The organism is Nocardia sp. NPDC003963, assembly GCF_053605105.1.
This window is the reverse complement of the sequence record NZ_JBSGIP010000016.1, coordinates 57672-106114: the sequence shown is the minus strand read 5'-3', so window position 1 is coordinate 106114 and position 48443 is coordinate 57672. Positions and strand designations below refer to the sequence as shown.

The window sequence follows — 48443 nt, the reverse complement described above, 5'->3', positions numbered from 1 at the left end:
TTCTGGAGCGACAGAGCGAAGGAGCGCAGCGACTGAGCGGCGGAGTGAAGAACCGGGGTTAATAGGGCCCCGACCCGCGCCGCCGGAGGCGGCGCAATTCAACACAGAGGTGCGCCGATGAATCCCGTGCTGCTCGCCGCCCCGGGCGAAGACCTCACCGCCTTCGACATCCTGCTGTGGGTCGCGCTGCCCTACGCGTCCATCGCGACCTTCCTGGTGGGCCATTACTGGCGCTACCGCTACGACAAGTTCGGGTGGACCACCCGCTCCTCCCAGCTCTACGAGAACCGGCTGCTGCGACTGGGCAGCCCGCTGTTCCACTACGGAATCCTGCTGGTGATCCTCGGCCATATCGTCGGCCTCCTCGTTCCCGAGGGGTGGACCGAGGGGGTCGGGATCAGCGAATCGGTCTATCACGTGGCCTCGGCGAGCCTCGGGATCCTGGCCGGTGTCGCCACTCTCGCCGGCGCGGCCATCCTCATCTACCGCCGCCGCACCACCGGACCCGTCTTCTCCGCGACGACCCGTAACGACAAGATCATGTACGTGCTGTTGATCGGTACGCTGCTGCTGGGTTTCGGCACCACGGTGGTCAACAACGCGAACAATCATCCCCACGACTACCGGCAGACGGTCAGTCCGTGGTTCCGCTCCATTCTGTCGTTCCGCCCCGATACCGACCTCATCCTGGCCGCGCCCCTCGGCTTCCAGCTCCATGTGATCGCCGCCTGGCTGCTGTTCGCATTCTGGCCGTTCACCCGGCTGGTCCACGTGTTCTCGATGCCGCTGGGCTACCTCACCCGGCCCTACATCGTCTACCGCAGCCGGGACCGGGAACTAGGTTCGCGACCCGAGCGGCGTGGATGGGAGCGGATCCGGTAGCCGCGTCCGCTCGTCGCGCAGGCGACCGTGCGGGGAGGAGATCGGCACCGACCAACTCCGCTCCCCGGCGTCGTCCGGCGCCCCGAACCGGACCCGCTCGTTTCGTTCGCTCACACCCCGGACGCTCGGCGCCGGCCGAGCACCGATCGGGTGGTCGCCGCCAAGACCAGGGTCGCCAGCGGCGCCGAGACACCGGGAATCAGTGCCAGGGCGGCGAGAGCGGCAGCGGTGCCGGCGACGACCAGTACGCCGCATACGGCCAGCGTGAGCAGCAGCGACCGGGCGCGGCGCGCCTGGTCGTCGCTGTCGACGACCAGCGCGAACAGTCGGATACCGGCCACGGCCGGTAGTGTGCGCCGCTCCGGCATCACCGCATTCCGTTCGCCGGGCTCACCGATCGTCCGGATCGATGCGGGGACTCGGGTGGAGCGGCTGCCTGCCAGGCCAGGCAGCGCAGCGAAATACCCTCCGGCGGTGCGACTGCGGGATCGCCGGCCGATGCCAGGGTCAGTTCGGACCGGGCTGATCTGATCCTTCGCCGATCGGTGTCGATACGAAACTGCGCGGGATCCAGCCCCAGGCACCGATTCCCCCATGCCCGCAGGACATCCGGAACGGCCGGCCCGCCTTCGATATCCACTGTGACGCTGCGCCGCGCCGGTTGCCCGATATCGACCGACCAGGCTTCGCGCAATACCCCGAACCTACGCAGTACCGGGCTGCACAGCTCGGCGGTGAATTCCGGACACCAGTTCCAGCCCTCCCGTTCGAGTGCGCGCAGCCGTGGCGATCGGTTCAGGAGCGGATCGAGACAATCGCCGTAGCTCACGGTGTCCGTATAGTCCGCCGTGCCGATCCTGGCCCAGATCCTGGACCAGGCTCCCCGGCCCAGACCCCGGACGATCACACAGGCGTCCGTCAACCGATTCGATTCGTCCAGCAGGTACATGCGCAGATGCCGTTCCGAGACCGCGAAACGCAGCCCGGGCACACCGAGATGGTCACCGGTGGTGTCACTTACGGGTAGCAGTGCCCGGAGAAAGCGTTCGAGCGCCTCTTCGTACACATCGACAACCAAGCCCGCGTGGCGGGGACTCAGTACGCGGAAGACACGATGACACGCACCGGAGTTCTCCCATCCGATGGGCTGACTGTCCCGGATGCGCAGCAGTAGCGACGCTTCCAATCGTCGCTGCGCGCTGGATATCGCGTCCGGCAACACGGCGGAACGTACCGGGTACACAACGGATCCTTCGCCGCCGGCCATTTCCCGGAACAGCCGGGCGGATCCGATCCCGGCCGGAAGTCCGTGTACGGCGGTGCGCACCTGAAAGGCCGCCTCCGGCCGGCTTTCGCCGGTGAGCCGTCGGCGCAGTGCGACAATATCGTCGAGCGGATTGCTCATGACCTGCCTCTTCCCGGCGCCGCCCGGCTCGGCGAGAAGATATCGGTCGAATCACATGATGCGCGTATGAGCCGATGTTCGATGGGATGTGGTGCGCCACTCGCGCTTCGGTGACCGTGCCGCCCGACTGCCGGGGAGCGGCGTCAACAAAACCTCCACCAGGCCCTCGCCATTGTAGACGGCATCTGAACGGCCGACAACAGCCCGGAAACAGTACTATCCGGATACCCCTTCGGCGCATAAACTTTCGGCGTCCGCACGAGCGCGCCGGGGCTCGTCCCGGGCCGATGATCCGATGTGCCCGCCGGGTTGCCGGCCGCGCGGTAGCCGAGTCGGGAGTTGTGCGGGGCGGCCGACGGCACGTGGCGTGCGGAATGCCGATCCGTCGGCGACCATATCCGCGAGCGGGGATCGGCGACGATCCCTTCACCCACATAGGTGCTGACACCTCCGATGCCTGCGATACCCCCCAACGAAGCCCTGCAGAGGTTCGCCGACGCACTCGGCCGGGTACTGGCCCGCGGGTTCGCCCCCGGCCTCGCGAAACATTACCGGGTACCGATTCGTGCCGGAGCGCAGCGGATCGAGCGGGCCGGGAGCGGACGTGTCGAAGCGGCCGACTTTCCCTTCCCGAGTCGCCTGATAAATGAACCCATGCCCCTACCCAGAGAGGTATCGGAGAAAGTTGACGGACTACGCGGATTCGCCGAATGGCAGGCCGGTGCCGCGAATGCCATGGTCAACAACCTCCGTGCTCTGGAAAGGAAACCGGAAGCGCGCGATTGGGAGAATGAGTACTGGAACCTGCTGAAATCCCGTTCCGGGAAACCCGCCCTCTTCTCCACATCGGATCTGGGCACACCCATCACCGACGATTATCCGAATCTCACGTGGCTCGGGCCCGAATTCAAGAAAGACGTCCTGCTGTTCGACCGTTCCAGGAACGAATTCATCCGGGGCCGCGCCTCGCCGCACAACATGACCTTCGAACAGGCCGCCCGGCGGGCGCTGGCACGGTTCGAAGCGGAGGGTGTGACCGGGGACGAGTTGCACACCGTGGTGCGCCTCACCGACGGAACGGAGGTGAAGGGGAACCTCATCAAACGGGGCGAGGCCGCCCGGCAGCATTTCGAATACCTCCGGCAGTGGAGCGCCGCGAAAGGCCGCGATGTGAGTGAGTGGCCGGAGCCGACCGCGGAGGAAGCCATGACGCTCACCGCCTCCGAGGCCGACCGCGGCCGCATATTCGCGGACGCTTTCGAACAACTCGCCGAGCCCGGCGAGTTCACCACCCGGAAATGGGCGGATGTCAGCTACAAACTCTTCGAGTCACCACAGATGAAAAACGGCTCCGATGCGGTCACCAGAACCTATATCGCAGGTGCGGGCCAATATCATCTCGGCCGGGTGCCGGACTTCCCACACGATATCGACCTCCTGGCGAACACGATGTCCCAGAAAGATTTTGTAAGGCACCTCGTGAATTACGATATGCCGCAGGGGGGCGTCGGCGCGGTCTGAACGCGAGGCTCGCCACATTCCGGCCGAACGACTACTCGTCAGGTAGCCCGGCTATATATCTATCGGTCGCTCCGCGGTGGTACCAGCCGTAGGGGCGGCCGACGAGAAGTGAGCATCGGCTCAGCACATCGCGGGCGCGAAAGTCGATATGGTCCAGCGAAGGTACGATGATACCGCTCGGGCCCAGTTCGAGTATTTCGTCGAGTGTCCACGGGATCGGGTCGGTCGGATCGTGTACGGCGACTCGTTTGATGTGGAATCCATGTGCGGCTGCCAGCAGCCCGCAGTCGGTTTCGAGTAGTACGCGGCCGGTACCACAAAGCGACCGTTTCAAGAAGACGATGGCATGAGGCATCAGAACTGCACCCGCCCTGTTTTGACGGGAGGTTCGATGGAGACAGGGTATTGCTCGGTCGGGGTCACCAGGATCAGTCCTCTCGGAAGCAGTGAAAGTACTGCTCGAGGCTGCCGGTGACGGCGGTATCGTCTCGTCGCTCCCAGTGGATACTCTCGATAGTGGTGGTATCTTCTTTGTCTCTTCTGCTCGTGGGTACTCGTATCGGCAGACGCTTCTGAGGGGTTGGGCATGGGGACTGTTCTGAAAGCGCTTCTGCAGCAACGTCACATCCAGACTGTCGCGGCTTTCAACAGGGAGTACGACCGGCATGCACTGAAGATCGATCCCGTGATCGTCGGCTGCGGTCCGAAGAAGGCGCAGTTCTACCGCTGGCTGTCCGGAGATATCGCGGGGTTGCCCTACCCGCATCACCGACGAATTTTGCAGGCGATGTTTCCCGGGCGGTCGATAGAGGAGTTGTTCGACCAAGACGGCTCGGGCCCGAGGATCCGGCATGACGCGATGACTCAGGAGGCACCGCGACAGCGGGGGCATCGCACGGCCGATGTCGAATCCGTCTTCCCCAGTCGGGCGGCTTTCACGCGGGATATACCGCCGCAGCAGCTGTTCGAATCCGCGACAACGGTCGATATGATCGGTATCTCGCTGAACATGTTGTGCCAGCAATACCCCGAACGCGAGATCGCCCGCCTACTCGAATCCGGGTCGACGATCAGATGTCTTTTTCTCGACCCGGAAGGTGAAGAGACGAGACGGCGTGAATCGGAAGAGGGGCAGGTGCCGGGTGCGCTCGCCGGCTTGACCACTCTGAACATGGGGGTACTTCAGCGAATCAACGAGGCTTCCGATGGCGTTGTGCCGGGTACTGTTCGTATCCGGACCTACGATCAAACGGCTCGATTCAATATCGTCATCGTAGACTCGGCACTCTGTGTTGTTCAGCCCTACCTCCCTTTCGTCCGTGGACTCGAGTCGCCCACCTTCGTTGTACGCAGGACCGAGGACGCTGGAGTATTCGATACCTTTGCGGGGGTGTTCGACGGTATCTGGGTGCGAGGAAAGGAGATGGGCGGTTGACCGATTTCTCCGCTCTTTTGAACATTGCCCGGGCGGCTGTCGCCGAGGGAGCGGCCCTGTTGTCGAATGCGGCGCCAGGCGAAGTTCACGCGAAGGGTGACCGGGACTTCGTCACCGAGTTGGACTTGGAGATCCAGCGTACGGTGCAGCGCCATCTGAATTCGGCAACGCCGTCGATCGGGTTTCTCGGTGAGGAAACCGACGGTCCCGAGACTGCGCGGACCGATGTGGACTATGTGTGGATCCTCGACCCGATCGACGGTACCTCCAACTTCATTCACGGTCTCCCGCTCTGTGCCGTCTCACTGGCCCTGGTCCAGGGCGGACAGCCGCGAGTCGGAGTCATCAGCGCTCCTTTTCTCGGTTACGAGTACTACGCGGCCGAAGGCGGAGGTGCGTTCGCCGGTGAGGAACCCATCGCTGCCGGTACGGCAGAGCGCATCGGTGATGCCATAGTCTCGATCGGTGATTACGCGGTAGGACCGCGCGCCGCCGGCGTGAATCGGGACAGGCTCGCGCTCACCGAATCTCTCGCCGCCTCTGTCGAGCGGGTGCGGATGTTCGGGTCAGCGGCTCTCGACCTCGCCTGGGTAGCCGAGGGGCGCACCGACGGATGCGTCATCCTCTCCAACAAGCCGTGGGATATGGCGGCCGGTGTGGTGATCGCTCGCGAGAGCGGTGCTGTGGTGACCGACTCCGACGGCACATCGCACAGCACGCTGTCGCGTCACACCGTGGCGGCCAACCCGGTGATATCTCCGGAATTGGTTCGGCTGGTTTCCCGGTCGTCGGCGTGAAGATCGCTCGCCCAGCGCCGGTGGGAGATATCCGTGAGCTCGTTCGCGAGCGAACCTCGGAACCGGATGGGGCGGAGGAGGGGCCGGTCCCGCTTCGCCGGTTCGCGATTTCCGAAATGGCTTCGGCGACGGTTCGCACACCTGCGTCGTTTGCGCGACCTACATCGACCGCGTCGAATCTTCCGGGCGGTATCGCCGTGCCCTGTCGGGTGTGAGGTCGTGGTGGTGGGTCTGGTCCACCGATGCGAATCCGTGTTAACTTATTGATGAACGGTCGCTAACTGGACCGGCCGGAACGAGCATTTCAGGAGGGACTATGCAGTCCGCCGTCATCGTCGATGTGGTTCGCACGCCGTCCGGGAAGGGTAAGGCCGGTGGTGGGTTGTCCGGGGTGCATCCGGCGACCCTGCTGGCCGGGGTGCTGACCGAACTGCTGCAGCGCAACGAGCTGGATCCGGCGCTGGTCGACGATGTGATCGGCGGCTGTGTCACCCAGAGCGGGGAGCAGGCCTTCAATATTTCGCGGACCGCCGTGCTGGCCGCCGGATTCCCCGAATCGGTACCGGCCACCACCGTGGACCGGCAGTGCGGTTCCAGTCAGCAGGCCGCGCATTTCGCCGCTCAGGGTGTGATCGCCGGCGCCTACGATATCGCCGTCGCCTGCGGTGTGGAGTCCATGAGCCGGGTGCCCATGTTCTCCAATGCCCAGGGCCAGGATGCCAACCGCGGGCCCATCGCGCACCGGTACCCGGAGGGGCTGGTGCAGCAAGGTGTCGCCGCCGAGATCCTGGCCGCCCGCTGGAAGTTCGATCGGGCCACACTGGACGAGTTCGCGGCGCGTTCGCATCGGCTGGCCGCGGAGACGGCCGCGGCCGGTGGGTTCGACCGCGAGCTGGTCGCCGCGGGTGAGCTGACCGCGGACGAGACCATCCGGGCGGGGTCCACCCCCGAGAAGCTCGCGGGACTGAAACCGGCATTCGCCGATGAGCAGTACACCCGGCGTTTCCCGGAGATCGACTGGTCCATCACCCCGGGCAACTCCTCACCGCTCACCGACGGGGGCTCGGCGGCACTGATCATGAGCGAGCAGGCGGCCACGAAACTCGGCCTGCGGCCGCGGGCGCGGTTCCACTCCTTCGCGGTGGTGGGCGACGATCCGCTGCTCATGCTGACCGCGCCGGTGCCGGCGTCGAAGAAGGTCCTGGAGCGGGCCGGGCTGACGATCGACGATATCGACGCCTACGAGGTCAACGAGGCGTTCGCGCCGGTGCCGCTGGTCTGGCAGCACGAGCTGAATGCCGACCCGGAGAAGCTGAACCCGCGCGGCGGGGCCATCGCGCTGGGGCATCCGCTGGGTGCCTCGGGGGTACGGATCCTGGCGACCATGGTCAACCACCTCGAACAGACCGGCGGCCGGTACGCGCTGCAGACGATGTGTGAGGCCGGTGGCCTGGCCAACGCCACCATCATCGAACGTCTCTGAGGTATAGAGATACGGCCCCGGGACGTTTCCGTCCCGGGGCCGTATCTCGAAAGGTGCACCGTGGGCCCGGTGCTGTGGTTCGGGCTCGGGTGGGGGACCGCGGTGCGGCCCGGGTCAGAAGCGGCGCGCTCCGACCGCGGGCGAATAGGTCAGCGGGGATATCTCCACGGTGTCGGTCGCCGCGTGGATCACCTGGCCGTCGCCGGCGTACAGCGCGGAATGCCCGCCGCCGCTGTAGGAGATCACATCGCCGACCTGGAGCTGATCCAGCGGGACCGGGGTGCCGGCGGACAGCTGGGACCAGCTGGTGCGCGGTACCTGGACTCCGGCCTGCTGGTATGCCCACTGCACCAGACCTGAACAGTCGAAAACATTCGGGCCGGTACCACCGGATACATAGGGTGCACCGAGTTTGCTGCGCGCCGCCGCGACCGCGATATCGCCGGCCGGTGGGGCCGGTGATATCTGTGGGGCGGGTGTGCCGATACCGGGGATTCCGGCCGGCAAAGGGATCTGATCGGGGAGTTCGAAGGTGCCGATACCGGGAACCGTTATCGGCTGCGCTCCGGCGGGTGCCGTTGTTCCGAGAATGGCGCCGGCCGCGGCGGTCAGTAGAACCAGTGCGGCGCAGCGCTGACGTATCGGTACAGAATCCATAATTGCGGTCCTCCGTGCTCGGGTCGAGCGTCGGTGGATCGCAACTACTTTCACCGCCAAGTGCGCGGTGAGAACATCACCGACTGCTCGAACAGCGTTGGAAATACACCACAGCTATATGTCGGTCCTGCAAACCCGGGGAGTCATATTTCGCCCTATTGCGCGCAGATCCGGAAAACGACACGGACAACGTGCATCACGAAACGGTAACCAAATGTATTTCCGCAGCGTAGGAAGACGGCCGAATCATTCCGGCCGATATCTGGCCTTGATGTGGAACCGCTCGCCCTGGGGGCCGTAGATGCTCAGGTACTCGACCGGGTGCTCGTCGGCGTTGCCGAACCAGTGCGGGAGGTGGGTATCGAATTCGGCGACCTCGCCGGGGGTGAGGATCATGTCCTGATCGCCCAGGATCAGGCGCAGTCGGCCGTTGAGCACATAGAGCCAGTGGTAGCCCTCGTGGGTACGCGGATCGGGACGGGCGGTCTCGCGACCGGAGAGGATCTGCTTGTATGCCTGCAGGCCACCGGGTCGGCGGGTCAGTGGGATGAAGGTCTGGCCGTGCCGGGTGACCGGCCGGGTGTGCACCCGGGGGTCGCCGGTCTCCGGCGCGTCGACCAGTTCGTCCAGTGGTACCTGGTGGGCCTTGGCCAGCGGGAGCAGGAGTTCGAGGCTGGGTTTGCGCTGGCCGGACTCCAGCCGCGACAGAGTGCTCACCGGGATGCCGGTGACCTCGGACAGAGCTGCCAGCGTGGTGCCGTTGCGGCGGCGCAGCTCGCGCAGCCGCGGGCCGATCGCATCGATGACCTCGCCGAACTCCTGATCCATCCCTATATTGCAGTTATGGCAAATAAATTTGTCAAGCCGGCTGTTTGCCCGGATGCTGGGAAGCAGACCTCGACCACCTCAGGAGAAAACGCATGGACCAGCAGTTCTGGGACGATATGTACAGCGAGAGCGAACAGCGGTTCAGTGGGTTGCCCAACGACGCCCTCGTCACCGAAGTGACCGGTATGACACCGGGCCTGGCGCTCGACCTCGGCGCCGGCGAGGGGGCGGACGCGTACTGGCTGGCCGAACACGGCTGGCGGGTGACCGCCGTGGACATCTCGCAGGTCGCGCTGGATCGGGCGGCGGCGGCCGGTCATCCGGAGATCACGTGGCAGCGTGCCGATATCACGGCCGCTCCGCTGCCGCCGCGCTCGTTCGATCTGGTTTCGGCGCACTACTTCCCGATCGTCCACGAATCGGACCACGCCACCGTGCGGGGCCTGCTCGACGCGGTCGCGCCCGGCGGCACGCTGCTGTTCGTCGCGCACGATCCCACCGAATTCCCGCCGCGCGAGGAGAACTCGCACAACTTCGACCCCTACGACTTCTATCAGCCGTCCGAGATCGTGGCGCTGCTGGACGACGAATGGACCGTCGAGGTCGACGACCGGCGGGACCGCAACCGGCCCGCCGCCGGGCATCAGATCAAGGATCTCGTCCTGCGGGTGCGGCGCGCGGGCTGACGCGACCGCGCGCTTACCCGCGCGGACACCCTCCACCTCGGATTCCGGTAATCGGTTCCGACCGCGCGTCGGAACACGGTCCGGCCAGAGCCGATTGCTATCGTCGGCTCCGTCTGCGCACGGAAAACCAGGGCCGGCGCCACCTGCGCGCGGAATCCGCTGTCGGCGCCACCTGTGCGCGAAACCGGAACCACGAGGTGGAGGGTTTGTTCATGCGGCTGTACCGGGTTCACGGGCTCGCGGCCGCCGCGGCCGTCACCGTTGTCGCCATCGTGACCGTGATCCTGGTGGTGGCGGCACAATCCGCACGCCATCCGGTTCACCGTGACACCGCGCCGGCGGTATCACCGGCCGAACTCGCCCAGCAGTGGACCGACCTGCACGACGGACCCCAGCCCTATCCCGAAACGCAGATCGACAAAGACGTACTGATCACCATGAGCGACGGTGTCGTACTCAAAGCCGATGTGTACCGGCCCGCGGCGGCCGGCGGCGCCGCCGAGCCCCGGCCGCTGCCCACCATCGTCACCATGACGCCGTACTCGAAGATGATGTCGAGCCTGATCGATTCCGCGATGGGCGATCCGGGGGTGCGGCAGTGGACCATGGACCTGGTCCGCCGGATCAATCTGACCGGCACCCCGATCAGCGGATTCGGGGATCTGCTGCACGCCCTGGACGGCGGCACGGTCGCGACGGTGCTCGGCCTCGACAGCCAGCTCGTGCGTGCCGGATACACGGTGGTCTCGGTCGATGTGCGCGGTACCGGGCAGTCGCAGGGGTTGTGGGACACCCTCGGTGCGCGCGAACAACTCGATACCCGCGAAGTGATCGAATGGTCGGCGCGGCAGCCGTGGTCCAACGGGCGGGTCGCCATGAGCGGCGGATCCTATGCCGGGATCAACCAGTTGCGCGCCGCGGAGAACGCGCCGAAACCGTTGCAGGCCATCTTCCCGGTCGAACCGGGCAGTGATCTCATGCGCGATGTCGTGGCGCCGGGCGGCGGTGTGGGTGTGACCTTCCTGCCGCTGTGGCTGAACCAGGTCAACCAGGCGAAACTCATGCCGGATGTGCAGGCCATGCTCAACGGCACCTTCGACTGGCAGTGGCTCAGCGACCGGATGGCCGATCCCGCGACGAACTACGATCTGCTGGCCCAGGCCCTGCTCACCCCGTCGCTGCGCAATATGCCGCCGGCCCTGGCCGACGCGCTGGACGAGAGCAGCGCCTTCCGCCAAGGGATCATGGGTCATCCGGAGAAGATCACCGTGCCGACCTTCGTCTACGGCGGTTGGCACGATATCTTCGCCAACAGCGCGACCACCCTCTACAACGAGATCCCGCTGCCGCCGGGGCGTAAACAGCTCATCGTGGGCGATACCTATCACGCCAATCCCGGTTCGGGGACGGGCCGGGCGGGTTCCCCGCCGCGACTGGACGTTCTGCAGCGTGCGTGGTTCGACCACTGGCTCAAGGATGTCGACAACGGGATCGCCGGCTACGGTCCGGTCATCGTCTGGGAGCAGGGCGGCAACTGGGTGGTGATGGACCAGTTCCCGCAGCCGGGGATGACGCATCGGCGGGTTTATCTGTCCAGCGCCCCCAGCGGAACCACCGAGGACAGCGTGCACGACGGATCGCTCGCCGACCGGCCGGGGGCGCCCGACCGGCTCACGGTGGAACCGGGACTGACGAACCTGTGCTCGCGGGATATGGCGCAGGGTTCGGCGGGGATCGGGGCGGTATTGGATATGTGCGCCAAGGATTCCCGGATAGCCGAACGCAACGGGCTCACCTTCACCACCGAGCCGATCGCCGAGCGCACGATCGTGTCGGGACCGATCAATGTGCACCTCAACACCGTCCACGACGCCGCGGACGGCTACTGGAACGTGACGGTCAACGATGTGGCGCCCGACGGTACCTCGACCGTGCTGAGCACCGGCCAGCTCACCGCGTCGCTGCGGGCGATCGACGAATCCCGCAGTACCCGCTCACCCAACGGTGATCTCACCGCGCCGCACAATCCGCTCACCCTCGACAGCGTCCAGAAGGTGGTGCCCGGCCGGCCGGTCACGCTCGATATCGCGGTGATTCCGATCCAGGCGGTACTGGCACCGGGGCACCGGCTGCGGCTCGATGTCTTCGCCGGTAATTCCCCCAAGGCGCTGGCCTTCCGCCCCATGTTGAACAACACCGAACTCGCACCGCAGCATCTGGAACTGGATCCGGCGGCGCCGAGTTTCATCAATCTCCCGACGGACCGGCCGCTGTTCGCCGCGCAGAGCACGCCGGCCCGGACGGTCCCGCGTTCGGCTCCGGCGCCGCAGTCGGCGCAGGCCCCGACCACTCCCACTGTTCCGCGGACGGCACCTACTCCGGAACCGCCCGCGGCCCCCGAACCGCGGCCGGTGCGCACTGCGCCGGCTCCGGCCGCGCCCCCGGCTCCGGTGAACTCACCCTCCGGGTTGCCGGTTCCCGCTGAGTCGCCCGCTCCCGCCGATTCGCCGGGCCCCGCCGAGATGCCCGCTCCGGCTGGAGTGCCGGCTCCCGCGGACTTGCCGGCGCCCGCTGGGGTGCCGGGTCCCGCCGAGGTGCCCACTCCCGCTGACCCGCCGGCACCTGCCGAGCCGACGACGACCCCGCCTGTTCCCGCGGAGGTGGCGCCGCAGTCCGTCCCGGGTGCGGTCGGTTAGTTCTCGCGATCGGGCCCGGTCGACACTGCCGGCGGGCTGCCGAATCCCTGGCATCCGCTCCCGGATACCGGCGCCACCCGGTGTCCGGTGGACCGAAAGCCCGGCGCCATGACGCAGATCACCCGGCGATTCGCCCGGTCCGGCCGCGGGGACTCCGCGGCGTCGTAAGGTTTCGCCCATGGTGTCGCACGAGAGGGCCGAATCGGTGCGGTCGGCGGCCGAGGCGAGTCTGCTGGCCGGCCGTCGGCGCTACAACCGCAACGAGGTGGCCGAAAAGGCCGAGGTATCGCCGGAACTGGCCCGGCGGCTGTGGGTCTCCCTGGGGTTCCCGGCCAGTGCCGACGACAGCGCGTGCGATTACACCGATGCCGATATCGCGGCCATCCAGCGGTTCCGTGAGGTCGGCATCCTGGCCGGGGCCGACGCCCGCCAGCAGGCCGCCACGGCGCGCACCATCGGACAGACCATGGCGCGGTTGGCGGAATGGCAGGTCGATCTGGTGCTCGACGAGATCGATCGGCGCGTCGCCGCGGCCGGGGCGGACGGGGACCGCGCGCAGATCACCCGCACCGCGACCGCCGAAACGGTGGAGTTGCTGGAGAGCCTGCTGTCGTATGCTTGGCGGCGGCATCTCGACGCGGCGCTCTCGCGGAATCTGGAGGAGGAGACCGGACCGGCCGCGGATTCGACCCGCGTACTGGCCGTCGGATTCGCCGATATGGTCGGCTACACCCGGCTCACCCGGCACCTGCATCCGGACGAATTGTCCACGCTGCTCGAGGCTTTCGAATCCACCACCAACGACGCCATCGCCGAGAACGGCGGCTGGGTCATCAAGAATGTCGGTGACGAGGTGATGTTCGCGGCCGAATCGCCGCTGGCCGCGGCCCGGATCGCCTTGGCGCTACAGGAATCGACCATGACCGTGGGAACTACCCCCGAACTCCGAGTGGCCCTCGCCTACGGGCCGGTGCTCCAGCGTTTCGGCGACCTGTACGGCTCGGTGGTGAATATCGCCGCCCGGCTCACCGGTGTCGCCCGGCCGGGCACGATCCTGGTGGACGACGGTGCCGCGGCGGAATTGGACGGTGAGAAGGAGCTGAACATCCGGCACCTGCGCAGTGTGCGGGTACGCGGGTTCAACCGGTTGCGGCCACATCTGCTCCGGCGCAACGGCAAAGCCGAATCCTGACCGTGCAGGATTTCAATTCTTGATTTCAGCATATGGGATTTCTGACAACGTAAATCGTCCTTTGGGTAGGGTCGTCGAGGAGCCGGTTGCGGCTCACGCGTGAAAAGGAGATCCAGGATGGCCAAGGGCTATGTCATCGTGACCGAGCTGATCAAAGACCCCGCGGGGATGGCCGAATACGGTAAGGCGGCCGGTAAGGCGATGGCCGCCGGGGTGAAGGTCCTGGCGATCGATACCAAGTTCGAGGTCCTCGAAGGAGAATGGCCCGCCACTCAGACGGTGGTGCTGGAATTCGAGTCTCCCGAAGCCGCCCGCGCCTGGTACGAATCCGAGGAATACCAGGCGGCGATCCCGCTGCGGCAGGCGGCCGCGGACTGCAATGCGGTGATCGTCAACGGGCTGTAGTCCGCTACTGCAGCAACTGGGCCTTGGCCGCCGCGAACTCCTGCTCCGAGAGAGTGCCGGAATCGCGTAGGCGGCCGAGGCGCTCCAGCTCGGCGACCAGATCGTCTCCGGCCGGTGCGGGCGGCGCCTCGCGGGGCGGCGGTGCGTCCTGCGCGGGTGGCTGCTCGTAGACCTGTTGCTGCTGTTCCGCGTAGGCCTGCTCGCCCGCCCGGTGCTGGGCCCGGCGGTCGAGGGCATTGGTGGTGGCGCGGGCGGTACCGGCCACCACTGCCGTGCGGGCGACTGTGCCGAGCAACCCCGGCCGTCCTACCCGTCCTGCCCGGAAAACCATGGCCGGTCCTTTCTCACGAGGCCGCGAGCGCCGCGTCCACGGCGTCGCGCGGAATCTGGACGTGCAGCGCCAGCTCACCACCGGCGGCCGCCACCGTGGCGCCCAACCGGCGGGCCCAGGTCTGTTCGTAGACCACCACCACGGCGGAGCTACCCGGTTCGAGGGTGTCGCGCACGATATCGAGGTCCGCGTCGCTGACCAGTCCGCGCGGGTCGACGGGTAGTCCCGCCAACCCCACCTCCTGTAACGGCTCGTCCACTTCGAGCTGGACGATCTCGCCGTCCGCTGTTCGCGCCAGATAGATCAGGTCGATGATGGTGGCAGCGCCGTGGTCCACCACCTCGCGCAACGCGTCGACCACGGTGGGCGCCACGCGCTCGGCGGGAAAGGCCAGCACGGCGAGTTCGACGGGGCCCAGGCGCTCGGTCGTCATGGTTGCCGATCCTGCTCCGAGGGTGCGCGGGGCGCCTCATCCGATTCGGGTGAACCGCGCGGCCGGCCCCGATGTCCGGGCCGGGAACCTAGGCTGGCGAGGTGACCCCCTCCGACCCCACTCCGACCGGCCGGCCGATCGTCCTGGAGCTCGCCGGTACGCGGGCCGAGATCGGCACGGTGGCCGCTGTCCTGCGTGGACTGACCGTCGACGATGTCGCCGTCACCGAACCGGTGCCCGCCGACACCACGCCGCCGATGGGTGCCGGTATCGTGCTGGCGCCGTGGCCCAACCGGGTCCGCGACGGTATCTGGATCCTCGACGGATTACCGCAGCAGCTCGATATCACGGAGGTGACGCGTTCGAACGCGATTCACGGCCTGCTGCGCAACACCGAATACGAGGTGCGGCAGCAGTCCGCCGACGCGGTGACCCTGGGTGCGCTGATCCCGCCACAGCACGGCTGGCCGTTCCTGCTCGACACCTGGGTGCGCTACGAATTGCGCCCCGACGGGCTCGCCGTGACCCACGGTGTGGTGAACCACAGCCGGCGGTCCGCGCCGTACGCCGTGGGCGCCCACCCGTACTTCCGGATCGGTACGAACCCGATCGATGATCTGGTGCTCACGGTGGCCGCGAGTACGTATTACGAGGTGGACGCTCGAATGAATCCGGTGGCCGAACATCCGGTCGAAGGTACTCGTTACGATCTGCGCGCCGGAGTGCCGCTCGCGGAACTGGACCTGGATACGCCGTTCGGTGGGGTGACCCCCGCGTCGGCTGCCGGGCTGACCGCACCCGACGGTGCGACGGTCGAACTCGTCCTGGACGCCGGATGGGAATACCTGCAGGTCTTCACACCCGGTGAGTTCCCCCGTCCGGACGGCCGGGGCCGCGCGCTCGCATTGGAGCCGATGACCGCGCCGCCGAACGCGTTGAACTCCGGCCGCGGATTACGGCACCTGGCTCCCGGTGAACGCTGGGCGGGGGGATGGCGGATCCGCTACACGGCCGGGTCGCCGGCCGAGTGATGGGGCGCGGGATGCCGAGCGCGTGAGCACGGGAAACGCCGGCACCGGTGCGCCGGTCGCTGTCGCCGTCCGGCCCGGGAGCGGCCGGTTACGCTGGGCTCCATGGTTGTTCGAAGTTCGCGTACCGCCGTTCGTGCCCGTCGCGCGAGCAGTCGCCAGGGGCGATGATGGGGCCGGCGATCGTGGTCACGGGCGCGACGGGGCCGGTCGGCCGCCGGGTGGTCGCGGGGTTGGTCGCCGGTGGCGCGCCGGTGCGCGCGGTGACCCGGAATCCGGAGTCGGCGCCGGCGACCGGGGGAGTCGACTTTGTCTCGGCGCAGCGGCCGTTCGGTGATCTGACGGCGGGTGCGCGCAGCGTCCTGGTCAATATCACCGCACTCGGGCACGGCGATCCCACGGCCGACCCCGGGGCCCGGCTCGACGAGCTGCTCGCCGCGGCGGACGAACACGGCGTGGCGCATCTGGTGCTGCTCTCGTCGGTATCGGCACTGGATCCCGAGAGCCCGATCGGGGCCGGGTACCGGCCACTCGAGGACCGGATCGCGAATTTCACCGGTACGGCGACGATTCTGCGCTCCGTACTGTTCGCGTCGAACACCGCGCACTGGTGGTCGGCGGGGATCCGGCAGGCGCGGGTCGCGGCCGCACCCTATCCGGATGTGGCCGTTACGCCGATCGACGATCGTGATGTCGCGGCGGTGATCACCGGTGCCCTGCTGGAGGGTCCGGCCGCTGCGGGCGGGGAGTACCTTCTGACGGGTCCGGCGGCGCTCACTCCGCGGGAGCTGGTCGCGACGATCGCGGAGGTCCTCGGTATCGCGATCTCCTTCGAGGAAGTACCGCCGGATACGGTGCGCCGGGGTCTGCTGGACGCCGGTGTACCCGCCTGGGCCGCCGACGGATTGCTGCGCTCGTTCGAGTACGCCCGGCTCGAACCGGTCGCGCCCTCGACCGCTGTCCAGCGGTTCACCGGGCGACCGGCGCGTACCTACGCCGAATGGGTCACCGGCCATCTCGAACTGTTCCGCTGACCGCACGCCGGTAGCGGCGGGAGGGGCTCGGATCCCGCGGTCATGAGGTGAGCTGATCGCGCCCCCGCCAGCTCCGGCGTATCGCGTGCGCGACGACATCGAGCGCGGGGCTGTGGTGGCGGCGCGGGTGGGTCACCAGGTGGATGGCGCAGTCGGGTAGGGCGGGGCCGTCGAGCACACTCAATTCGCCGGATCCGACCTCGGTCGCCGCGGTGATCGCGGGCAACACCGTCCAGCCCAGCCCCACGGCCACACAGCGTTTGACGGCCTCGACACTGCCGAAGCGGGTGCGCCGGCCGGAGCCGGGGCCGGTCTGTGCCAGCCGGTCGGCGACATCGTCGCTGTAACCGCACCCTTCCTCGATCAGGAGTGCGTCGCGCAGCGCCAGCTCGGACCAGTCCGCCGCCGCGCCCGGTCCCGGTCCGCGATCGAGGAACAGCAGGGCCTCCACCCCGATCTTCTCCACCGCGAGATCGGTGACCGGGAGCCGGGGTTCCATGGTGAGGGCGAGGTCGGCAGTTCCGCGACGCACCGCCGTCAGGGCATCGCTCATCCCGCCCGGGCCGATCTGTAACTGGACGCCGGGTTCCCGGGTACGCAGCTCCCGGATCACGGCGGGGAGCCGATAGGTGCACAGCGATTCCGGGGCGATCAGCCGGACGGTCCCGGCCGGCCGTGCCGCCGTATCCCGGGCGGCCGCGCACAGCCGGTCCTCGGCGGCCAGGACATCTTCCGCGTGCGGGATCAGCCGGGCGCCGAGCTCGGTCGCCACCACGCGCGAGGTGAGCCGGTCCAGCAGGCGGCTGCCGAGCCGGCGTTCGAGTTTCTGGATATGCCCGGTCACCGTCGACTGGGTGTAGCCGAGTTCGCGGGCGGCCTCGGTGAAGCTCTCCAGCCGCGCCACCGCGAGAAAGCTGCGCAGCAGTCCGGTGTCCATACGGACCTCACTATCGCGATTCGTGATGCACTGGATCGGAAGTCATTGTTGGACAGAATAGCTCTGCGGGCCGGATGGTGGAGTCGTCGGCAGTAATGGGCACGGGCGCATCCGGCGACCCGGTGCCGGAGAGGGGTGACTCGATGACGGCACAGGCCGGTCCGGCCGATACCGCGCACGGTGCGTCCCGGACGGCACCGGCCGCCGGAAGGGCCACGGGGTCGGGCGCTTTCGCGGTACTGCTGGCGGTGACCTTCCTCGCCTTCGTCGACTACGCCGCACTGTTGTCGGTCGTCCCGCTCTGGTCCGCCGTGGGCGGAGCGAACGGGGTCGCGGTGGGGGCGACGACCGGCGCCATGATGGCCGCGACCGTGGCGACCCAGCTGGCCGCGCCGTGGCTCTTCCGGATGCTCACCTTGCGGACCATGATCGCGAGCGGCGCGGTCCTGCTCGGGGCACCGACACCGCTGTACCTGCTGTCCGCCGATATCGGCCCGGTCCTGGTGATCACCGTGGTCCGGGGGATCGGGCTGGCCCTGGTGGTGATCGGGGGCGCCACCCTCGTCGCCGATCTGTCCACGGCGCGCGAATTACCCACCCGCGCTTCGCTGTTCGGCGTCGCGGCCGCACTGCCCAATCTCGGCGCCCTCGCCGGTGGGGTCTGGGTCGCCCGGACCTGGGGATTCCCACTGGTTTTCGGAGCCTCGACGCTCGCCTGCCTGACCGGCGCGGCGCTGGCGGTGGTGCTCCCACGCGGGCACCGGGCCACCTTCCGTTTCGCCACCACCGCCGATGCCGGGGCCATCGCGGCACCGATCGCGCTCTTCGCCCTGACCGCCGGTTCGTTCGGCGCGGTCACCACCTTCCTGCCGGTCGCGGTACCGGATGCCGGGGCCGCTTCGTGGGCATTGCTCGCCGCATCGATCGCGCTGGTCGCTGCCCGGCTCGGTGCCGGGATGGTGGGAAACCGGCTCGGCGCCGGCCGATTGCTCCTGGTATCGGTGCTGTGCTGCGCGGCCGGACTCGCGCTGACGGCGGTCGCGCTGGCCACCGGTCACCAGGTCGTCCTGCTCGGCGGGGCCGCCCTGCTGGGGGCCGGATTCGGCGCCTGCCAGAACGATTCGTTCGTGCTGACCGTGCAGCGACTCGGACCGGCCCACAGCGGTACGGCGAGCACACTCTGGAATATCGCCTACGACGGTGGGCTGGGGCTCGGCGCCACCGCGCTCGGCTGGTGGGTGGGCACGGCCGGGTATTTCGGCGCCTTCCTCGGTATGGGTGTCGCGATCGGCGTGATCTCGGTGACCGTGGCGGTGATCGGCCGCCGCCGCGGGCGCGGTTCCCGCGGGCGTATCGGCGCGGCCGAGGACGTCGCACCGGTCGGGCAGCATCCGGGACAGATCCACGCCGCGCCTCGACAGCCGGACGCGGAGATCCGTGGCCGTTCTGCAACCCGGCCCCTTCTTGACACTCGAAAGCGGTAGCAGGATATTTGCTACTGGTCGGACAACGATCGAGTACCGCGACGCAGACCGCACGCACCGCTCCTGGACAGGAGAGAGGGATGCCGCTTTTCTCGCCGGGATTCTCCGGTCGCCGCCGCGATGCCGCCGTCGATACGCGGCTACCCCCGGGGCAGTACCTCACCGAGGACTTCCCCGTTCTCTCGGCCGGGCCGACCCCGGGCGTCCACCCCGAGAACTGGACCTTCACCGTCACCGACGAGACCGGTGGCCGCACCGCGTGGGACTGGGACGGGTTCCGGGCACTGCCACAGGAGACGCCGCACGTCGATATCCACTGCGTCACCCGCTGGACCAAGCTGGACACGGACTGGCAGGGGGTATCGCTGGACACCTTGTTCGCCGATATCGAAACGCAGGCCGACTACGCGCTGATCGAATCCCACGGCGGCTACACCACCGACGTCCCGCTCGAGGATCTTCTCGACGGTAAGGCCTGGATCGTGCACAGTTTCGACGGCCGGGACCTGGAACCCGAGCACGGCGGCCCCGCGCGCCTGCTCATCCCGCATCTGTACTTCTGGAAATCGGCCAAATGGGTCCGGGGGATCCGGCTCCTCGACGCGGACGTCCCCGGATTCTGGGAGGCGGCCGGCTACCACGAATACGGTGACCCGTGGCGCGAACAGCGATACCGGGACGATTGAGCGTGCCGGCGCGCTGGCTGGCGGCCGAACTGGTGCGGACGCGTCCGGAAACTCCCGGCGCACGCACCCTGACGCTGCGCGTATCCGATTGGCCGGGGCATCTGCCGGGCCAGCACGTCGACGTGCGGCTGACCGCGCCGGACGGCTACCAGGCCGAACGCAGTTATTCGCTGGCCGCTCCGGCCGCGGGCGAATTGATCGAGCTGACCGTGCAGCGGGTACCGGGCGGTGAGGTGTCGCCGTATCTGGTGGACGACCTTCCGGTGGGCGCCTGGATCGAGATACGCGGGCCGGTCGGCGGCTGGTTCGTCTGGGAACCCGCCGGCTCGCCCGTGCTGCTGGTCGGCGGTGGCGCCGGGATCGTCCCGCTGATGGCGATGGTCCGGGCGCACCGGGCGGCGGGCAGCCCGGCACCGTTGCGCCTGGTCTACTCCGTGCGCGAGCCGGACCAGCGCTACTACCGCGATGAACTGGACCATTTCGGCGGCTCGGAGGCCCGGGTGGACTTCGTGTACACCCGGCGCGCGCCCGCCGACTGCCCGCGACCGGCGGGTCGGCTCACGGCTGCCGACCTGCCGGTCCACCACGTTGCCTCGGCGCCCGGCGCCGGGTGCTATGTCTGCGGTCCGACCGGTTTCGTCGAGCACACCGCGGCGCTGCTGGTCGGCGCCGGATATCCGGCCGGGGCGGTGCGCACCGAGCGTTTCGGACCGAGCGGAGGATGAGCTGTGCCGAACCCAGGATCCCCGGAATTCGGTGAGGACCACGTCGACGGCAATGCGCTGGCCGGGCCACTGGCCGCGGTATTCGTCGCCGAGGTCACCGGCTGCGACTGCCGCTGCGGGTACTGCGGCCGGGTGGGCCCGCTGGCGACGGCCGTCGTGTACAGCCGGTGTCCCGGCCGGGTCGCCCGCTGTCCGGGATGTGCCCGGGTGTTGCTGCGGATCACCGAGACTCCGGCCGGTACCTGGCTGGACCTCGGTGCCGGTGCGGCCCTGCGTCTGCCCGCGGCGGACGGATGAGCCCGGATCGCCGGGGCGGTGGTGGGCAGGTTCCCGGCGGTCGCCGGATCCGGGGTGCGTGGGCACGGGCCCGACCGGCGGCTGCCCATCTGCGGAACGCCCGGTTAATCTGAGGATGTGGCGAGTGGGTTCGACGATGCCGCGGCCGATTGGGAGTTCGGCCGCCCGGCAGGTATCCGATCCGGGCGCGCCGCGATGATCGGCTTCCGGCACCGCGGCGACAGCGGTCTGGCTCTGCGGGTCGCCGATATTCCGGCGATCACCGTCGTGATCGAGTTCGGCGGTGCTGGGCTGACCGTCGATGTTCCGGGCGATCGGCGGGAACTCACCGGATTCGTCGCGGGCTGTACCAGCGGAGTCATGCATATCGGTGGTGCGCGGGCCGCATGTGTCGAGGTGCGTTTATCGCCGCTGCGGGCGTATTCGCTGCTCGGGATCGCGCCCGCCGAACTCACCGGTACCGTTGTCGATCTCGCCGATCTGTGGGGCGCCCGGGCCGGGGTACTGCGGGAACGGCTGGCGGCCGCCGCGACCTGGGAACAGCGGTTCGCGTCGACAGACGCCTTCCTCGCCGCGGACGGCGATCCGGCCCGGTGGGTGGAACCGGAGGTGGCGGCGAGTTGGCAGCGCATCGTCACCAGCCGGGGCCGGGTGCAGGTCGGCGAACTCGCCGAATCGTGCGGGTGGAGCCGTAAGCGGTTGTGGGCGCGGTTCGAAGCGCAGATCGGGCTGACCCCCAAACGTGCCGCGATGCTGGTCCGGTTCCGGCATGCGGTGGACGGTCTGGTGGCGGGCGGGTCCGCCGCCGATATCGCCGCGGCCTGCGGTTATACCGACCAATCCCATCTGGGCCGCGATACGTCGAGCTTTGCCGGTATCACCCCCGGGGCGATGACGCGTGCGGCGCTCGACCCGTTTTCCGCGCGCCGCCACCGGGCGTGGGGAACATTCTTCCTAGAACGAGCGCGGCCGGCCGTCCGATAGTGGTGTCCGTTCGCCGGTGTATCCGGCGCGAGGTCACCGCTGTGCTGGAAGGGAGTACCGGATGCCGGGCGAGGTCCTGTTGTGGGCGTCGGACGCCGTCGGTCTGGTGGCCTCGGCGGTGCCGTGGCGCGGCCGGTGGCGCCGGATCCGGCATACGGCGGTGCTCACGCTCCCGGCGGCCGTCACCCAGCTGCTTCTCGAAGGCTTTCGCTGGCCGCTGATCCCGGCGTACATCCTGGCCGCGGCACTCGCCGGGTTGTGGTTACGGGGAACCGTGCGCCCCGCTCGGGCGCCGTGGTGGTTACGCGGGGCCGGAACCGTCTCGGGCGCGCTCCTTTTCGCGGTGTCGGTGGCGATGCCGGTGGCCGCCCCTGTTTTCCGGCTGCCGGATCCCGGCGGCCCGTACGCGATCGGGACCACCACTTACCATTGGCGCGATGCCGGCCGGCGCGAGATCTTCGACCCCGATCCGGCCGCCCGGCGTGAACTGATGGCGCAGATCTGGTACCCGGCCGAACCCGGGACGAGTGCTCCCACCGCCCCTTATGTGGACGAGGCGAAAGCTCTGTCGGCCGCGGCGGGTCCGCTGCTGGGTGCCCCGGGTTTCGTCTTCGATTTCTGGGATTCGGTCCCCACCCACGCCACCCGGCGGCCTCCGGTGGCATCGGCCCGCCCCAGGTACCCGGTGCTGGTTTTCGCCTCGGGCCTCAACGCGTTCCGTCAGTCCAATATGTTCCAGGTGGAACGGCTGGTTTCGCACGGGTTCGTCGTGGTGGGCCTGGACCAGCCCTACACATCCGCCGCGACCGTGTTCCCGGACGGCCGCCTCGTCGACGGCTGGACGAAGGATCGGGTGTACCCGGCGGTCCAGCAGAGTCTGACCCCGGCCGAGCCGCCGCCCGCCCTGGGCCACGCGGAGTTACCGGACGGGCTGATCCCATATCTGGCCCGGGATATCGGCTTCGCGCTCGACCAGTTGACCCGGTTGAACGCCGCGGATCCGGACGGTCTGCTGACCGGCCGCCTCGACGTGGACCGGGCCGGTGCGTTCGGGGTCTCGCTCGGTGCGATGACGGTCGGCGCGGCATGTCACGCGGATCCGCGGCTGCGTGCGTGTTCGATGATGGATGCCGCGATGACGCAGGATGTGGTTCGCGACGGCCTGCGGCAGCCGAGTATGTGGCTGACCCGCGATACCGGTTCCATTCTGCTCGAACGCGACCGCAGCGGTGGCTGGCCGGATCGGGAGATCACCGAAACTCTCGCCACCCAGCGCGCGGTTTTCGCAGCGAGTTCGCCGGGGCACGGCTACTACGTGGAGATCCCTGGGATGTTCCATCTGAATTACACCGATGCGCCCAGCTGGACGCCGCTCTCGGAAGGACTCGGGATCGCGGGACCGATCGGCGGCGAGCGCGGCCACGAGATCGTCGCCGCGTATACCCTGGCGTTCTTCGACCGATTCCTGCGTGGTGGCCGGGCGCCGCTGCTCGACGAGCCGTCCCGGTGGAGCGAGGTCCGGCTCGAGCGGAAGTGAGCGACGTCTCCGTGGCTGTCGGCCTCGATTCGGTCGCAACGGTGCCACACGATTCGTAGAATGCCCAGTGTGCAAGGGGTTTCGGGGTGCACACTGTATTCGGCGATGCGGGGCCGTGGATGACGGCCTAGACTCGTACCCAGAACTACTCGTGGTTAAACCAGCCTTCCGGCTGGACCGGGCCCGCGGGCAGGTAGGAGAGCGTCAGTGGACCTCGAAGGAGCACGCCGTTTCGCCGCAGGGGTTTGGGGCAGAACGGATCTGACACGGACAGAGCGCTTGGCAGCCGTCAAAGCGGACGCGCATGCCCGCGGTAAGGAGCCGTTCGATCTGGGCCGGCTCGAATCGCTGTGCGATACGAGCGATGCCGGACGGCAGGACCCGGCATCCCGGCGGCACGACCGGTTCGAACTCATGTACTACAGCCATCCGGCCATGATGAATATCGAACAACTCGCCGAGCATGTCGCGATGACGCACGGCGTCGGCCCGGCGATCCGCTCCGCCGACTAGAGCGTCGCGGCTGCCCGGACCCGTCCGTCACCACCCGGCGCGACGGCGGCATCCGGAGAACGGGGTAGCAGCCGGCACCGCGGTGGCCGGTCATTTCGGCACAGACCATCCCTCTCGATTCGACTCGATCCGTACATGGCCGAGCGGTGAACCCGACCCGCCGGCGTCGACCGCGAGCCTGCGCGGGCGCCCACACAGCAGAACGGGCCCTCCCTTTCGGGAGGGCCCGTTCCGGTCACACGCTGCGCGGTTCACTCGGCGACGGCGTATCCGGCGCCGCTGCTGACCGCTGCCGCGATCGCCGCGCTGTCGATCGGCAGTGTGCCGCGGAGATCGGCGGTGCCGGTGCCGAGGTCGACGGTGACCGAGGTGACGCCCGGTATCCGGCCGAGTTCGCCGCGGAGCGAGGCGGCGCAGCCTCCGCGGGTCATCCCGGTGACGGTGAATCGGCTGGTGCTCATGACTTCTCCTGTAGTAGTTCGGTCGGTCTCGGTCCCGAGTGCCTAGGAGGCGCGCTCCACGGGAGTGGACGACCTGGCGGGTGTGGACATGGTGGCGGCGGTGACGGCGGCGCCGATCAGGGCGACCGCGCCGGCGCCGAGGAATGCCGCGGAGTACCCGTCGGTGAGCCGGGGCAGGTCGCCGAGCCGGTCGGCGCCGAACGCGGTGGCCAGCGCGGTCATCGCGGCCAGGCCGAGCGCGGAGCCGATCTGGTAGCTCACATTGACGATTCCCGAGGCCAATCCGCCTTCTTCCGGCCGGGCGGCCGCGATGGCGGTGCCGAGCGAGGGGATGAAGGCCAGGGACATCCCGCCCGCGGCGACCAGTGACGCCGGCAGTACATCGATCCAGAAGGTGCCGGTCGGGCGCACCAGCGACATGATGCCCAGTCCGAGACCGAGGACCGCCAGGCCGGTGACGATCATCGGTCTGGCGCCGAACCGCCGCATCGCCCGGGGCGCGAGCACGATCATGCCGAGCATGATCAGTGTGGTCATCGGCAGCAGCGCGGCGCCGGACGGGAAGGCGCTGTAGCCGAGCACTTGCTGCAGATACAGGTTCAGGAAGAACCACATCGGTACCCAGGCCGCGCCCAGTAGCAGTTGGGCGAGGTTGGCGGCAGCGAGATCGGGTGCCCGGAAGATGGACGGGGGCATCAGCGGTTGGCTGCGGCGGGTCTGCAGGAATACGAATCCGGTGAGGAGCGCGGCGGCTCCGGCGAGTACCGCCCAGGTCTGTGCCGATGCCCAGCCCACCTCGGGTGCGCGGACGATCCCGTAGACCGCGGCGGCCAAACCGGCGGTGGCGGTGAACGCGCCGAGCAGGTCGATCGAGCCGCGGCGGACCGGAGCCTCGGGCATCAGCACCGGGACGGCGATCAATGCCAGGACCGCGATCGGGACGTTGATGTAGAAGACCCACGGCCAGCTGATGTATTCGGTGATCACACCGCCGAGGAACACCCCGGCCGTACCGCCGGCCGGTGCCGCGGCGCCGTATACCGCCAGGGCCCTGGTCAGTTCACTCGGTGAGGAACCGAAGAGCATCATCAGCAGAGTGAGCGCGGCCGGGGCGATCAGTGCCGCGCCGGCACCTTGGATCGCTCGCCCGGTGAGTTCGGTGCCGACGGTACCGGCGGCACCGGCGAGCACCGATCCGGCCAGCAGCACTACCCAGCCCGCCGCGAACACCCGGCGCGCGCCGAGCAGATCCGACAGCCGCCCGCCGAGCAGCAGCAGGCCGCCGAAGGCGATGACGTAGGCATTGAACACCCAGGTCAGATTCTCCTGGGAGAAGCCGAGATCGATCTGCATCCGCGGCAGCGCGATCCCGATGATCGAGGTGTCCATGATGACCATGAACTGGGCGGCGGCGATCACCGCCAGCGCCCACCACTTCCGGGTGGTGGGACGTGTCTGCGTACTCATGGCATTTCCGTTTCTTCCACTTGAACTCTACCCCGGTAGGGTATATCTGCAGTTGAAAAATATGCCGGCACGGGCATTCTCGTGAGCCGGCGTGGGTGGTTCCGGATCCCGGTCAGTGCCGGACGGGGTCCGCGGTGACGGTGAAAGCCGCTGTGCGCACCACGCCTCCGTGCCGGAAGTCCAGGAACAGCCGGTAGGTCCCGGGGCCCGGTGCGGCCGCGTGGAACCCGACCGCGGGACCTGCGGGGGTCACCCCGTCGCCGGGTTCGCCACCGGGATGGACGTGCACGTAGGCCAGATCGCCGGCGCGCAGGATCACCAGGTGGCCGTAGGCGCCGAGGTAGGGGTCCAGATCGTGTACGGCCGCGCCGTCTTTCTCGACGGTGAAGGTGAGCGCCCCTCCGGCACCGGTGGTGAGCGCGCCGGTCAGGGTGACCCGGTAGCCGTCGACCTCGGTCGCGGCCTCCTGTGCCGGTACGGGCAGTGGTTCGTAACGGCCGGCGACGGCGAGGTCGGCGCCCAGGGTGATCGTGCGGCCCAGGGTCACGGGCGCGATATCGGCGAACACTCGGTAGGCGCCTGGCTCGTTCGTATCGATCCGGACGGTCCAGGTCCCGTACGCGTCGCGCACCGGGTGGACGTGCTGGAAACCGGTCAGTTCCCGCCGCGCGACGATCAGATGCAGTTCGCGTTCGTGGATCGGCGCGAAATCGGTGACCGCGGTGCCGTCCGGTCCGAGGATGCGGAACCGGAGATCGGTTACGCCTGGTTCGGTGATCGCGGTCTCCAGATCGAGTGTGTATCCGGCCTCGGTGATCTGCAGCCCGCCGGGGAGGGCGGGGGTCGTGACCGGGTGACCGCCGTGCGTTCCGGCGGTGTGCTGAGTGTGCGTTCCGGCGGCGTGATGCGCGTGCTGGTGGGTGTGTGCGGTGGCGTTCATGACGGGCTCCTCGGGTGTCCGGCTTCGATATCGCGAAACACTAATACCCCATGGGGGTATATGGCAAGCGGTTGTTCGTCCCGGTTCATCCGGCGATCCGGTTGCCGTGCAGGCCGAGTGGAATGGTGAGTGCCCGAGGAAGACCGGGATACTCGCGCCACAATGCCGGAGCCGAGGATCCATACGATGGACCCTCGGCTCCGGCCGGGCGTCGGGGATGGGGGCGCCCCCGCGGCGCTCACACGGCGGTGGCGTGCCGGACGACGATATTCCCGAACGAGCTGCGCGCATGGACCCGTACGGTTTCGCCGCCGTGCGCTACGTCGACCGGTCGCAGCTGGTTCTGCACGGTGCCGGACAGGGCGTCGACCTCCATGTGCACCGCACTGCCCGGGGCGATCCCCACTTCCAGCTCGCCCATCGATGTCTCCAGTCGCAGCTCCCCGCGCGATGCGTCACGGACGCGGATATCGCCCTTGGCGACGGTGGCGGTCACCGAATCACGAGGGCTCTCGACGATGATGTCGCCGGCGGCCACCTTCAGCTCGCAGCGACCCAGTCCGCCCGTGGCCAGCAGCCGGCCCACCCCGGCGGTGCCCTTCAGCCGGGAACCGGTGGGTACCTCGATGACCACCTCGATCGACGGATTGCCGCCGAACGGCGTGTAGGTCCGCCAATCCTTCGGCGTGATCACGGTCAGGGTGCCGGCGGCGAAATCGACCCGGGTCTGCTGCGCGGCCCGCATATCGCCTTTCTCGGACGGGTCGGACGGCCGGACGGTGACAACGGTATCGGTGCGGTCGGAGGGGATGACCCGGATATCGCCGGAGAGGACCTCGGCGGTGACCGCGATCGGTTCGGGTGTCGTGAATGTGGGCATGGCGGTGATCCTTTGCGAATCGTGGTCGGTGTGCGCGTGCGAAAGGTGTTGCCGGAGTGCTATACCCAGGTGACGGGCAGTTCGTGGACGCCGTAGATGTTCATATCGGTCCGCAGCGGCACCGCGTCGGCGGCGACGGCGAGCCGCAGCGTCGGGAAGCGGCGTACCAGTCCCGCGAATCCGGCCCGCATCTCGACGCGGGCCAGCTGCTGGCCGAGGCACTGGTGCACACCGTGACCGAAGGACACATGGCCGCGCGCCTTGCGGTGGATATCGAGGGCGTCCGGATTGTCGAAGCGCAGCGGGTCGTGGTTGGCGGCCAGTAGCGAGACGACGACGGTGGACCCCGCGGGGATCGTCTCTCCACCGAGTTCCAGATCCTCGGTGGCGTAGCGGTAGAAGATATCGGCGACCGACAGATAGCGCATGAGCTCTTCGACCGCGTCCGGCACGAGGTCCGGGTCCGCGCGCAGTTCGGCCAGCTGCCCGGGATTCTCCAGGAGCGCGAAAGTGCCCAGCGCCAGCATGTTCGCCGTGGTCTCGTGGCCGGCCAGCAGCAGCAGGAAGGAGATCCCGGTCAGTTCCTCGATCGAGAGATCCTCGTCGCGGGCGAGGTCGGAGAGGATGTCCTCGCCCGGCTCGCCACGTTTGGCGGCGACCAGTTCCGCCAGATAACCCATCATCGCGCCGTAGGCACCCATCTTCTCCTCCAGCGGCTGATCCCGCAGCAGGAACTTGGCGGAGTTGACCTGGAAGGTCTCCCGGTCGGCATAGGGGACGCCGAGCAGTTCACAGATCACCAGCGAGGGCACCGGCAGCGCGAACGCCCGCACCAGGTCGACGGGCGGGGCCAGGCGTTCCATTTCGTCGAGTTGCCGTTCGACGACGTCCGCGATGTGTTCTTCGAGCTCTTTCATGCGGCGGACGGTGAAGGCACCGATCAGTTTGCGCCGCAGCCGGGTGTGGTCCGGCGGATCCATGGCGACGAACATGCCCGGGATCTGCGGAGACGGTTCGGTCTGGACGGGCATATCGGGAGTCGCGTCCAGTGCGTGGAGCACGCCGATGTCCAAGCGGGAGCTGAACCGGGTATCGGCCAGCAGCTTGCGTACCGCGTCGTATCCGGTGACGAGCCAGCCCGCATGACCGTCGGGGAAAAGGAGCGGGCTGACCGGGCGGGTCTCCCGCAGCCGGGTGAGCGCGCTGGGCGGGTCGAACGGGCCCGCGTCGCGGTCGGTGGGGAGGCCGTGCGGGATGGCGGTGGTGTCACTCATCGGGTTTCCTTTTCGGTGTTCGTCGGTGTCCCGGGGACCGCGGGACACGGTGCTATCGGTGTTGCTGTCGGCCGAGCAGGGTGATCGCGGCCGCGGGGCAGCTGTGGGCGGCTTCGCGGGCGACCGGATGCTGCGCGGCCGGCGGTGCGGGGTCGAGGAGTAGCACCCGGCCGTCCGCGTCGCTCTGGTCGAACACCTCCGGTGCGATCAGCGCGCACATACCGGCACCGATGCAGCGCTCCCGGTCGATTCCGATCCGCGCCGGTCCGGTGTCCGGGCTTGCTGGGATGTTCATGGTGAGTACTGTCGCCCGGTCCGCTGATACCGGCCTGATACCGCCCTGACACAGCACCCGATATCGTGTTTGCTCAGTTCAGTGGCTTGATTGCCCGGGGCGGAAAGGTGGCGCGGCGGCCGTCGATCGGCTGCGGCAGAATGGTCCGGTGCAGATCGGGTTGCTTGGACCGCTCGATATCCGAGCAGACGACGGTGGATCGATCGAGGTACCGGGTGCCCGATTGCGAACACTGCTGATCGCCCTCGCGCTCGCACCCGGTCGCGCGGTACCGAAGACCACGCTGGTCGATTGGATCTGGGGGGAGCAGCCGCCCGCCGACGCCGCCAACGCCCTGCAGGCTCTGGTCTCCCGGCTGCGGCGGCTGCTGCCGGCCGGGTCACTCGACGGGCAGGCGGGCGGATACCGGCTGATCGCCGAACCCGGCGCGGTCGACGCGGTGCGGTTCGAACAGCTCCTCGACCGGGCCCGCGGTGGTGCCGATCCGGACCGGACCCGTCTGCTGCGCGAGGCCCTCGGCCTGTGGCGCGGTGCGCTGATGCACGGCGTCGATATGCCCGACAGCGAGGCAGTCGACGCCGTGATCACCCGGTTCGAGAACCTGCGCCTGGCCGCGGCAGAGGATCTGTACGAGGCGGAGATCCGGCTCGGGCGGGGTGCGGAACAGGTCGGCGAGCTGACCGATCTGGTGGCCCGGTATCCGGTGCGGGAACGGCTCGTCGCCGCGCTGATGCGTGCGCTCGCCGCCGCGGGCCGTGGCTCCGAGGCACTGGTCGTGTACCAGGATGCGCGGGCGGCTCTCGCCGATACGCTGGGCGTGGACCCCGCACCGGAACTGTCCGCGCTGCATGTGGCCCTGCTGCGCGGCGAGGTGGGCGCGCGGGAGCAGGACCGCCGGACCAACCTGCGCACCGAACTGACCGGATACATCGGCAAATACGCCGATATCGCCGTCGTACGCGAACTGCTGTCCGGCCATCGGCTCATCACCCTGACCGGGCCCGGCGGGTCCGGGAAGACCAGGCTGGCGCTGGAAACCGCGCGCACCATGCTCGACGATCTACCGGACGGCGCCTGGCTGGTGGAACTGGCATCCGTCGGCGCGGACGACGATGTGGCGCAGCCGGCCGTCGCCGCGCTCGGCCTCCGGGACGCGCTGCTCGGCAGCGCCCCGAACGCGGAGCCCATCGAACGGCTCGTCGCGGCCGTCCGTGACCGCGAAACGCTGCTGATCCTGGACAACTGTGAACATGTGATCGACGCGGTGGCGGTGTTCGCCCACCGGGTGCTCGGGGAATGCCCGCGCTTGCGGATCCTGGCCACGAGCAGGGAGCCGCTGGGTATCACCGGGGAAGCGCTGTGGCGGGTCGAGCCGCTGGCACTACCCGCCGCGAACGCGGACCCGGGGGAGATCGAATCCTCCCCGGCCGTGCAGTTGTTGCGCGATCGCGCCGGTGCCGTGCGCGCGGATCTCGCTGCCGACCCCCGCGCACTGGCGACCATGGCGCGGATCTGCCGGGCACTGGACGGAATCCCACTGGCGATCGAATTGGCCGCGGCCAGGTTGCGCACCATATCCCTCGATCAGCTCGCCGACCGCCTCGACGATCGGTTCCGGCTGCTGACCGGTGGCAGCCGCACCGCGATTCCGCAACATCGCACCCTGCGCGCGGTGGTCGACTGGAGCTGGGAGCTGCTCAGCGACGCCGAACGGATGGTGCTGGGCCGGCTCGCGGTGTTCTCCGGGGGCGCGAGTCTGGCGGCGGCCGAACGGGTCTGCGCGCGCCCGGCGCAAGGGTCCGTAGATCAGCTGGATGCGACGACCTCGGTGGTCGAGCAATGGGAGGTGCTCGAACTGCTGAGCGCGCTCACCGAGAAATCGCTGCTGGTCACCGCCGGGCAGACCGAACCGCGGTATCGGATGCTCGAGACCGTCCGGCAGTACGCCCGGGACCGGCTCACGGAGTCGGGGGAGTCGGATTCGGCGCGCCGAGCCCATCTCGCCTACTTCACCGGCCTCGCCGAAACCGCCGAACCGCATCTGCGCCGGGCCGAGCAACTGGAGTGGCTCGCCACCCTGGAGGCCGAACACGACAATATCGCGGTCGCCGTACGCGCCGCGCTCGCCGCCGGCGATACGGCCGGAGCGCTGCGGCTGGCGGCGGCCGCCGGCTGGTACTGGTGGCTGGGCGGGCACAAATCCGAGGGCCTGGAATTCGTCAGCGCCGTCGCCGACGAACCCGCGGAGGTGGACGACGCGACCCGGACCCTGGTGTACGGGCTCGTCGTACATTTCCTGAGTTCCGGCCGCAACGACGCGGTCCAGGTGGGGGATTGGATCCGCAAGGCACATCGGTTCAGCCGGGGTGTCCGGGCCGTTCATCCGGTGTCGGCGTTCATTCCCGCGCTGGAGAGCCTGCTGCACGGTCCGGAAGCCCTGCCGACCGCCTTCGAACCGTTGCTCGCCGACGACGATCCGTGGGTGCGCGCGCTGGCCCGGCTGCAGATGGGCAAGATGCGGATCGTGGTCGGGCTGGACGGGCCGGAGGTGGATGCCTATCTCGAGCGCGCGCTGGCCGAATTCCGGGCCCTCGGGGAGCGGTGGGGGATATCGTTCGCGCTGAGCGAGCTGGCGAACCGGTATGCGACCCGTGGTGAGTTCGCCGCCGCCTGTGAGCTGTTGGAACAGGCGAAAGTCGTGGTCACCGAGATCGGGTCGACCGAGGATATCGTCGCGTTGCTGTCCCGGCAGGCCCAGTTGTACTGGCTGGCAGGTGATACCGAGGCGAGCGCGGCCGTCGTGGCCGAAGCGCGGCGTTGCGCGGATCGGGTCGTCTGGCCCGTCGCGCTGGCCGAGCTGGCGCTGGCCGAAGCCGAACTGGCCCGCTGGCGCGGCGATACCGAACAGGCCCACGCGCAGATCGGTATCGCGCGGACCGTTTTGGGCAGCGAAGCCGAGATGCCGCAGCTGGCCGCGGCGATCCACACCCTGCTCGGATATCTCGCCACCGATCTCGACGAGGCCCGGGAGCATCATGCCGTGGCCTTCCGCGCGGCCGTCGAGGCGGGACACACGATCCTGGTCGCCCAGGTACTCGTCGGTATCGCGGATCTGGCATTGCGCGCACGGCGCGATACCGAGGCCGCGCGGCTGCTCGCGGTGAGCGCTGTGGTCCACGGAATGCCCGACCGTTCCCAGCCGGATACGGCCCGGATCGAGCGGGAAGCGCGCGATCGCCTCGGCGAAGCGGATTTCACCGAGGCGATGCGGGCGGGTGCGCAGGCGGACTGGCAGGAACTGGCCGCCGTCACGCTCGCTTGTTGAACGTGGCTCGCGACCAGAGGAATCCGAGGACGGCGAACCCGGCGCACCAGGCGAGAGCCGCGGCGGTGTAGCCACCGGAGGGATCACCGGCCAGGAACCCGCGCAGCGATTCGATGATCGGGGTGAACGGCTGATACTGCGCGAACTGCCGGACCCCCTGGCCCATTTTCTCGGCCGGGACGATCGCGGTGCTGAGGAACGGCAGCATGATCAGCGGTACCACGCCCATACCCGCGGATTCCGGCGTTTTCGCGGCCATCCCCAGCGCGACCGTGAGCCAGGACGCCGCGAACGATGTCGCCGCCAGAACCCCGATCGCCCCGCACCAGTCGACCACGGTCGCGGGCGGCCGGAACCCCAGTGCGAAGGCCACCGCGACAATGGCCACGACGGCTACCGCGTTGGTCAGGATCGTCGCCACGACATGGCCGGTCAGTACCGCGCTGCGGGAGACATCCATGACCTTGAACCGGTTGATGATGCCCTTGGACATATCGGAGCTCACCGCCACCGCGGTGCCCGACAACCCGTAGCTGACGGCCAACAGGAGCATGCCCGGTGTCGCGTAGTCGATGTAGTCGCCGCCGACAGCGAACGCGCTGCCGAACACGTAGACGAAGATCAGCATCATGACGACCGGCATGAACGCCGCGTTGAACACGGTCACCGGGTTGCGGACGATGTGTTTGAAGTTGCGGCGCAGCATGATCGACGAATCGGCCAGCGGGGCGGTGAGGGTACTCATGATGCGGTGACCTCCGTGGTCGCGTGGCCGGTCAGGGCAAGGAAGACGTCGTCGAGGTCGGGAGTGTGGACCGAGACGCCGGCGGCCTCGAGAGCGGACTCGTCGAGCCGGTCCAGTACGTGGCGCAGTGATTTCGATCCACCGTCGCCCGGCACCCGCAGGGTCAGGGACTCGTCGTCGCGGGTGGAGCCGGGCAGCGCCCGCGCCGCCGCGTCCAGGTCCGCGCTGTGGGTGAAGCGCAGCCGGATATGACTACCGGGCACCCGGCGTTTGAGTTCGTCCGCGGTGCCCTCGGCCACGATCCGGCCCTGATCGAGCACTGCGATCCGGTCGGCCAGCTGATCGGCTTCCTCGAGATACTGGGTGGTGAGGAAGATCGTCACACCCGTATCGGTCAGATCCCGCACGATCTCCCACATGGTGCGCCGGCTCCGCGGATCCAACCCCGTGGTCGGCTCGTCCAGGAAGACGATCCGCGGCCGGGTCACCAGCGTCATCGCCAGATCCAACTTCCGCCGCATCCCCCCGGAATAGGTCGCCGCCCGTTTACCCGCCGACTCCAGCAGATCGAACCGCTCGAGCAGTCCGGCGACCACCCGCTTGCGCTCGGCCCCCTTCAACCGATGGATATCGGCCATCAGTTCCAGGTTCTCCGCGCCGGTCAGCAGATCGTCCACGGCCGCGAACTGCCCGGTCACCCCGATCGCCGCCCGGACCGCCCCGGTCGCGGTCGCGATATCGTGCCCGGCGACCCGCGCCGTACCACCGTCGGCTCGTAACAGGGTGGTCAGCACGTTCACCGTGGTCGTCTTCCCCGCCCCGTTCGGGCCGAGCAGGGAGAAAATGGTGCCGGCACCGATACTCAGATCGATACCGTCGAGGACGGTCTTGTCCCCGTACGCTTTCCGCAGCCCCGAAGCCGCGATTGCCGGATTGCTCATGGGTAGTACTGTCGGCGGGCCGGCTGATACGGCCCTGATGCCGGGCTGATACGACCGCTGATACGCGATCGTCCGCCCCCGTCACTGTTCGGGACGGTCCTTTCGCGTCCGGATACCCGCCGCGGAACGCCGCATGAACAGGTTCACCGCCAGGATCACCAGCGTGACGACCACGAAGGTCAGCACGACGCCCGAGCCCGAGGTCCGGGCGATCTCGACGGCGCCCACCAGCAGGGCGAGCCACCCGACCACGCCGATCCAGAACGCCGATCGTTCGGATACCCGTATCATCGGCCCGCGGCCGCGATCAGCGGGGCGAGCCCGTCCGGGCTCATGAGAGCGCCGGCATCGCTGACCTGTTCGCCGCCGATGACGACGGTGGGAGTGGAGTTCACACCGCTGTTCAGCACCTCGTCGGTCTTGGTGCGCAGATAGGAGTCGTACTGCCGGTCGGTGATGCACTGGGCCACCGCGGGATCGGTGTAGCCGGCGGATTCGGCGATATCGATCAGCGCGCTGTCCGGCAGGCCGTCACCGCCCTCCGCGGGCTGTTCGGCGAACATATCCGCAAGCCAGGCCTGGTAGTGGGCCACCCCGGAGTTCGCGACGCAGAACGCGGCGTTACCGGCCCGGGAGGAGTATTCGGTAGTGCTGGCACGGTCGAGGAAGGTGATGACGCTGTACTCGACCGCGGCCGTACCATCGCGGACAGCGTCCTCCAGCACGGTGCCGTTGGCCGCTTCGAAGGCCTTGCAGGCGGGGCACTGGAGGTCCATGACCACTCGGACGGTGACCTTCGCGTCCGGCTCGCCGACCCGGACCGCGCCGTCCGCCGCGACATTCGCGGGTGCCGAACTGCCACCGACCGCTGTCGCGACCCCCGCGACATCGTCGGCCGCCGCACTGCGGGCGAGCAATCCGATGCCGATCGCGGCAGCGGTGACGATAAGTACGAGAAACGGAGTCAGGATGACGAGCAGCCGTCGGTTCGGGCCCTGGTTCTGGGGTGGTTGCTGCCATCCACCCGGATAGGTGCTCAAATCACATGCTCCCCGCTCGCCGGACATTTGCGTTGCCAGCCTAATACCCACTTCCGGAGCCGGTATCGGTGCGCGTGGGCCGGTCGCTGCGCCGCGCGGCGGCACTCCGCCGGGAACCACAGGCCGGAGCGGGTGCGCGGTAGGTATCATCACGCAGCGGCCGGGTATCGCGGCAGGCCGGGAACGATTCCCGCACCGGAGCATTCGAAATCGGTGACCGGCACGGATTCCGATAGGCAGTGCGGGACGGTTCGAGCCCGTCGCGGACGGGATCGGCCCGGAGATCGTGGATTCCCGGATCACCGGTGCCCGGGTTGTCGCCGATCCGGGCCGGTTTCGATTTCGCGGCTCCGTGCGTATCGGTCGTCGGCTTCGAGGAAACTGTCCGGTCGTCGTTGTGCAAGAAGAATTCGTCGGCTACCACGGAGATACTGATGACGAAACGAATACTGGTCACCGGCGGCACCGGTCGCCTCGGTCGCGTACTCGTACCGCGATTGCTCGCCGCCGGCCACGACGTGCGGGTGCTGACCCGTTCCGAACGCGCGTCCGCCGCTCATCACTGGGCGATCGGGGATCTGCGCACCGGGCGCGGGCTGAGCGAGGCCGTCGCCGATACCGAGGTGATCGTCCATCTGGCCACCACCAACGGTCGCGGCGATATCACCGCGACCAGTACGCTGCTCGAGGCCGCGCAGGCCGGCGGCGGCCCGCATCTGGTGTACCTGTCCATTGTCGGTATCGACGACCACACCCTCGGCTACTACCGTGCCAAAGCGGAATGCGAGGCCACGATCCGACGATCCGCGCTGCCGTGGACGATCCTGCGGGCCACGCAGTTCCACGACCTCATCGCCGAGATATGCGAGGCCCAGCGCCGGCTGCCGTTCCTCGCCATGCCCGCGAAGGTGTCCTTCCAGCCGGTCGATGTGACCGAGGTGGGTGGACGTCTCGCCGAACTGGCGGCGGGCCCGGCGCGGGAGCGGGTTCCCGATCTGGGCGGTCCGCAGATCCGCACCGCCACCGATCTGGCCCGTGCTCATCTCCACGCGACCGGACGTCGCCGACCGGTGTTCGCAATCCCGCTACCGGGTAGAGCGATCCGCGATTTCCGTGCCGGTATGCACCTCGCACCGGAACATGCGGACGGACAGATCACATTCGAGGAGTTCCTCGCCGCGCGCTACGCGGGGAACGGGGGCCGGTGACGCCCGCGCATTCGTCGCGGCCGATCATCCCCACTGCTGCGAGTATCAGGCCCGGCGCGCGTAGCATCGGCGCGGTGAAACTCGGAAAATCAGCTTTCGCAGGAGCTTTCGTCCTCGCCGCGCTCACTGTCGCCGCGCCCACCGCGGCTTCGCTCCCCACCGGATCGGCCGGTTTCGGCGACGGGCGGGAAGTCGTGATCGTGGACAACACACTGGAGTTGAGCGATCTGAACGCCTGCTGGGCCAGTGGGTTCCCGCGGGATATCCATTTCGACAACCGCAGCTCGCGGGATTTCCTGGTGTACGCCTCCGCGGACTGCTCCGGTGCCCCCGCCGCCGTGGTGGCGCCACGCACCTCCGCAACATTCCACGGCTGGTCCGCCAGGGCCGCGTGACGCCTGCCCGCTGATTCCACGGCCGGCCCGCGGCACCTCACCCCGAGACACCCAACGGCCGGACACGTCCGGAACAGCGACGGTATTACACCCGATACCGCGCGACGAACTGCGATTCCGATTCGCGTCCACCCGGCATACGTGCCGCCCGGATCCGCGGCGACGGTCGCCCGCCGCGGTGTCGGTTTCGTCCAAGACAGCGGTGATCGTCAGTTCCTAAGCTGACCGCGGGCAGAATCCGATGCCCTGTACTCAGGAGGAACTGATGGCACGCGAACTCGTCTACACAGGTTTCATATCGCTGGACGGCGTCGTGGACTCGCCCGGCGGGCAGGCCGAGGGCCATCGCAGCGGTGGCTGGGTGATGGACACCGAGTTCGTGCCCGAGGCGTTCTCGCTCAAAGGGGAGGAACTCGCCGATACCACCGCTCTGATGTTCGGCCGCCGCAGCTACGAAGCATTCGCCCCGATGTGGCGCGATTCCGCGGATCACGCCGCCTACAAGGACCTGCCCAAGTACGTCGTCTCCACCGGCCTGACCGAGGAGGCGCTGATCGACGGATGGGGTCCGATCACGATCCTGCGCTCGGAAGCCGATATCGCGAAGCTGAAGCAGACCGAAGGTGGGCCGATCTACATCCACGGCAGTGCCGAGCTGGCCCGCCGCCTGGCCGATGCCGACCTGATCGACCGGTACAACCTGCTTGTGTTCCCGGTCCTGCTCGGCGCGGGCAAGAGTCTGTTCAGCCGCTCGGACCGCGAAAAGCAGTCGCTGCGCGTACGGGATTCGGCGACCTATTCCAACGGTGTGACCAAACTCGTCTACGACGTCGTGCGCTGACCCGTATCGAGCGCGATCGCGCCACCCGACCCGGTACGCAACTGCTGCGCCGTCCGCCCGATGTACCGGCGCAGCGCGCGGGCCAGATGGGGTTCGTCGTAGTACCCGAGCTTGTCGACGACATCGCCGGATGTCTCCCCCGAACTCAGCAGGAGCGCGGCGGTGCGGGCCCGTCCGATCTGCCGGACCGCACCCTGGGTGAGCCCGGTCGCCGCCCGGAAACGGCGTTCGAGCGTCCGCTCGGTCGCTTCCGGCGGCGACCCCTGCAAGACCGCCGCGACCAGGGGATCGCGGACCACGACTCCCTCCCGGACGAGACGGCGGACGAGCGCCTCGGCATCGTCGGGCCGTGGCGTCTCCCGGTGGGCGCCGTCGAACCAGAAGGTCCGCCCGGTCACCTCGGGCAGCACGAATCCACCGTCCAGCAGGGCCGGGGTCGCCGTCGTACGCAGGCACGTCCCGACCGCGAACTGGATACCGACGAAACCCGCGCCCTCGGGCACGGGTGCGGTACCGGTTCGGGTCTCGGGGCCGGTGACCGCCGCGTACGGCCGCCCCTCCTGCTCCCAGAACACCAGCCCCCAGGTCTCGGACGCGACCGAGGTCATCTCCGAGACGTACTCGCTGCGGCAGGTCCACACGGATTCGACCCACGGCGAATCCGACGCACGCGTTCCGAACAGCAGTCCCACAGATCCGGATAGTAGGCCGAACCGGGCGTTCGGCAAACCATGACGACCGCCCCGGCCGTCGCCTGTCCGCGGAGGTAACAGAGCAGGCTCGGGCATTGCCACCCGCGTCGCCGCCGGAGGACACTTGGGGAATGGCCGACAGGGAGCAACGCACACCCTTCTACGGGATAGTGCTGATCCTCGCTGCGCTCGGTGCGTCGCTGGCGGTGAGCTACTACGGACCGATGTGGTTCCGCGTCACGATCTACATCCTCACGGTGCTGGTCGTCCTGGTCGGCGGTGTGATGACGTTCCGGGACTATCCGTACTGACGTAGCGGGTCCGCATGCCCGCCGCCCCGACTCGTCGGGGCGGCGCCGGGCACTTCGCCGGATTCGGACCGGGGAAGCGCGGAAGGCCGAGCGACCCGCCGATCCCTCTACTGGTTCATCTCGAATCGATGATGCGGTGTTCGAGCGCGGTGCCGCCTCGGCCGGTTCCGATCCGGCCTTTCGGTGGGCTGCGCGGACCGGCGGATTCACCGCTCTGTTCGTGACCGGACGAAGTCGCCGCGGTGATCGCGGAGAAAGCCAGTGCCGAGCACAAGTCGGTGTCCGCGTACCTGCGGGACCTGATGGCCGCCGACGTGCGGCGGGAACTGCAACGGCGGGCGATCGTCGAATGGGACGAAGAGTTGGAAAAGACACAGCGGCGGCTGGGGGTGACCGGCAGATAGGTGGTTTCCGGTGCCGACGTGGTCCGGGAGGTCCGGGACGGTTACGACCGGGGTGACGGGTGATCGCTGTCGATGCCTCGGTCTGGGTCGACCTGCTGCGGGGGGGTTCTGCCGCCCGGCTACGCGCTGTCAGGATCGGTCACCCTGGCCGTCGATCCGCGGGCCGGCCAGGACGGTACTGGACCGATCCGATCGGGATGATTCATATACCGATCTTTGCCGGCCGTCTTGCTGGTGATCGATATATCAATCATCGCAGATTTTGGCTGCTAAGATCGCTATATGGATCATGTGCGGGCTGTTACCCCCGCTGAGTTCGGTCGGGCTGTGCGTCGCGCGCGCGAGCGACGAGGCCTGCACCAAGCGGATCTTGCCGAGAGGCTCGGCGTCACGAGGATGACCGTGTCGCGGCTGGAACGCGGGGGCGCGGTCAGTATGGGAACGGCCATCCGGGCGCTTTCCGAGTGTGGCTACGAGGCCGTGGTCGTACCCAAGTTCAGCCGGGTCATCGTCGAGGACCGGTGACTCGGTGGCTCGCAAGAAGGCCCCCGGTTTGGACGTATGGTTGTACGGGCATCGCGTCGCCCACCTCACTGAACCGGGCAACTACCGGTACAAACTCGAATTCACCGACGAAGCGCTCGATGTCTTCGGTCCGGGAGCGCGCGGGTGCTCTCGCTTGCACTGCCTTTCGATACCGAGGCGGTCGTCGATGCCAAAGGGGCGAGTCGTCGACCCGTGGCCGCGTTCCTGGAGGGGCTTCTTCCGGAAGGAAACTTCCGCCGCCATCTCGCTGCCGGCCTCGGTGTCACCGCCATCGACACACTGGCGCTCCTGCGAGCAGTGGGCGCCGAATGCGCGGGTGCGGTGCAGTTCGTCTCCGAAGGTGAGATGTTGTCCGCCGGGACGATCAGAGAGCTCACGGACGACGAAGTGAACCGGGTCGTTGCCGACCTCCCCACTTACCATCTCCCCGAAGGAACAGCGCCACAAGCGTCGCTGGCGGGAATACAAGACAAGGTGCTGTTGGTTGCGCGACCGGACGGTTCCTGGGGATGGCCCCGAGGTGGCGCGGCATAATCACACATCATCAAGCCCGAGCCGTTGGGCGGCGCGCCTGTGCCGCATCTCATTCAGACCGAAGATTGGGCGATGTCGGTAGCTGGTGCGGCGGGCCTCAGTGCCGCAAAGACCAGTGTCGAATCTTTCGGCGGGCGAGACGCTCTCGTCGTTGCCCGCTATGACCGGACCCACAACGGGGACCGGCTGCACCAGGAAGATTTCTGTCAGGCGCCCGGGCTGGACCCCGACGCGAAGTATGAAAGTACAACCGAGTACGAACGCCTCGGACCCCGACTGCGTCGCCTTGCGTCCGTGGCTGCCGACCGTGCGATCGATCCCCAGGCGTTCCGTGTCGACCTGCTGTCGGCGGTTACCTTCAACGTCATCGTGGGCAATGGTGACGCGCATTCGAAGAACTATTCACTGCTGCTCGGCCGGCGCGGCGAAGTGTCACTGGCACCGCTGTACGACTCTGCCCCGGTCATGTACCTGGATTCTCGATTCAAAGGCACGGGTCACATCATCAACGGGCGCAGCAACATCGATACTGTCGATGAAGCCGATCTCGTGGCCGAGGCCCGCTCGTGGGGGCTGGCGCCGCGAGTCGCGCAGGGAACGGTCCGGTCCGTGATGGCGCAGGTCTGGGACGCCGCGCACTCGATCGCCCTGCCACCCGGCGCCGAGCGGATTCAGGACAGGCTCGAAGCTCTATGGGTTCGGCGACATTGGGCTGTGCCATGACGTGCTCATCTCACGACACCGACGGGCGGTCCGGCCGAGACCGACCGTAACGGTGTCGGGATGTCACCTTTCGAGGAGCCTGGAACTCATAATCGGCCGACCGCTCGGGTCTTTCGCTCGAGCGCTCGCGCAGTGTGGGAATCAGCGGGCAGGAATGTCTCCAGCCGCAGCTCGGAGATCGCGACGTGCACGGCAGTGGCGAAAGTGGTGATCGCGGTGATCAGGCTCAGCTCGCCCAGGCTGGATCGAAGCCGTAGCGGGACTGCGAAGCCGAAATGGTCTGTGCTGATCGAGGGCGGGTGCGGCAGATAACCCTCCAGTTCGGCCAGCATCGACATATGCCGCTCGTGCGGGGCGCGGGCGTTGTCCTGTCTCGGCCGTTCGAGTACGTGTTGCGCCCAATCGTCGAAGTTCAGGATCCGCGGCGCCATTCCGCGTGGATGTAATGCCAGGCGCAGCACGTTCACCGGTGGTTCCAGCAGTTCCGGTGCGACGCCCTCGGTCAGAATGCCGAGCCCGTCGTTGGCCGCCACCAGCTCACCGAACCGGTTCACCACGATCGCCGGGTACGGACTGTGCCCGTCGAGCAGCCGGCCCAGGCTGTCCATCACCGGTTGGAGCGCCGGATCGTCCAGATCGGTTTCGGGGTAGCTCGGTGCGTAGCCGGCCGACAGCAGCAGTGCGTTTCGTTCCCGTAGCGGCAGCTGCAGCGATTCCGCGACCCGCACCACCATGCCCCGCCCCGGCATGGACCGGCCGCTTTCCATGAAACTCACGTGCCGTTGCGTGGTGCCGGCCCGCAGCGCCAATTCCAGCTGTGACAGTCGCCGCCGCTTCCGCCATTCCTTCAGTGCCGCACCGAAACCATCCATAGGGCGAGCGAAGCATATTCCCTCCAGGGAATTGAGCGCATACCCTCGCTCGGCGACGGTGGATTACATGAAATACGGACTTCTCCTTCCTGCGGGCCGGGCCCAGCTCGACGCGGGTGGCTCGGCGCAGGCCCTGGTCGAGATCGCCGTCGAGGCCGAGCGGCTCGGATTCGACTCCGTCTGGGCCGGCGACTCCCTCGTCCGCGCCAGAATCGAGCCGCTCACCCTGCTGACCGCCGTCGCGCAGGCAACTGAACGCATCACCCTCGGTACGGCGGTGCTGATGCCCGCCTACCGGCATCCGGTGCACGCCGCGGTGACGCTGGGTTCGCTCGATCTGCTCTCCGAAGGTCGCCTCGTGGTCGGCGTCGGTGCCGGGTTTCCCGGCTTCAGCGAAAAGGAACTGGAGCTCGTCGGGGTGGATTTCCGTACGCGCTTCTCCCGGCTCGACGATACGGTCGCGCTGTGGCGTGAACTCTGGACCGGCAACCCGCAGTCGTTCCACGGCAAGGTACTGCACTACGACTGGTTGCCCGAGGTGCCCGCGCCGGCACGTCGGGGCGGCCCGCCGATCTGGCTGGGCGGGATCACCCCGGCTGCATTGGGGCGCACCGCGCGGCTGTACGACGGTTGGTTGCCCTACCCACCCGACCCGGCGGACTACGCGACCGCACTGAGCACGATCCGTGACACCGCGACGCGGCCGGTCACCCCGGCTCTGTTCGCGACAGTGTTCGTGGACGACGACGCGCAGCGGGGTGCGAAGGCGCTGGACGACTACTGCCGGGCCACGTATCGCATGCCGCTGGAGTCCGTCGCGCAGATCCAGGTGATGATGACCGGTCCGGATATCGCCGACCGGCTCGGACGGTTCGTCGAGGCCGGTGCGCGGCACATCCTGTTGCGGGTCGGGGCGGTCGATCCCGCTACGTTCACCGAGCAGTTGGCCGGAGTCGCGGAAATTCTCTCGGCGCTCCCACGCGGGCCCGTCGTCGAGGCGGCCGCGGATTGAACACGGGGACGAACGACAGCTCGGAAAGTATGTATTTCGTCGGGCTATAGCCAACTTTATGGATAGCCGGCCGTCGTGATGTGGCTGTCACTCGGCCGCGACGCCGACCCGCAATGTCGTTGCGGGGCACTATTCGAAGCCGCGACTGCTACTTCGGGAGAGCAGTTCGGGGCCGGGCTTGCCCCGGCCGGCGAGTATCGGCGGAGTACGCGACTGTGTCCGGGAGGCCCGAGCACGTCACCGTACCGCGCCCGCCGCAGCTCGCGGTCCGCGAGGCTCGGTCCCCGGCTCGGCCGGTGGGCATACAGCGGCGTGAACAGCGTGGCGCCGTCCATGACGGCTTCGGCGGTGAGTTCCGGCAGTGCGTTTGCGGCTGCCCGGACACAACATTGCCCGACAGATCTGTTTATCGAACATATGTTCTATTCATGGGGTAGGGTCGGCGGGGTGAACACACATTCGACTGCACTGGCACCGCAGGCGCGGGCGCGGAAATGGCCGGAACTGGCCGATGTCGACCTGCTGCGCACTCTCGTCGAAACCGAGCGCCACCGGCGGCGACTGGGTGCGGCCATGGTCGCCGCAGTCGCCGAGGCCGAGCGCCGTGGTCTCGCCGCCGATACCGGCTACCGCGACACGGCGGAGCTGTTGAGTGATCTGCTGCGGATCAGTACCTCCGAGGCGCGCCGGCGAATCGAATGCGCCGCTCCGCGGGCTCGATCGCGTTCCAGAAAGCCGTGGCGGGCGTTGGCGGCGGTCAGCTGAGCGCCGAGCCCGGATCGTAGCCGGACGAGGCTGCCGGCCGAGACGACGGCGCCGCGCATCGCGGCTCGGCCGATTCGTGTGCAACTGCGGAAGGTCGGCCGGGTACGGTCGGCCGAATTCGGCAGCAACTGCAGATGTTGGGCACTCGGCAGGACGCGAAATGCATGGGTAACTAGAAAACGCCTGGTCATCGTGGGGTTGTACCGGATCTGAGGAGCGCGGGTGATATCCGGCGCCCGCCATATGGTTATGGTACGGGTACCATAACCATATGGGTTTGAAGAAGACGACGGTCATGGTCGACGAGGCCGACCTCGAACTGGTGAAGATGGCCGCGGCACGCGAAGGGCGGCCGGAGTCCGAGTATTTTCGTGAAGCTTTTCATCTGGCCGCGATACGCACTCGTCGATGGGATGAGGAGTGGGATATCCCCGTACTCGACTACGGGCATGCAGTGTCGGCGGATGAGATCGATAGCACTGTGCGAGAAGCGATCATCGACACCGGACCCGATGCTGGATGATCGTCATCGGCGACACCTCGGGTCTGGTCGCCGCTTTCAACTCCGCGGATCCCGAGCACGTCCGTGCGCGCGCAGCGCTGCAGCGGGCGGCGCTGACCATCGTCTCTCCACTCGTGTTGCTCGAAGTCGAACACATCACCACCCGAAATCTCAACCGTCGAGCCGCATATGCGGTGAATGATTGGTTGTTGGCGCAGGAGCGCACCGGACGCATCGAAGTGCCCACGGTGTCGGCGGACTTGTTGCGGGTCGCACGCAGGGTGCAGAACAGATACCTGGCCTTGCGCCTGGATCTCACAGACGCCACCAATGTTTCATTGGCGGAAAGATACGAAACCGTGGCGGTGTTGACACTCGACCGACGGGATTTCCGCGGAATCAGCCCGCTCACCGGTGATGCCGCATTCCGCCTGTTGCCCGATGATCTCTAGGCCGGGCCCTGCCCGCCCTTGATCCAACGGCGGGCCTCCTGCACGACGTCCGGGTCGCTCAGGCGCGAGGATGCGGTGTCTGTCGAGGGGTCAGGCCCGGTCTGCTGCCGCTGTCCGGACGTCGGTCGAGGTGGCAGCTGGGGTTGAGCGGTGTGTTCGCAGCAGTGCAGCTATGAGGACAGCACCGAGAGTGAGGATGCCGGCAGCGATCGTGAGCGCGAAGGAAAAGCCCGGCGACTCAGCGGAACCGGCCGAGGCGCCACTATGGCCTTCGGCCACGGTGACCAGAACCGCGATGCCGATTGCGCCACCGATCTGCTGCACCGAGCTGAACAACGCCGAGCCGAGGCCCGCGTTCTCCGTGGTGGTGCCGGTGACCGCGGCCGCCGTCAGGACCGGCAGGCTCAGCCCGCATCCCAGGCTGGTGACGAGCATGCCCGGCAGCACACCCGTAGCGTATGGATCGCCCGCCGCCACACCGGACAGCATCAGCAGCCCGGCTGCGCTGATCAGGAACGACGAGACCAGCGCCCACCGCATCTCGATCCTCGTGATCGCGTACGTGGAGAGGCGCATACCCACGAGAATTCCAGCGCCATAGGGCAGATAGGCCAGGCCGGCCTGCAACGGACCGTATCCGAGGACCGTCTGCAGGTGGATCATCAACAAGAAGGCCATGGCGAAAAAGGCCACCGAAAACAGCAACGTCGCCGCATTGGCGGCCGAACGCGTCCGGTCGGCCAGGAACGCTATCGGCACCAACGGCTCCGCCACCCTCGACTCCACCACGATGAATGCGGCGGCCAAGAACGCAGCCAGCAGCAGGGCTGCGATGACGGGGAGGTTTGCCCAGCTCGTTTCCCCGGCTCTGAGCAGACCGTAGACCAGGGACACCACGGCGCCGGTGCCCAGAACTGCGCCGGGTATATCCAGACGTACCCGGGAGTGCGCACGACTTTCCGGGATCAAGCGAGGCAGCAGCACGAGGGCCACCGCCGCCACCGGCAGGTTGATGAAAAAGATCCAGCGCCAGGATGTGAGGTCGGTCAGCACACCGGAGATCACCAGGCCCGCGGTGCCGCCCAGAGCCGCGATCCCACCCCAGATAGCCAGTGCCCGGGTGCGTTCCGCGGTGCCCGGGAACAGCAGAGTGATCAACGACAGCGCGGCAGGACTGGCCATGGCTGCGCCGGCGCCCTGAACGAACCGTCCGAGCACGAGTTGCCAGGGCTGTTGGGCGAGCCCGCACGCGAGACTGGCCACGCCGAACAGCGCCACTCCCAGGAGGAAGACGCGGCGGCGGCCCAGCAGGTCGGCCGCGCGTCCCGCCAGCAACAACAATCCACCGAATGCGAGAAAGTAGGCGTTGACCACCCAGGCCAGCCCTGCGCCGCTGAAACCCAGCTCGTCGCGGAGGCTGGGGAGGGCGACGCTGACCACATTGTCGTCGAGGACGAGCATGAACTGCACGAAGCACAGCACCACCAGCGCTGCCCGGCGCCGACCGGGGACTACGGAAGCAACCACCGGCGTCACGGCAGACGCTCCGGCTGCGACGGCGTACGCCAACCATCATGAGTCACGAGATTTTTCAGCACTCGATGACGCTATGTGGCCCTCGAAGCTGGCCACAATACGTAATGAGGACCAGTGATATCGCGTTGAGGACATAGGCTGGCGTCGTGCTGGAACCCGCCGATTCGTTCGATCCGTCCGGCGCGGGAGTGATCATCGTCGACCAATTCCCATTGACGTCGGGGGAATGGATCCCCGCCCACAGTCATACCCACCACCAGCTGGCATGGACACGGCGCGGGGTCCTCAGCGTCGCTGTGGCCGACGCGTACTGGGTACTGCCGCCGACCCGGGCCCTGTGGTTACCGGCGGGGGTGGTGCACCGAACCGGCGCCACCCGCGAGGCGGTGCTGTGCAGCCTCTACCTCGATCCAGCAGCATGCTCCCCGGACTGGTCCGAGCCCACCGCGGTGGGCGTCGGCGCGCTGCTGGCCCAACTGATCACCTATCTCGCCCGCCACGATCTCGCCGAAGACGCCCGGCAGCGAGCCGAGGCGGTCGTGCTGGACCTGCTGCACCCCGTACCGACCCTGCCGATCGACGTCCCGAACCCCGTGGACGAACGGGTCCGCGCCGTGACAGACACCCTGCTCGCCGACCCCGCAGACCCCCGCAGCCTCGAAGCACACGCGCACGACATCGGAGTGAGTCGACGAACACTGACCAGGCTGTTCGTCCGCGACACCGGCATGAGCTTCGACCGCTGGCGCACCCATATGCGGCTGCGCGCCGCCCTGCCTCTCCTCGCCGAAGGCCGTACTGTATCCCAGGCCGCCCACGCCGTGGGATACACCACTGCGAGCGCTTTCCTCGCGGCGTTCCGCCGGACTGTGGGAACCTCACCCGGACGCTACCTCCGCGCAGACGCCGGGCTCGACCTGTGAATCGAATGCCATGGAAGCCACAGACCCGGTGGTCGCGGAGCTGAAGTACTTCCGTGATCCGAACTGCCGGTATGAAAAGCGGCCTCGCCGCCCACCCTTGTTCAAGGTGCCCTACGGGGTATTTGAAGGGGACCGTGTTCGACTTGGCCTTCCTCGGTTCCTGCGATTGCGGATCTGGGATGAAACTCATCTGACCTGAAAAACGCTGTCGCAGGTTGTGCCCTCGGCAGGATTCGAACCTGCGACACCCGCTTTAGGAGAGCGGTGCTCTATCCCCTGAGCTACGAGGGCCGGGCCGTGACCGGTGGGCAGGAGTCTACCGGGTCACCCGGTCCGGGGCCGCATCGTGGGGAGCGGCGCCGGTGAGCCTCATGCCGCGTGGCTCGTCTCGTAGTCGGTGGGGTCGAAGCGGCGGGTCTTCCAGCGGTAGAGGACCGTCGCGCCCGGCCAGTTGTTCGTGATGCGGCCCGAGGCGTTGCGGTACCAGCTGGAGCAGAAGTTCCAGGGGGTGTCCTTCAGGCGTTTCTGGAGCCAGTTGTCCCAGCGCTGTTCGGCTTCCGCGCGGGCGGAGACCCCGCGGCCGGGGTTGGCGCGCAGGTATTCGACGGCCTGCCGGATGTAGCGGGCCTGCGTTTCCAGCATGTAGACGATGGAGCCGGAGCCGACATTGGTGTTCGGGCCGTACAGCATGAACAGGTTGGGGAATTTCGGTACCGAGACGCCGAGGTAGGCGCGGGCGCCCTCGGCGGCCCAGGTGTCGGCGAGTTTGCGGCCGTCGGTGCCGTAGATGTTCATGGGGGCGAGGAATTCGGTGCCCTTGAAGCCGGTGCCGTAGACGATGACGTCGACTTCGTGGTGGATACCGTCCGCGGTGCGCACGCCAGTGGGGGTGATCTCGGTGATGGCGTTGGTCTCCACCGTGACGTTCGGCCGGGCGAGGGCGGGGAAGTAGTCGTTGGAGAAGAGGGCGCGTTTGCAGCCGGGAGCGTAGTCGGGGGTGAGCTTTTCGCGCAGGATCGGGTCGGGGATCTGCCGGGCGCGGTGGCCGTCGGCGACCTTCACCACGGGTTTCTGGATGCCCTGGAGGTCGGTGAGGGCCAGGGCCATCACCTCGAAGAACATCCACCAGCCGAAGCGTTCGGCCCAGCGGATCGGGGGGAGGTATTTGAACACGGCGTGGTGGCGGGGTTCGTAGGCGGCGTCGGCCTTGGGCAGGACCCAGGCGGCGGAACGCTGGAAGAGGGTGAGGTGTTCGGCGATCGGCTGGATGCGGGGGATGTACTGGATGGCGCTGGCGCCGGTGCCGATACAGGCGACGCGTTTACCGGTGAGGTCGACGGAGTGGTCCCATTCGGCGGAATGGAAGGCGGGGCCGGCGAAGGT

At 68.0% G+C, this 48443-nt stretch carries 55 protein-coding genes and 1 tRNA gene (1 of these 56 only partly in view); 32 read left to right on the top strand and 24 right to left on the bottom strand.

The window, feature by feature from the left end; genetic code table 11:
* Positions 1-117 precede the first annotated feature (117 nt).
* A complete protein-coding gene (gene narI / locus ACWEWT_RS23565) occupies positions 118-882 on the top strand; it encodes a respiratory nitrate reductase subunit gamma (protein ID WP_452561995.1) in 765 nt (254 codons plus the stop codon).
* 110 nt (positions 883-992) lie between these two features.
* On the opposite strand, the gene ACWEWT_RS23560 is transcribed toward narI, so the two are convergent.
* On the bottom strand, positions 993-1223 hold the full coding sequence (locus ACWEWT_RS23560) for a hypothetical protein (RefSeq protein WP_452561994.1): 231 nt from the start codon (positions 1221-1223) through the stop codon (positions 993-995).
* A 26-nt stretch (positions 1224-1249) separates the two neighbouring features.
* Positions 1250-2287 (bottom strand): hypothetical protein, encoded by a 1038-nt coding sequence (locus ACWEWT_RS23555; protein ID WP_452561992.1) that lies wholly within the window; start codon positions 2285-2287, stop codon positions 1250-1252.
* A 453-nt stretch (positions 2288-2740) separates the two neighbouring features.
* Between ACWEWT_RS23555 and ACWEWT_RS23550 the strand changes: the two genes are divergently transcribed.
* Positions 2741-3808, top strand: a complete 1068-nt coding sequence (locus ACWEWT_RS23550) for a hypothetical protein (protein WP_452561991.1) — start codon at positions 2741-2743, stop codon at positions 3806-3808.
* A gap of 31 nt (positions 3809-3839) precedes the next feature.
* Here the strand turns inward: ACWEWT_RS23550 and ACWEWT_RS23545 are convergent, their stop codons facing one another.
* Positions 3840-4163: a hypothetical protein gene (locus tag ACWEWT_RS23545; protein ID WP_452561990.1), complete on the bottom strand. Its 324-nt coding sequence runs from the start codon at positions 4161-4163 to the stop codon at positions 3840-3842.
* Positions 4164-4394: 231 nt separating this feature from the next.
* Here ACWEWT_RS23545 and ACWEWT_RS23540 point away from each other — a divergent pair, with 231 nt between their 5' ends.
* The 3 genes from ACWEWT_RS23540 (at position 4395) to ACWEWT_RS23530 (ending at position 7523) form a co-directional block, all read left to right on the top strand.
* On the top strand, positions 4395-5243 hold the full coding sequence (locus ACWEWT_RS23540; RefSeq protein ID WP_452561988.1) for a DUF5919 domain-containing protein: 849 nt from the start codon (positions 4395-4397) through the stop codon (positions 5241-5243).
* The gene (locus tag ACWEWT_RS23535) at positions 5240-6040 is read left to right on the top strand and encodes an inositol monophosphatase family protein (protein WP_452561986.1); all 801 of its coding nucleotides are present in this window, start codon (positions 5240-5242) and stop codon (positions 6038-6040) included. Before ACWEWT_RS23540 ends, ACWEWT_RS23535 begins: the two co-directional genes overlap by 4 nt.
* 316 nt (positions 6041-6356) lie before the next feature.
* Positions 6357-7523, top strand: coding sequence for a thiolase family protein (locus ACWEWT_RS23530; RefSeq protein ID WP_452561984.1), 1167 nt, complete (start codon positions 6357-6359; stop codon positions 7521-7523).
* Positions 7524-7637: 114 nt separating this feature from the next.
* On the opposite strand, the gene ACWEWT_RS23525 is transcribed toward ACWEWT_RS23530, so the two are convergent.
* The gene (locus ACWEWT_RS23525) at positions 7638-8180 is read right to left on the bottom strand and encodes a C40 family peptidase (RefSeq protein ID WP_452561982.1); all 543 of its coding nucleotides are present in this window, start codon (positions 8178-8180) and stop codon (positions 7638-7640) included.
* 246 nt (positions 8181-8426) lie between these two features.
* On the bottom strand, positions 8427-9008 hold the full coding sequence (locus ACWEWT_RS23520; protein ID WP_452561981.1) for a helix-turn-helix domain-containing protein: 582 nt from the start codon (positions 9006-9008) through the stop codon (positions 8427-8429).
* Between the two features lie 92 nt (positions 9009-9100).
* On the opposite strand from ACWEWT_RS23520, the gene ACWEWT_RS23515 reads away from it, so the two are divergent.
* The 4 genes from ACWEWT_RS23515 (at position 9101) to ACWEWT_RS23500 (ending at position 13987) form a co-directional block, all read left to right on the top strand.
* Positions 9101-9694, top strand: coding sequence for a class I SAM-dependent methyltransferase (locus ACWEWT_RS23515; protein ID WP_452561979.1), 594 nt, complete (start codon positions 9101-9103; stop codon positions 9692-9694).
* A 212-nt stretch (positions 9695-9906) separates the two neighbouring features.
* Entirely contained in the window at positions 9907-12390 is a 2484-nt protein-coding gene (locus ACWEWT_RS23510) for a CocE/NonD family hydrolase (RefSeq protein ID WP_452561999.1), read from the top strand.
* Positions 12391-12568: 178 nt separating this feature from the next.
* Positions 12569-13582 carry an adenylate/guanylate cyclase domain-containing protein gene (locus tag ACWEWT_RS23505; RefSeq protein WP_452561977.1) on the top strand — a complete coding sequence of 338 codons (1014 nt, stop codon included), beginning with the start codon at positions 12569-12571 and terminating at the stop codon, positions 13580-13582.
* A 117-nt stretch (positions 13583-13699) separates the two neighbouring features.
* Complete coding sequence (locus tag ACWEWT_RS23500) at positions 13700-13987, top strand: DUF1330 domain-containing protein (protein ID WP_063035550.1); 288 nt, start codon at positions 13700-13702, stop codon at positions 13985-13987.
* Positions 13988-13991: 4 nt separating this feature from the next.
* On the opposite strand, the gene ACWEWT_RS23495 is transcribed toward ACWEWT_RS23500, so the two are convergent.
* Together ACWEWT_RS23495 and ACWEWT_RS23490 are read right to left on the bottom strand one after the other, a co-directional pair.
* Positions 13992-14318 carry an SHOCT domain-containing protein gene (locus ACWEWT_RS23495; protein ID WP_452561975.1) on the bottom strand — a complete coding sequence of 109 codons (327 nt, stop codon included), beginning with the start codon at positions 14316-14318 and terminating at the stop codon, positions 13992-13994.
* Positions 14319-14331: 13 nt separating this feature from the next.
* Complete coding sequence (locus ACWEWT_RS23490) at positions 14332-14751, bottom strand: DUF6325 family protein (protein ID WP_452561973.1); 420 nt, start codon at positions 14749-14751, stop codon at positions 14332-14334.
* Positions 14752-14852: 101 nt separating this feature from the next.
* Between ACWEWT_RS23490 and ACWEWT_RS23485 the strand changes: the two genes are divergently transcribed.
* Together ACWEWT_RS23485 and ACWEWT_RS23480 are read left to right on the top strand one after the other, a co-directional pair.
* Positions 14853-15782, top strand: coding sequence for an aldose 1-epimerase family protein (locus ACWEWT_RS23485; RefSeq protein ID WP_452561971.1), 930 nt, complete (start codon positions 14853-14855; stop codon positions 15780-15782).
* Between the two features lie 164 nt (positions 15783-15946).
* A complete protein-coding gene (locus ACWEWT_RS23480; RefSeq protein WP_452561970.1) occupies positions 15947-16813 on the top strand; it encodes an NmrA family NAD(P)-binding protein in 867 nt (288 codons plus the stop codon).
* 40 nt (positions 16814-16853) lie between these two features.
* Here ACWEWT_RS23480 and ACWEWT_RS23475 read toward each other — a convergent pair whose 3' ends face one another.
* The gene (locus tag ACWEWT_RS23475; RefSeq protein ID WP_452561968.1) at positions 16854-17750 is read right to left on the bottom strand and encodes a LysR family transcriptional regulator; all 897 of its coding nucleotides are present in this window, start codon (positions 17748-17750) and stop codon (positions 16854-16856) included.
* A 143-nt stretch (positions 17751-17893) separates the two neighbouring features.
* Between ACWEWT_RS23475 and ACWEWT_RS23470 the strand changes: the two genes are divergently transcribed.
* The 7 genes from ACWEWT_RS23470 to ACWEWT_RS23440 all read left to right on the top strand — a co-directional run bounded on the left by ACWEWT_RS23470 (position 17894) and on the right by ACWEWT_RS23440 (position 23976).
* Positions 17894-19234: an MFS transporter gene (locus ACWEWT_RS23470; RefSeq protein ID WP_452561967.1), complete on the top strand. Its 1341-nt coding sequence runs from the start codon at positions 17894-17896 to the stop codon at positions 19232-19234.
* Between the two features lie 80 nt (positions 19235-19314).
* Positions 19315-19920, top strand: coding sequence for a molybdopterin-dependent oxidoreductase (locus tag ACWEWT_RS23465; RefSeq protein WP_452561965.1), 606 nt, complete (start codon positions 19315-19317; stop codon positions 19918-19920).
* A complete protein-coding gene (locus ACWEWT_RS23460; protein WP_452561963.1) occupies positions 19917-20645 on the top strand; it encodes a ferredoxin reductase in 729 nt (242 codons plus the stop codon). The genes ACWEWT_RS23465 and ACWEWT_RS23460 overlap by 4 nt, the downstream gene beginning before the upstream one ends.
* A 3-nt stretch (positions 20646-20648) precedes the next feature.
* Entirely contained in the window at positions 20649-20942 is a 294-nt protein-coding gene (locus ACWEWT_RS23455; protein ID WP_452561961.1) for a DUF6510 family protein, read from the top strand.
* A gap of 117 nt (positions 20943-21059) precedes the next feature.
* On the top strand, positions 21060-21926 hold the full coding sequence (locus tag ACWEWT_RS23450; protein WP_452561959.1) for a helix-turn-helix domain-containing protein: 867 nt from the start codon (positions 21060-21062) through the stop codon (positions 21924-21926).
* Between the two features lie 61 nt (positions 21927-21987).
* Positions 21988-23463 (top strand): alpha/beta hydrolase family protein, encoded by a 1476-nt coding sequence (locus ACWEWT_RS23445; protein ID WP_452561957.1) that lies wholly within the window; start codon positions 21988-21990, stop codon positions 23461-23463.
* Between the two features lie 279 nt (positions 23464-23742).
* A complete protein-coding gene (locus tag ACWEWT_RS23440; RefSeq protein WP_452561955.1) occupies positions 23743-23976 on the top strand; it encodes a hypothetical protein in 234 nt (77 codons plus the stop codon).
* Positions 23977-24227: 251 nt separating this feature from the next.
* Here ACWEWT_RS23440 and ACWEWT_RS23435 read toward each other — a convergent pair whose 3' ends face one another.
* The 6 genes from ACWEWT_RS23435 to ACWEWT_RS23410 all read right to left on the bottom strand — a co-directional run bounded on the left by ACWEWT_RS23435 (position 24228) and on the right by ACWEWT_RS23410 (position 29293).
* Entirely contained in the window at positions 24228-24437 is a 210-nt protein-coding gene (locus ACWEWT_RS23435; protein WP_452561954.1) for a heavy-metal-associated domain-containing protein, read from the bottom strand.
* 42 nt (positions 24438-24479) lie between these two features.
* A complete protein-coding gene (locus ACWEWT_RS23430) occupies positions 24480-25904 on the bottom strand; it encodes an MFS transporter (RefSeq protein WP_452561952.1) in 1425 nt (474 codons plus the stop codon).
* A gap of 112 nt (positions 25905-26016) precedes the next feature.
* Entirely contained in the window at positions 26017-26844 is an 828-nt protein-coding gene (locus tag ACWEWT_RS23425) for a hypothetical protein (protein WP_452561950.1), read from the bottom strand.
* A gap of 238 nt (positions 26845-27082) precedes the next feature.
* On the bottom strand, positions 27083-27724 hold the full coding sequence (locus tag ACWEWT_RS23420) for a hypothetical protein (protein ID WP_452561949.1): 642 nt from the start codon (positions 27722-27724) through the stop codon (positions 27083-27085).
* 59 nt (positions 27725-27783) lie between these two features.
* Positions 27784-28998, bottom strand: a complete 1215-nt coding sequence (locus tag ACWEWT_RS23415) for a cytochrome P450 (RefSeq protein ID WP_452561947.1) — start codon at positions 28996-28998, stop codon at positions 27784-27786.
* A 52-nt stretch (positions 28999-29050) separates the two neighbouring features.
* Entirely contained in the window at positions 29051-29293 is a 243-nt protein-coding gene (locus tag ACWEWT_RS23410) for a ferredoxin (RefSeq protein ID WP_452561945.1), read from the bottom strand.
* A 148-nt stretch (positions 29294-29441) separates the two neighbouring features.
* Between ACWEWT_RS23410 and ACWEWT_RS23405 the strand changes: the two genes are divergently transcribed.
* Positions 29442-32618: a BTAD domain-containing putative transcriptional regulator gene (locus ACWEWT_RS23405; protein ID WP_452561943.1), complete on the top strand. Its 3177-nt coding sequence runs from the start codon at positions 29442-29444 to the stop codon at positions 32616-32618.
* Here ACWEWT_RS23405 and ACWEWT_RS23400 read toward each other — a convergent pair.
* From ACWEWT_RS23400 to ACWEWT_RS23380, 5 genes are all read right to left on the bottom strand, one after another.
* A complete protein-coding gene (locus tag ACWEWT_RS23400; RefSeq protein ID WP_452561941.1) occupies positions 32602-33363 on the bottom strand; it encodes an ABC transporter permease in 762 nt (253 codons plus the stop codon). The two genes, ACWEWT_RS23405 and ACWEWT_RS23400, sit on opposite strands and share 17 nt — an antisense overlap.
* Positions 33360-34304: an ATP-binding cassette domain-containing protein gene (locus tag ACWEWT_RS23395; protein ID WP_452561939.1), complete on the bottom strand. Its 945-nt coding sequence runs from the start codon at positions 34302-34304 to the stop codon at positions 33360-33362. Before ACWEWT_RS23395 ends, ACWEWT_RS23400 begins: the two co-directional genes overlap by 4 nt.
* Before the next feature lie 81 nt (positions 34305-34385).
* The gene (locus tag ACWEWT_RS23390) at positions 34386-34595 is read right to left on the bottom strand and encodes a hypothetical protein (protein ID WP_452561937.1); all 210 of its coding nucleotides are present in this window, start codon (positions 34593-34595) and stop codon (positions 34386-34388) included.
* Positions 34592-35344: a DsbA family protein gene (locus ACWEWT_RS23385; RefSeq protein ID WP_452561936.1), complete on the bottom strand. Its 753-nt coding sequence runs from the start codon at positions 35342-35344 to the stop codon at positions 34592-34594. The genes ACWEWT_RS23390 and ACWEWT_RS23385 overlap by 4 nt, the downstream gene beginning before the upstream one ends.
* A 40-nt stretch (positions 35345-35384) precedes the next feature.
* Positions 35385-35801: a hypothetical protein gene (locus ACWEWT_RS23380; protein ID WP_452561934.1), complete on the bottom strand. Its 417-nt coding sequence runs from the start codon at positions 35799-35801 to the stop codon at positions 35385-35387.
* Between ACWEWT_RS23380 and ACWEWT_RS23375 the strand changes: the two genes are divergently transcribed.
* From ACWEWT_RS23375 to ACWEWT_RS23365, 3 genes are all read left to right on the top strand, one after another.
* On the top strand, positions 35779-36552 hold the full coding sequence (locus ACWEWT_RS23375) for an SDR family oxidoreductase (RefSeq protein WP_452561932.1): 774 nt from the start codon (positions 35779-35781) through the stop codon (positions 36550-36552). The genes ACWEWT_RS23380 and ACWEWT_RS23375 overlap by 23 nt on opposite strands.
* 74 nt (positions 36553-36626) lie before the next feature.
* Positions 36627-36947: a hypothetical protein gene (locus tag ACWEWT_RS23370; protein WP_452561930.1), complete on the top strand. Its 321-nt coding sequence runs from the start codon at positions 36627-36629 to the stop codon at positions 36945-36947.
* A gap of 265 nt (positions 36948-37212) precedes the next feature.
* The gene (locus tag ACWEWT_RS23365) at positions 37213-37788 is read left to right on the top strand and encodes a dihydrofolate reductase family protein (protein ID WP_452561928.1); all 576 of its coding nucleotides are present in this window, start codon (positions 37213-37215) and stop codon (positions 37786-37788) included.
* Here the strand turns inward: ACWEWT_RS23365 and ACWEWT_RS23360 are convergent.
* Positions 37770-38480, bottom strand: coding sequence for a helix-turn-helix domain-containing protein (locus ACWEWT_RS23360; protein ID WP_452561927.1), 711 nt, complete (start codon positions 38478-38480; stop codon positions 37770-37772). The two genes, ACWEWT_RS23365 and ACWEWT_RS23360, sit on opposite strands and share 19 nt — an antisense overlap.
* Positions 38481-38611: 131 nt before the next feature.
* On the opposite strand from ACWEWT_RS23360, the gene ACWEWT_RS23355 reads away from it, so the two are divergent.
* From ACWEWT_RS23355 to ACWEWT_RS23335, 5 genes are all read left to right on the top strand, one after another.
* Positions 38612-38791: a hypothetical protein gene (locus tag ACWEWT_RS23355; protein ID WP_452561925.1), complete on the top strand. Its 180-nt coding sequence runs from the start codon at positions 38612-38614 to the stop codon at positions 38789-38791.
* Positions 38792-39033: 242 nt separating this feature from the next.
* Entirely contained in the window at positions 39034-39195 is a 162-nt protein-coding gene (locus ACWEWT_RS23350) for a hypothetical protein (RefSeq protein ID WP_452561923.1), read from the top strand.
* Between the two features lie 282 nt (positions 39196-39477).
* Entirely contained in the window at positions 39478-39720 is a 243-nt protein-coding gene (locus ACWEWT_RS23345; RefSeq protein ID WP_452561922.1) for a helix-turn-helix transcriptional regulator, read from the top strand.
* A 144-nt stretch (positions 39721-39864) separates the two neighbouring features.
* Positions 39865-40275 (top strand): HipA N-terminal domain-containing protein, encoded by a 411-nt coding sequence (locus tag ACWEWT_RS23340; RefSeq protein ID WP_452561920.1) that lies wholly within the window; start codon positions 39865-39867, stop codon positions 40273-40275.
* Positions 40276-40314: 39 nt separating this feature from the next.
* On the top strand, positions 40315-40998 hold the full coding sequence (locus ACWEWT_RS23335; RefSeq protein ID WP_452561919.1) for a HipA domain-containing protein: 684 nt from the start codon (positions 40315-40317) through the stop codon (positions 40996-40998).
* Between the two features lie 86 nt (positions 40999-41084).
* Here ACWEWT_RS23335 and ACWEWT_RS23330 read toward each other — a convergent pair whose 3' ends face one another.
* Entirely contained in the window at positions 41085-41870 is a 786-nt protein-coding gene (locus ACWEWT_RS23330) for a helix-turn-helix domain-containing protein (RefSeq protein ID WP_452561917.1), read from the bottom strand.
* Positions 41871-41937: 67 nt separating this feature from the next.
* Between ACWEWT_RS23330 and ACWEWT_RS23325 the strand changes: the two genes are divergently transcribed.
* The 4 genes from ACWEWT_RS23325 (at position 41938) to ACWEWT_RS23310 (ending at position 44601) form a co-directional block, all read left to right on the top strand.
* Positions 41938-42882 carry an LLM class flavin-dependent oxidoreductase gene (locus tag ACWEWT_RS23325; RefSeq protein ID WP_452561915.1) on the top strand — a complete coding sequence of 315 codons (945 nt, stop codon included), beginning with the start codon at positions 41938-41940 and terminating at the stop codon, positions 42880-42882.
* A 447-nt stretch (positions 42883-43329) separates the two neighbouring features.
* The gene (locus ACWEWT_RS23320) at positions 43330-43647 is read left to right on the top strand and encodes a DUF222 domain-containing protein (protein ID WP_452561914.1); all 318 of its coding nucleotides are present in this window, start codon (positions 43330-43332) and stop codon (positions 43645-43647) included.
* Between the two features lie 271 nt (positions 43648-43918).
* Entirely contained in the window at positions 43919-44170 is a 252-nt protein-coding gene (locus ACWEWT_RS23315; RefSeq protein WP_452561912.1) for a CopG family transcriptional regulator, read from the top strand.
* Positions 44167-44601 carry a type II toxin-antitoxin system VapC family toxin gene (locus ACWEWT_RS23310; RefSeq protein WP_452561910.1) on the top strand — a complete coding sequence of 145 codons (435 nt, stop codon included), beginning with the start codon at positions 44167-44169 and terminating at the stop codon, positions 44599-44601. Before ACWEWT_RS23315 ends, ACWEWT_RS23310 begins: the two co-directional genes overlap by 4 nt.
* Before the next feature lie 90 nt (positions 44602-44691).
* On the opposite strand, the gene ACWEWT_RS23305 is transcribed toward ACWEWT_RS23310, so the two are convergent.
* On the bottom strand, positions 44692-46137 hold the full coding sequence (locus tag ACWEWT_RS23305; protein WP_452561908.1) for an MFS transporter: 1446 nt from the start codon (positions 46135-46137) through the stop codon (positions 44692-44694).
* Between the two features lie 146 nt (positions 46138-46283).
* Here ACWEWT_RS23305 and ACWEWT_RS23300 point away from each other — a divergent pair, with 146 nt between their 5' ends.
* A complete protein-coding gene (locus ACWEWT_RS23300; RefSeq protein WP_452561906.1) occupies positions 46284-47060 on the top strand; it encodes an AraC family transcriptional regulator in 777 nt (258 codons plus the stop codon).
* A 218-nt stretch (positions 47061-47278) separates the two neighbouring features.
* Here ACWEWT_RS23300 and ACWEWT_RS23295 read toward each other — a convergent pair.
* Positions 47279-47351, bottom strand: a tRNA-Arg gene (locus tag ACWEWT_RS23295).
* Between the two features lie 78 nt (positions 47352-47429).
* On the bottom strand, positions 47430-48443 hold the 3' portion of the coding sequence (locus ACWEWT_RS23290; protein ID WP_452561904.1) for a flavin-containing monooxygenase. It continues 465 nt past the right edge of the window; 1014 of the gene's 1479 nt are visible here — the last part of the coding sequence; its start codon lies beyond the right edge, outside the window; its stop codon occupies positions 47430-47432.

Bases quoted from the DNA above. Each gene is read 5' to 3' on its own strand.
- narI (WP_452561995.1), top strand. From the start codon at position 118: ATGAATCCCGTGCTGCTCGCCGCCCCGGGCGAAGACCTCACCGCCTTC.
- ACWEWT_RS23555 (WP_452561992.1), bottom strand. From the start codon at position 2,287: ATGAGCAATCCGCTCGACGATATTGTCGCACTGCGCCGACGGCTCACC.
- ACWEWT_RS23550 (WP_452561991.1), top strand. From the start codon at position 2,741: ATGCCTGCGATACCCCCCAACGAAGCCCTGCAGAGGTTCGCCGACGCA.
- ACWEWT_RS23545 (WP_452561990.1), bottom strand. From the start codon at position 4,163: ATGCCTCATGCCATCGTCTTCTTGAAACGGTCGCTTTGTGGTACCGGC.
- ACWEWT_RS23540 (WP_452561988.1), top strand. From the start codon at position 4,395: ATGGGGACTGTTCTGAAAGCGCTTCTGCAGCAACGTCACATCCAGACT.
- ACWEWT_RS23530 (WP_452561984.1), top strand. From the start codon at position 6,357: ATGCAGTCCGCCGTCATCGTCGATGTGGTTCGCACGCCGTCCGGGAAG.
- ACWEWT_RS23525 (WP_452561982.1), bottom strand. From the start codon at position 8,180: ATGGATTCTGTACCGATACGTCAGCGCTGCGCCGCACTGGTTCTACTG.
- ACWEWT_RS23520 (WP_452561981.1), bottom strand. From the start codon at position 9,008: ATGGATCAGGAGTTCGGCGAGGTCATCGATGCGATCGGCCCGCGGCTG.
- ACWEWT_RS23515 (WP_452561979.1), top strand. From the start codon at position 9,101: ATGGACCAGCAGTTCTGGGACGATATGTACAGCGAGAGCGAACAGCGG.
- ACWEWT_RS23510 (WP_452561999.1), top strand. From the start codon at position 9,907: ATGCGGCTGTACCGGGTTCACGGGCTCGCGGCCGCCGCGGCCGTCACC.
- ACWEWT_RS23505 (WP_452561977.1), top strand. From the start codon at position 12,569: ATGGTGTCGCACGAGAGGGCCGAATCGGTGCGGTCGGCGGCCGAGGCG.
- ACWEWT_RS23500 (WP_063035550.1), top strand. From the start codon at position 13,700: ATGGCCAAGGGCTATGTCATCGTGACCGAGCTGATCAAAGACCCCGCG.
- ACWEWT_RS23495 (WP_452561975.1), bottom strand. From the start codon at position 14,318: ATGGTTTTCCGGGCAGGACGGGTAGGACGGCCGGGGTTGCTCGGCACA.
- ACWEWT_RS23490 (WP_452561973.1), bottom strand. From the start codon at position 14,751: ATGACGACCGAGCGCCTGGGCCCCGTCGAACTCGCCGTGCTGGCCTTT.
- ACWEWT_RS23480 (WP_452561970.1), top strand. From the start codon at position 15,947: ATGATGGGGCCGGCGATCGTGGTCACGGGCGCGACGGGGCCGGTCGGC.
- ACWEWT_RS23475 (WP_452561968.1), bottom strand. From the start codon at position 17,750: ATGGACACCGGACTGCTGCGCAGCTTTCTCGCGGTGGCGCGGCTGGAG.
- ACWEWT_RS23470 (WP_452561967.1), top strand. From the start codon at position 17,894: ATGACGGCACAGGCCGGTCCGGCCGATACCGCGCACGGTGCGTCCCGG.
- ACWEWT_RS23465 (WP_452561965.1), top strand. From the start codon at position 19,315: ATGCCGCTTTTCTCGCCGGGATTCTCCGGTCGCCGCCGCGATGCCGCC.
- ACWEWT_RS23445 (WP_452561957.1), top strand. From the start codon at position 21,988: ATGCCGGGCGAGGTCCTGTTGTGGGCGTCGGACGCCGTCGGTCTGGTG.
- ACWEWT_RS23435 (WP_452561954.1), bottom strand. From the start codon at position 24,437: ATGAGCACCAGCCGATTCACCGTCACCGGGATGACCCGCGGAGGCTGC.
- ACWEWT_RS23430 (WP_452561952.1), bottom strand. From the start codon at position 25,904: ATGAGTACGCAGACACGTCCCACCACCCGGAAGTGGTGGGCGCTGGCG.
- ACWEWT_RS23425 (WP_452561950.1), bottom strand. From the start codon at position 26,844: ATGAACGCCACCGCACACACCCACCAGCACGCGCATCACGCCGCCGGA.
- ACWEWT_RS23420 (WP_452561949.1), bottom strand. From the start codon at position 27,724: ATGCCCACATTCACGACACCCGAACCGATCGCGGTCACCGCCGAGGTC.
- ACWEWT_RS23415 (WP_452561947.1), bottom strand. From the start codon at position 28,998: ATGAGTGACACCACCGCCATCCCGCACGGCCTCCCCACCGACCGCGAC.
- ACWEWT_RS23410 (WP_452561945.1), bottom strand. From the start codon at position 29,293: ATGAACATCCCAGCAAGCCCGGACACCGGACCGGCGCGGATCGGAATC.
- ACWEWT_RS23400 (WP_452561941.1), bottom strand. From the start codon at position 33,363: ATGAGTACCCTCACCGCCCCGCTGGCCGATTCGTCGATCATGCTGCGC.
- ACWEWT_RS23395 (WP_452561939.1), bottom strand. From the start codon at position 34,304: ATGAGCAATCCGGCAATCGCGGCTTCGGGGCTGCGGAAAGCGTACGGG.
- ACWEWT_RS23390 (WP_452561937.1), bottom strand. From the start codon at position 34,595: ATGATACGGGTATCCGAACGATCGGCGTTCTGGATCGGCGTGGTCGGG.
- ACWEWT_RS23375 (WP_452561932.1), top strand. From the start codon at position 35,779: ATGACGAAACGAATACTGGTCACCGGCGGCACCGGTCGCCTCGGTCGC.
- ACWEWT_RS23365 (WP_452561928.1), top strand. From the start codon at position 37,213: ATGGCACGCGAACTCGTCTACACAGGTTTCATATCGCTGGACGGCGTC.
- ACWEWT_RS23355 (WP_452561925.1), top strand. From the start codon at position 38,612: ATGGCCGACAGGGAGCAACGCACACCCTTCTACGGGATAGTGCTGATC.
- ACWEWT_RS23345 (WP_452561922.1), top strand. From the start codon at position 39,478: ATGGATCATGTGCGGGCTGTTACCCCCGCTGAGTTCGGTCGGGCTGTG.
- ACWEWT_RS23330 (WP_452561917.1), bottom strand. From the start codon at position 41,870: ATGGATGGTTTCGGTGCGGCACTGAAGGAATGGCGGAAGCGGCGGCGA.
- ACWEWT_RS23325 (WP_452561915.1), top strand. From the start codon at position 41,938: ATGAAATACGGACTTCTCCTTCCTGCGGGCCGGGCCCAGCTCGACGCG.
- ACWEWT_RS23315 (WP_452561912.1), top strand. From the start codon at position 43,919: ATGGGTTTGAAGAAGACGACGGTCATGGTCGACGAGGCCGACCTCGAA.
- ACWEWT_RS23310 (WP_452561910.1), top strand. From the start codon at position 44,167: ATGATCGTCATCGGCGACACCTCGGGTCTGGTCGCCGCTTTCAACTCC.